The organism is Erythrobacter sp. SG61-1L (assembly GCF_001305965.1).
Lineage (GTDB): Bacteria > Pseudomonadota > Alphaproteobacteria > Sphingomonadales > Sphingomonadaceae > Andeanibacterium.
On record NZ_JXQC01000003.1, the window covers coordinates 3,044,603 to 3,102,273 of the forward strand.

Below are 57,671 nucleotides of genomic sequence, written 5' to 3' on the forward strand. Positions count from 1 at the left end.
GAAACCTTCCTTCCCCGTCCGCTTCGGACGCTGGAGAGCGCGCAATATACCCTGGACGCCCGGCTGGACATTCCGGTCGAGAATCTCGCTGGCGACCACCACTTCGTGATCGGGGGCCAATATATTGATGGCACGCTGGATGACGGGGTGTTCGGGCTCGAAGCCTCGGTCGGCGGTATCGAGGCGGTGCAGGATCACCGGATATGGTCGGTCTTCGCGGAAGATAACTGGAGCCTTGCCGAAGGCCTGACGATCACGGGCGGTATCCGTTACGATCACCACAACATGTTCGGCGGCCATTTCAGTCCGCGTCTCTATGCCAATTACGAGGTGACCCCCACACTGACGGTCAAGGGTGGTGTCAGCACTGGCTACAAGACGCCTAAAACGACCGACCTCTATGATGGCATTCGCGGATTTGGCGGGCAGGGCACCAGTCCGTTCATCGGCAACCCCGATCTGAAGCCCGAGACCAGCGTGAACGGGGAAGTCGCGGTCTATTGGAATCCCACGTCAGCCAGCGGTTTCAACGTCACTTTGTTCTACAACAAGTTCAAGGATAAGATCGACACGACCTTGGTCCAGCCTTGCGCGTTGACCAACTTCGGGCGTCCTTGTGCCAATCTGGGCGATTATTGGTCGGTTCTGGGGCTGGGCAGCAGCATCAGCATCCCGTTCAATATCGACGAGGCGCGCATCAAGGGTGCCGAAGTCATGGGCCGCTATGAGTTCTTCGACGGTCTTTCGCTCCGTACGAACTATACCTATACCGACAGCAAGCAGTTGACCGGCCCTTCTGCCGGGCAGCCGCTGACTCAGTCGGCCAAGCATATGGCCAATGCGACGCTGGACTGGCGGGTGACCGACGCGCTGTCGGCGCAATTGTCGGTCGAACATCGGTCGCGCCGTTATCGCGGTGTCGATGGGAGTGGGAACCATCTCTATTACAAGAGCTACAAGGTCCTGAACTTGGGCGGGCAATACCGCATCAGCGATTTCCTCACGATCAGTGGCCGCGTGAACAACCTGCTCAATCAGGACTTCCGCGCCTATGATGTCGATTTTGGCGATCCGGTCAACGGGGCCTACACGCCGACCTATATCGACCATTACAACAACAAGGATAAAGCTCGCAGCTATTGGGTCAGCGTCAACGCCCGCTTCTGACAGCGGCCGGATTGATCGACGAATTCATGCAATTTGCCGCCCGGTCGCCATGGCCGGGCGGGTGTTGTCAGTCTAACCGCAACTCGTCTCAAATTCGAAAATTGTCCTGTTTAAACAGATGGTTATGAAGATAATATCCTTCAGGCCTCATCGCCTCCCGCCAGAGATGATTTGCCAGGCGGTCTGGCTCTATTTCCGGTTCACAATGAGCCCGCGCGACGTCGAAGACCTTCTCGCCGAGCGCGGAAGCGACTTCAGCCACGAGACCGTGAGGCTCTGGTGGAACCGCTTCGGCCCGCTGTTCGCTGCCGAGATCCGCAGGCAGCGCGTGAGCCGCGAGCGACCGGGCGGCTCCCATCGCTCGTTTTGAGCTTTGCCGGTGCCATTCATGTCTTGGGGCCCGTAAGAACTCTAATTCGGGCAACCACATCATCGAGGTCCGCCTCGATCTCTTGCAGCCTGAACGAAATCTCAAGGTCGCGATGGCCGGTCAGCTGAAGCACGACTACCATGACCGAGGCTGACTTCGCAGCAAGCTGAAGAAGATGTAGTCCGCTCGGACTCACCCGGCCCTGCAGCCAGGCCCGCGCTGTCGTATCGCTCACTCCCGTCCAGCGCATAATGGTCTTGGTCGCACGCCGACTCGCGCCCAGCTCATCGCGCAGCGCTTGCCCGATTTCATTCGCCAGCACGGATTCCGCCAATGCAAACGGCGAATCTGGAAGTTGACTTCTGTTTTTACGAACCATGCTTCGGCCTTGAATGTTGTAAACTAAGGCTTCGGCAGCGTGCGCTGACACTCTCGTTTTTGGGGCCGCAATGGTCATCAAATGGTTGGATACGGTGGGGCCTGAGCCTCCAACTGACCCGCCCAGAATGCGGGCCGCCGAATATGTCCGCATGTCGACCGAACATCAGAAATATTCGACGGACAATCAGTCAGCCGCGATCCGCCAGTACGCCGAGCAGCGTGGTTACGAGATCGTTCGAACGTACGCTGACGAAGGAAAGAGCGGCCTCAATATTGGCGGACGACAGGCGCTTCAGAATCTTCTGGAGGATGTCGAAACGGGGCGAGCCGATTTCACGGCCCTGCTGGTCTACGACGTCAGCCGGTGGGGGCGCTTTCAGGATCCCGATGAAGCTGCTTCCTATGAGTTGCGTTGTCGCCAGGCGGGCGTCCAGGTCCACTATTGTGCTGAGCAATTCGAGAACGACGGGAGTATCGGCTCGTCGATCATCAAGACCGTCAAACGGGCGATGGCCGGCGAATATAGCCGGGAACTCTCCGTCAAAGTTTTCGCCGGCCAAGCCAACCTCATACGCTTGGGCTTTCGCCAGGGTGGTCCGGCGGGATTTGGCCTGCGCAGGATGCTGGTGGATCAGTCGGGCGAAGAGAAAGGTTTGCTCGATCACGGCGAACATAAGAGCATCACGACCGATCGCGTGATTCTCGTGCCTGGCCCCGAGAACGAAATCGAAGTTGTCCGCCAGGTCTATCGGATATTCGTCGAGGATCAGCGCAGTGAGCGCGAGATTGCCGATGAACTCAATCGTAGAGGGATCGTGACCGACCTCGGCCGCCCCTGGTCGCGAGGTTCGGTGCACCAGCTTCTGATCAATGAAAAATATATCGGCAACAACGTATGGGGCCGCACCTCCTGCAAACTCAAAGGCGCCCACGTCCGAAACGATCCGAGCGCGTGGATCAGGGCAGATGCAGCCTTTATCGGCATAGTCCCGCAAGCTCTCTTCGGTGCAGCGCAGGCCATCATTCACGAACGCAGCGAAAAGTTGTCGGACGAGCAGATGCTCGATGTCCTGGCGAAGATACTCGAGCGCAACGGGTATCTCTCCGGGCTCATTATCGATGAAGCGGATAACTGCCCTTCCAGCAGTTCCTTTCGCGCACGGTTTGGCAGTCTTCTACGCGCTTATACGCTGGTCGGCTTCGCTCCGGATCACGATTATCGTTATTTGGAGACCAACCGAAAACTGCGGGCACTGCATCCCGGCGTCATCGAGAGAGTGCTAGACGGAATTAAGCGTATCGGCGGATCGGTCCGGATAGATCCCGATACCGACCTTCTCACGATCAACCGAGAATTTACCGCCTCAGTCGTGATCGTCCGCTGCTTCCAGACGGGCGCTGGCAGCCGGCGTTGGAAGCTGCGGCTCGACACCAAGCTCAAACCGCATCTCACCGTGGCCGTGCGGATGGATGCGGCTAACGAAACCCCGCAGGACTACTATCTGCTGCCCCGGCTCGATATGCGCGAAGCTGTCCTGCGCCTCGCCGATTACAATGGTCTTTCCCTCGACGCCTATCGCTTCGACAGTCTGGAGCCATTTTTCAGGATGGCTGCACGAACTCCACTGAAGGAGGCAGCCTGATGTCGGCCCTACCTGCCCAGCGCGTAGAGATGGTTCCTATTGCCAAGATCACGGTCGTCAATCCACGGGTTCGCAATAAGCGAAACTTCAAGGAGATCGTCGATAACATCGCCAAGATCGGTCTGAAGAAGCCGATCACGGTTACCCGCAGAGTGGAGGCGGATGGCCCTTTCTATGATCTGGTGTGTGGGCAAGGACGGCTGGAAGCCTATATCGCTCTGGGGCAGAGGGAAGTCCCTGCTTTGGTGGTCACGGCCGATCCGGAAGATTGCTGGGTTGCGAGCCTGGTTGAGAATTGCGCGCGCCGCCAGCATCAGGCCTTCGATCTTCTGCAGGACATTCGAGGAATGGAGGAGCGCGGCTACTCGCAGAGCGAGATCGCCCGTAAGACCGGCCTGACCTATGAATATGTACACGGCGTCTCGCGGCTACTTGAAAAGGGTGAACAGCGCCTTTTGCGCTCGGTCGAAAGCGGCACCATTCCGCTAAGCGTCGCTGTCGAAATCGCAGAAGCTGAAGACGAGGATGTCCAGGCGGCTCTATCAAGTGCTTATGAGCGCGGCCTGCTCAAGGGGCGCAAATTGCTCGCGGCGCGCAAACTGATCGAGGCCAGAAGGAGACGCGGCAAAGGCTTTGCCGGCTCGGAAACCCCAAAGCGCAAGGGGCTCTCGGCAGAAGCACTGGTGAAAGCCTATCAGGAAGATGCTGAGCGCAAACATTCGTTGATCCAGCGCGCCAGAGTGACCAAAGACCGCCTGCTTTTCATCCTCGAAGCGCTTCGACGGCTAGGCCAAGATCCGGCGCTGGTTCGATTGCTGGAAAGCGAAGACTTGGGTACGCTTCCGCAAAATCTGGCCCTCAGATTGCGGCCGGAACTTGCAGGATCTGCCTGATGAGCCTGCACCATGCTCCCCTCACCCGCGCGTTCGAAGAGACGACCCTGCGCATCGCCATTGCCGACATCTCGCCTTTGCGCGAAGTGCGACCGGACGTCCGAAAGTCTGTCAAATATGGCCAGATCGCCGCTTCCATTCGTGAGGTCGGCATCATCGAGCCTCCGGTGGTCGTTCGCGATCCGCTCGATTCCGGGCGGTTCCGCCTGCTCGACGGTCATCTTCGGCTCGATATCCTCATTAGCCAAGGCGTTGCAGAAGTCGTGTGCCTGATCGCCACCGAGGATGAGGCATTCACCTACAACAGGCGTGTCAGCCGGATCGCGATCATCCAGGAACACAAGATGATCATGAAGGCGGTGAAGCAAGGCGTATCCGAAGAGCGGTTGGCGCGGGCACTCAACGTCAACATCGCCAGCATTCGCAAGAAGCTCAATCTGCTCGACGGGATATGTCCCGAAGCCGCTGAATTGCTGCGGGACAAACACGTCGCGCTCAACGCCTTCGTCCAGCTCCGGAAATTGAAACCAATGCGCCAGATTATCGCTGCCGAAATGATGGTGGCAATGAACCGCTATTCGCTCGGTTATGTGAAATCGATTGTCGCCGCGACACCGCCCGACCAGCTTGTTCAAGGGAAGCGGCAGACCGACCTCGGACTATCGCCCGAGCAGCTCGATGTGATGACCAAAGAAGCCGCACGCCTCGATCTTGAGTTTCGTTCGGTCGAGCAAAGCTATGGGGCCGACCACCTCGATCTCGTCCTAGCCTCAGCTTACGTCACAAGCCTGCTCGAGAATGCCAAGGTCGTCGGTCATTTGGCGCGACACCATGCCGATCTGCTCAACGAATTCCAGAAGATCGCCGAACTTCAAAAGGCGGCCTGATGGGGGCCCGGACCCAATAAGCGCGGGGACCGTGGGAGACGCCGCACTGTGGGGCGGATCGAGCGCGGCGGTGGGGGGATGGCGGCGAACCCGCGCGGAGCCCACTCGAGGATCCAGTGGTATCCTCGCTACTAGTGTGCGTCGGTTGGAGAGATCGACGCACACCAGGCTTCTCGCAACGATCCTTGGCCCACTGACAAAGGATGATCGCGCCAATCTGGAAAGGGTCGTGGGTGCCCTTATGTTCTGAGCAATACGTTAGCGGGCAAACGTATCTCCGCTCGCGCAGTTCATCCGGCCGAGGGATGCGGCGCGGAAATTCTCTCCTGCCTTGACCTTAACTACATCGACTATCCGAACCTGCGTGCTCGGAGTGACAGCGCCATGCTCTTGTACGACCTGACAGATATAGCCTGCATAGCCGATCCGACTGGTACCATCGTCGAAGACCCCGATGTTCCAATTCGCGGGTTCGCCCTCGTAAAGGACGTATTCCACCTTTGGTTCTTTGCGAATTGCGTCGTGGGCGGCTTCCACCGCCTTTGCGTTTCGATCCGCTTCTTTGGCTTTCTCAGCCAAAATCTCTTTGGGCGGATTCATCGCGATCACCAACATGATGACCATCGAAACGGCTGCCAAAGCCCAGATGACTTTACGCATCGGAACGTCTGCCGCGAATGGCGTGATTTTCAATTTGCACGATACCATCACTCCTCCGAATGAGCGACGGTTGGCTTGGCTTCCGCGTCGCTCCTATGTCCTCTCGGGGCGACGGCCGAAGCCGGATGTTGGAAACCTGACCAAAGGAACAGGCGCACACGCCTTTACCCTTGCGGGCTGGACATACGCGTATGCCACCCGGCCGATAATATCGACCGAGCTCTTTGGTTTTGAGGTTTCCACGCCCCACTTCCCGGCTTTCACGGGAAGTGGGGACAATTTGCTCACAAGCACGGAACGTTCAAGTAGAATGTGCGAGCGATCCCAAAAGCGGCGTCCGGGTGGTCGAGCAGCCCGATCACATGATCGATACCGAGGCGGCATGCTTCAAGTTCGCAGACGACCAGACCGACCGTCCCTGCGAGCCCAGTTCCGGCCGAGATAGCTCGCTCGCGATGCAGCTCCAGCCTGGTTTCATAGAGCCCGAAGTCTTCCGGGAAACGTTGCAGCGCCTGAAGCAGGTGCGTGGCCCAGTACCCGCGTGGTGGGTAAGGCACGTCAAGGCGTCGACAGATCTTGGCCAGGCCATTGCCGCTTAACCCGAAGCGTTCGGACAGCCGCGACATCGGGGTTTCCCAGACGAGCCTGTAAAGTTCGTCCCTCGCGATCGTCACTGGGCCGGTGGCATGGGGCGACAGGTTTACCGGAATTGGCGACCCATAATCTGACTTCCAGTGCTGGCTGCCGTCTGCGTGGACGTTGGCACTTCAGACCCCGGTCCGTTCAAACTGATCCCACGCCAAGGTGAGCTTGTCGCCCCGGGCCTTTGGCAGCGCCTTCCTGTCAATCAGCTTGGCTCCGACCTCGAAGTCCTTGTTGATCTTGACGATTAGGACCTGGCTGAAGTTGCGCTTCATGTTTAGACACACCGTGTTGCTACTCTTGAAAGGCGTGATGGTCTTGACCTCGACGAACTGGTTGCCGATTTTGCCATCGGATCCTTGGGCGTAGTTTCGGTGAGGCTTCAAGCCATACATGAGGGCGCCATAAAGCTCGCCGATGTCACCGTAGACCTGCAGGTGGCGCCCGGTAAGGTTGTGATAGTCCGCGGCAGTTGCCAGCAGGCTTTCGAAGATTGGGACAAGCTCGATATCACCGTTTGGATATGCTTCCTGCAGTTCCTGGCGTTCGAGATGCTCGTTAATCTCGGTCCAGGTTATCCATTCGCCATCATCGTAAATGGCGTTGTCATCGTTCCACATGGTGTTCCCAGTTCGAATCATCGAATGGGAAGCGTAGGTCCGGTTCGTTAATTTCCACGATGTCTCGCTGGGGCGATTTCAGCTGCCAGCAGATGTCACCTGATCTTATGTTAAATTGGGGGCGAGTCCTCTAGAAGCCCTATCTATTGGACTCCCCGCTTCAGCCGGTCGAGATGCTTTGCGCCTCCGATTACCGCAAGAAATACTGAGGGCCGGCTCAGGGCTACATAGACAAGTTCGGAATTATCGAGCTTGCCCGGATCCACAATGATTACTGCCGCACGCTCCAGCCCCTTGAACCTGCGGACAGTATCAAAAACAAGCTGACCTTGTTGCTGCTGCGCGGCATTCGTGGCCGAAACGCCAGCCAGCATTCCGTTCTTGAGCGCTGCATGGTTCTGAGCATTGCCTCCGGTCAGAACCGCAATGTCATCAGGCTTCAGGCCGTGGGTTCTGATCAGATCCCGGACAAGTTCGTGCAATGCTCCTATTGCGTCTTGTGGACGCTCGGCCTCCACCCATTGCACAGCAAGACCTTGCGGCCCCACGGCGCGCGAAACATGGCCCAGATACCAAGGCTTCATGACCTCATGGATCGCACGTGTATTGCGGAAGTTGCGGGTGAGATAGAAGGGAGACGTCATTCGGGTCAGAAAACCGGCATCCCTCCGGTAGACCTTCTGGTTGTCATCATAAAAGGCATAAAATGCGCCCTCTTCTGGTTGCTTCAGGCAACTGTCCAGACATTCGAGCCATTCGTTCTCAAAATCCTGTCCTTCATCAACGATGATTGCATCGACCCGCAGATCGGGGCGAGTTGATATCGCCGCCTTCATCGCTCCGGGAAGTTCGTTGAAATATGTAGGACTTCCTCTCGGTGGCAGATCAACGGCTGCGGCAGCAGCCATATCATCGCACAGGCCGTGGAAGCTGCGAGCCTTCACATTGGCCATTTGCCGAGTCATTCGCTCGAGCCATTCGGCAAGTGGTGCATTGAAGCATATCAGAAGAGTGGAAAGACCGGCTTCCCCAAGTCTCGCAGCTTTCTCGAGTGCCAGAATCGTTTTGCCTGTGCCGGCACCACCGGCGATGGCGACACGCGTCTGGTCGACAAGTCCATCAAGGACATCGAGCTGATCGGAACTCAGCGTCTCGATAGCACGGCGGTCATCCCGCAATGCCCGGGCGAGACTTGGACGAAGCTCAATCGCTCCTGCAACGAGCTCATGCAGAATCCGCATCCCTGTATGCCCAAGACCCTGCCCGGGTGCGTCATCTTCGCCCTTGGTCTGGCCCAGTCGAGCATCGATCCACGCTTGAAGTTGATTCATCTCAGGCCCGAACAGGAAAATCCTCTGGGGCATATTGATGCCGAGGTCCCTTTCGGGCCGCGCGCTGTCAGGAAGGATCACGCCATGTCGTAGCGTGATGAATTTGCCGCCCCAATCCCGATGCTCCCGTAATTTCTTGATAAGCTGGTACTTGCTGGAGACGGCCTGCTGCACAGGATCCTTGATCTCGTTCGTGAACCCGAGGCGATTCTTTGTCTTCCATTTCTCGGTGCCCTCGTCCCTGCTGACCACGCCTCCCTTGACCTCAATGACAAGAAGTCCGAGCTCGGGATGAGCAACAACAAAATCAGCTTCGCCGTCGCGCTCAAATCCTTTTTCATCAAGACCGAGCCAGGGACGGGAATAGTAACAGACGTAGTCGTCAGGGACCTCCTCCCGCATCAGGTTGTAGACTTCGATTTCGGCCGAGCGATACGGGTCATTGGTCACCCAGGACGGCAGGGTGGTCGGAAACATCAGAGCCATCTCAGACCTCTTCCACTGCAAGCAGCTGATGGAAAAAGCCGACGGCAGGATCGCCGGGCAGGCCCACGATCATCGCCCGGTCAAGAAACCGGTTGAAATGCTCGCAAGCGGTTTCCGGCGCGAGAACGCAGGAGTGGCACGCAGCAAGATTTCCTGATTCTGACCAGGAATTCAGACCGTTCATGCAAAGTGGATCAGAGGAGCACCATTCAACTGACCGGACCGCATCCTGGACAAGTGGTATGAAGCGTTCCGGCTTGCCTTGTCGCTCCAGCCCGCCAAGCGTTCCGTCTGCATCGGCTGCTGACGTGTAGATAAGGAGCCCGCACATGCCTGGATCCTCATCCGAAGCGTAGATTCTCTCCCTGATCGAGGATGTGGAATACCCGCAGTCGAGCGCAAGCTGTCGCATCAGCACATGGGACAATGTATGCACCAGAATCAGGCGTGGAGTGACGGGAAACGGCGGGTCGCCGTCGTTACCGCGCTCCTTCCAGGCCTCTTTCCAACTGTGGTCAACTCTTGCTGCCCGTTCCTGGACGGCTGGCTGGAGCTCCCATTGCCCTACCTTTTCTTCGTCGAGCGCGATGAATATCCCTTCGCCGCGAACTTCGGCTGCCGGTAGCCACTTTTTCGGTGCGGCGCTGAGCGGCGAGCAAATGCCGGAGCCGAATTCCCCGCTCGGAGGATAGATCCGGGTAAAGCCATACAAGGCCCTGACCTCGCGTAGTCGGACAACGCGTACCAGATTCGACAGCAATCCTGAGAGAGCAGGTGGAACGGGTTCCGGTCTGATGCAAAACTCGCTTTTCGGATCACGGGTTGCCTCACCAAGCGTGAGTTGCTGATATTCTTCTCCCCGGATGTCCTGGCGTTCAGGTGCATTGATAAGGGCCAGGCGCTGCCTGACCTTTTGCTGCATTTCCTCAAGCGTCATTTGCTGACCATCCCACTGTGGCCAGACTACGAGGCGCACGATCAAATCGGCATCTTCCATGGAAGCAGCGGTTTGCAGTGCAGCCCAGTGCTGACCAAGAGCGGTCTGGAATTCGTCTGTCCATGGCGGGATGTCGATGGCTGAGTCAGTAGCAGGGAAATAGAGGTTGGAAGCGCCGCGCTGGACTGCCTGGGGCGGGCCAGCATGGCTGCATGCTTCATTTGGTCCCGGCAGCCACGGGCGCCTGCCCGAACAACGGATGTTCATCCGCTGCATCATCGCGGAGGAAAAAGCCTGCTCCATAGACCGCCCCGCAGAACAGCCTGTGCAGTTGACCCACAGTCCTTTCAGGCCAGCGCCGCGTGTCACGAGCCTGAGGGGTTTTCGCCGGTCGCAACCTTCCTTGTGCCCCACCCAATGGTGCCACGGAAATTCATCAAGATGGCCGTCCGGACATGCAAGCACGAAGCGAACAGGAATGACATGAACCCGTCGTCCGGCTTCGCTCCTTCGCGAGCAGGGTGAGCAATAGAGAGCCGGGTCCCCGGGGTCCTCGGCCCAGTTCCTCGAACGCTGGAGCAGACCGCAAACGGGGCATTGAAGCCAGTCCGGAAAGCGAATTCCGTTCAGCTGCCTAATCCGCTTTTCCCGGTTCTGCCCGCTTCCCCTGTATTCATATCCGACTGGCGGAAGCCGGAAGCCGTCCACCCGCAGTTTCTTCTGGAGACGGGGTTCGCTGATGCATTGATCGTTCATTAGGCCAGCTGTCCAGGACGCGTTGTCCCATTCATCGAGACCTGCAGTTACGATCGATACCGGAGCTCCACCCTTCTTGCCGGCACGAAAGTCAACAATGGCTCCCGGGCCATACGTCGAGATCACCTGACTGCGACGGATCTTGCCAAGTCTTGCCATGTTCAATCCTGCAACCCGTTTGAAAGCCCGAACTCAACTGAAGCCTCAACGCTCCTGAGGCTGTTCGGCGTTGGCCAGGACGGTGTTTTCCAGCCGGAGGCGGCCGCGATCTCCGCAGCTTTCTCCGCCGACATCAGAAGACTCTCGTCCAGCCTGTTGTCATCCCAGTACCGCGCAAGCGGTACCCGCCGCGCCCAGTCATCGAGCATCTTCTCCAGTTCGGCACGGGCAGCCGCAGCTTCGTCGGGATCGATACGTTCGGCTCGGGCTACAATATCACCGACGAGCTTTTCGAGTTCCTCGCGGTAATCTTCGGGATCGCCCGGCGAATTTTTGAGGCCTGCGACAAGGTGGCGTGCCAGTGCCACGAGTGGAGCATGGAGCGCTCTGTCCCTTGCCCGGGGGGCGAAGGGAGTGACGCTCGTTGCCTCGACATCGCGGTAAAGTGTCTGGTGCCATGTCCGGAAGGTTTCGTAATGGCTGCGGTCGCGCGCCTTGTTCGCATTGAAGATAGTCACAACAAGCCCGGGCACTGCACCACGACCAACCCGGCTTGTTGCCTGAATATATTCTGCAATTCCCTTGGGCTGGCCATTGACCACCATGAGGCCCAGCCGCTCGACATCGATGCCCACCGAAATCATGTTCGACGCTAGGACAACGTCAACGGCGTCCGGATCTCCTGCCTTCCTCTCCAGCCTGGCGAGGATCGACGGAATGTCAGAAGAGTCCACGCGGCTTGTGAGTTCGGTCACGTCCACGGTGTCCCTGATGCTTTCGCCATTCCTGCGCCCGGCGTACTGACCCGCGGTCTTGATGACGTCGTCCTGCATCAGAACCAGTGCACCACCAAGCTCGCGAAGCGAATTGAAGTAGGTGACAAGGGTCCAGTAACGATCCCGGTCTGCTTCGTCGATTTCGTGTCCGGCTGCAGACTGGAGCAGCGATGCGTTCACCGCCTGAAGGGTGAACTTTGCCGACCGTCCTGCCGTCGTGATGCCCACATAGAGGCGGCTTGGGCGGACCTCAGGATCGGCAGCGACAGCGAACCCGGAATCCCGATGGTCCAGACCAGCGGGAGGAAACTGGAAAGTGTCACGGTCGAAAAGCGCACGGATCTGGCTGTCCGCCCTGCGGATCGTCGCGGTTGAGCCGATGATCTTGGGCCTGATCCCGTTGCGCGAACAGAGCTTGTCGATTGCCACTTCATAGAGCCCGGCCATTGTGCCGAGCGGTCCGGAAATGAGGTGAAGCTCATCCTGAATAACGAGTTCCGGTGCTGCGAAATCTGTCTCCAGGCCGAACAGTCGGGCCGTCTCGGGTTTTCTTACGATCTGCGCAAACTTGTCGCCCGTCCCGATAAGCAGCGAGGGCAGCTCACGGTAGACGTCTTCATCGACTGTCCAGACTGGCAGATGACCGGCCATTCGGGAAAGGGAGCATCCGCTGGTGCAGATGGCGTGGATCTCGTCGAGGTCCGCCGGCTTTTCCCACTTGAGTGGGGAACGGCAGCACGGACATTTCGTCAATTGCGCGGGAGTACTTGCACTTTTCTGCCGCAGGGCATCGGCTGCAGCGGCTACAGTGTTCGGCGTGGAATCACCGCCCACCCAGAGGCCAAGCGAAATGGGGCGGGACGATGCAAGGACAGTCGGCACACCGGTGCCTTCACCGCCTGACCTGATCAGTTCACAGGCGCAAATCATTGCGGCAGCGCGCTCGTATTGCTGTATCGTGAGCAGGCGCAAGGTATAGCGCATGAGGACGGCAACTCCGCCGCCGCCATCTCCCCTGTTCCTGAGGCGTCGCCAGAATACCAGAAAAGCGGTGAGAAGCAGGTAGGCTTCAGTCTTGCCGCCGCCGGTAGGAAACCACAGCAAGTCCATCGTGCCACGGTCATCGGCCTCGCCTTCAACGCTCGAACGAACGGCGAGCAGGAAGAAGGCGAGCTGAAACGGGCGCCAGACCAGATCTGCTGATCCCGACCAGCTGCGCTGCAGGAGCATCGCACGATTTGCCAAACGGAACGCCATGCGTGCGTCGGCATCCGTGGCGAGCAAGGCGATACCGCCCCTGATGCGGGCGAGTGCAACCCGGCAGGTTTCAAGATGAAGGCATGCCTGTTCCTGCAAATTTCCGGGTAGACCCGGAACCCGTTCATTCTGCCGGGCAATCCAGGTTTCATAAGCGGCTGCGACACGTTCGAGGCCGCCAGTTAGACTGCCGTCTTCTGCCTCACACAACCAACGGGCAGAAAATGGTGAACTCTGAGGGACAGAACCGAGCGCCCGAAATGCATCGTCGCCTTCCGCACTCGTCGCATCGACAAATGCCGCAGGGAGCCAGCTTGTCCGGACTGATGCAACCTTACCATCGTGCATTGCCCAGGTAGCAGACGACAGATGTCCTACCGCGTAAGAGTGAGCGTCCCGGTAAATGAGCGCAGCCGAGCGCGAGTCTGAATCGGTTCCACTGACGACATCCGGTCGCGCCACCAGGAATGTGCCGGGGCATGGCGTAATCCTGAGATCGGTCTGGAAGTATGAGTGTTCCTCGAGCTCCCGTCGCGAAGCATTCGGTGGAAGGACATTTTCATTGGAAAGGACAGCAGTCACAAGGTGGTTTTCACCCCAGCGTACGGTGCGGACGTGCAGACGCAGGCCGGGAAGACCGAACGAGGACAGATCGACAGGCTCCATGTAGCCGTATTCGAGGATAAGTTCCCTGACCCAGACTACATGACCGGTCCTGTTCCAGCGGAGAGGTGTGCGCTTTCCGCCTTCTGGTGCGGGTTCTCCGCCAGAAGCGAGGTAGGTTCCGCAACGGATCCTTACATCAACTGCCGGAACCTCACCTTCTCCGGTACCGACCGCGAAGGAAATGCCGCAGGTCGACGGACGCATTGAGTTTGCCATCGAGACAGATTCGTTTCCGGATCCAGCTTCGACAAATGGACCTTCTTCGTCAGCATCCTCGTCTTCTTCGCCCCCTGGAGCCTGCCTTGGCGGAAAGAGAATCCCTGTAAGATAAACGTCCCCCGGCCTGTCATCGATCACTTCCGATACACCTCGCGGACCGACAATATCTCTGGAAAGCCGCCTGGTGATCGTGCTTCGGACGTGTTTCATGATCAGTTTCCGGATTCAGGCTTTAGGGGAAAAATGGACCAGAGGCGTCCCGGTCACGACCGGGGCCAGCCCGATGCGCGGCTGGCCGTCGGTCTCGGACGATGAGGCCATAGTGGTAACGCCAAGGAGCCAGATACCGCCGAAGACGGCTGGTGGCGGACTGCGAGTCCCGCAGACGTGCTCGCCGATGGACCAGAGGTCGTTGCCAAACTGCCTGGAAAGCCAGCCAACTGTACCACCTCTTCCCCCGGGCTCGTCCAGTTCAAGCCGGCATCGGTCTCCGTCACGGACTGCCCGTAAGGGCCTGGGGCGGAGTGCATGGCGCCACAGCCGTTCCCGGGCTTCCGCGAGAAGCGGCTCGCCACCCCAGGCAGCAGGATCATTCTGGAATTCGATATCGATATCTCCGGGAATGCCCGTCTGGACCAGCGCATCCGGTCGTCCATGACGCGTGAACGGGCGCCATCGTCGGCCGCGGCTCCCCTGAAGCGGGCGAAGAATGGACGTGCTTGAACCAATCTTCAGCTTCCTGCGTGCCCGCGACGCTCCCACAAACAGAATTCTCGCTTCCTCCATCCAGTTGGTGTCCGGACGTTCTGGCCACCTCGGGAGCATGAGATGTACCGTATCCGCCTCGCGGCCCTTAGCTGCGTGGATTGTGGAGAGAAGCGGTCCTGTCCTGTATCCGAGGTCGGTTCTGACAATTTCAGTCGGAGGATTCGGCGACGAAACCAGCTTGGCCAACCGGTGAAGATCGACGCCGGCCCCATTCGATGGAGCATGCCGCCTGAAAATGCTCCACGCCTCCTCGAAAGGCACCGGCGGTGGGGGGGAGAGTTGCCCGAATAAGTCTGCCACCTGTCGGGCATCAACAACCTCGCCCTCGATTCCTCCCAGCACAGCGCCAATCCATGGTTCAACGATGCCTGCTCCACCAGCGAGCCGAACGCGGAACCGGCGGCCTTCGCGCAACATCGAGTTTGTTGCCGCAAGTACTTCTGCCCTCGATCGGAAGAGCATGAATGTCCGGCCGTCCGCCGGGTTTGTCTCCTGGTTCGAGGCGGCCGGCACCTTGCCGGATGCCGAGTCCTCTATCAGTTCACGAACTGTTCGATACACTTCTGATGGTTCCTGGGAAGGCGCACCCAGCACCGGGCGTGCAGCCGCAATCATCTTTTTCAGTGAGGCAGATTGCGTGCGGTAGTCATTACGGAGATGTACGGTTCTAAAGCCTGACCTTGGCTCACCGAGTTCTTCAGCGAAAGCTCGGGAATCGGCGTTCGTGAATCCGTAGATCGCCTGCGCCGAGTCAAGGAACACAGTTACACCGCACTGGTGCGCCAGTGTACGAATCAGGGCGATCACAAGCTTCTTCCGGTCGCCGGTCAGATCCTGCGCTTCATCGACTGTAAGGTGCTCGATCCGGCTGAGGAAGCTGACAATATCCCTTTCACCCTTCTCGATGCAGCTGACAACGAAGCGAACGGCCTCGTCATGGCCTGAAATACTGTCGGGGCGGTCTTCGGCCGCCAGTAGCAGGCGCCAGACGAAGGCATCGAGTGTCAATATTGTGATGTCGGATGCAAAATCGGGTTCGTCCAGAAGACTTCCGATCCGTTCCCGGATTTCGGTAACTGCAGCCCTCGTAAAACTCAGAAGTACTATTCGCGTGGGCGCCACGCCATCGTTGACCAGCTGGCTGACACGTCGGCAGGCGGTCCAAGTCTTCCCGCTGCCTGGAGCTGCCTCGACAAGAAGCCGCGCAGAGACAGGCGCAAGTATGACCCTGTCCTGATCGGGGTCAGCGCCCCCATCTGCCTGCACGTCATCGAGGCCGAGCCAGCCGAGCAGGAATTCTTGGGCCGCAGCAGGGACGTCCCAGCGCCTGAACGTATCGTCCTCGGGAATCGCAAGAATGCCGAGCGCCCGCAGGATCTGGTCAGGAATTGCGAGATGTTCAGGCCACTCCGAAAAGGCGACAATTCCTCGCATGCCGAGATAGAGCCAGCCGGCCTGACCCGGGTGATCGAGGAGGCAAGTTGCAGCAGTTCCCTCTTCACGGGGAAGCCCGAGTGCCCAGTTGCCCTGACCGTCAGTCATCAGGCACAGGTCGCTGCCGGATAAGGAGGCGACCCTCTCCCACTTTCCCGGCAACTGCTCAGAATTTTGGCGCGTAGCGACATCTCGCAATCTCAGCGCAACTCCACGCAAGTCAGGCGTGTCGGCCGGGTCAAGTTCCGGAAAGCTTTCGGCGATCTTGGGATATCCCAGGTAATCTACGAGTGGTATTGAGCCGGCCTCTGCCGGCACCCTTCTGCAAAGCGGGACGGACTTCTCCGCCTGATCCGCCTGACCGATCCCTGTCGCACCGATCAACGCATCGCTGTCATTGTCGACGCTGATACGCGTACCGGCCGAACTGAAAATCAGCGATCCGCTCGACGTATCGAGAGCATTGATATCTCCGGTGGCCAGAAGAACCTTGATGACACGTTCAACCCTGCCGTGGCTGAGCTCCCGGGAATAACCGGCGCCTGTGCACAGCTGAGTCGAGCGTTCGATCAGTTCATCCCGCGGGATTGCACCGCACAGGGCGACCGTATCCCGGATCCAGTCTGCGATTGCTGACCGCGCCGGACCGCCAGCACTTTCCGCCGGAAGCTTCAGGGCGAGGGCTAAATCTTCCTTTCCGACGACTTCAAGTGCCAATTGTCTGTCCCCGGACCAACTCCCGCATGCTGTCTTGCATTGATCGGGCCCCTCGTCCAGACTTGTATTCACGAACTAGCTGTATAGTCTGCTTAATTTACAGTATTGTAGCCGATTTGGACGGCTTGGGGTTCATGAGTGGAATGGACTACGTATCGCTCCTGAGAAACTGGCACTCCAAGCTTGAGGACGTATTTACAAACCTTGGAAATGCGCGTGCAGGTTTTCCCGTCTTTGCGCTTGAACATGGTCTGGATCGCAACGAGCTGGCGACCTTGTTTGATCACGTGGGTAGTGAAATACGGCGAGCCGGTATTGACGGCAGATGGAACTGCTATTCTCTCCCGGCGATCGTCGCAGCGACAGAAGTGGGCTACGAATACCGCGGAACCGGCACCGACTACTGGCCGCTCCTCGAGGAACGGCTGGGAGCTGGCATTTCCAGTTCCGGACGGGAAACGCTAGGTGACCTCTTCAGGAACGCTCATCGGCGACTGGGGTTGAAGAAGCCGGTTGACAGCGCATGGACCCGGACATTTCGGCACATTGCGTGGCCCATCGCGAATGCTGTTGCTCCTCGCGAGATCCAGCGTCCCCTTGCCGCGGCCTTGCGACAGGTTGTCAGGTTTGCGCCAGCGGGCCGTCGGGACTCGGATTTCGCAGAGGACCTTCGGTACATTGCCCGCGGCTCTGCTTCCAGCCGCTTCCGGGAGTGGGCAGAAGACCAGGAGATTACCCGGACCCTGATCCATCACCTACTGGAACTTCCCGATCCGGACAGTCGATTGGCAGCGGCAACCGTCGCGCGTCTTGTCGGGGATCTGGAGGCGGATGCAGAGGCGCGAAGTTCGGTCCGCAGCGCCATATCAATTCACCGCCAGCGGCGCAGGGCAACCCGCACAGTAAGCGGGCCTCATGGAATCGCAACATTTGCCCTTCGTCCGGAGGATGAGGGAGCATACGCACTGTTTCTGCGTTTCCCGACAATTCAGCAGCCATTTCGCAATCAGATCGAAACCGCTCTTGCCAATCACCCCGGGGGACTCTTCCTCTGGGGCTGCGTTGGTCCCGTTTCAGCTGACCTTGTCCTCTCTGGCCTTTATGTCCGCATCGAGAGCAAAGCATTCGCTGATGCCCTGATCGAAGGGCATGCGTTTCTTGGAATCTCGGGGGATGATGAACCTGATCCTCTGACTGATCTGTCGCCAAATCAGGCACTTCCGATGGTCTTTCGCAGGGTGCCGTCGGGTAATACTCTCGCCCAGATAGACGAAACCCGCATTTTGCCGGATGACCGGCTCGTTATCCTGACAGACCGAACGCCCCCGCTAGGCGACGGGCTCGTCGAGAAAGCGCCTGTCTGCGGATTTTCCTGCATTGAGGTCGATCTCCGCGCAAATGCTGCGAGGTCCTTTGCCGAGAGGCTCGGTATCCGGGTTCCGGGACGGCCGGTCGCAGAGTTTGTTGGCGGAGTTTTTTTGGCAGAGGGCTGGCGGGGGCCAATCTATGCGGCGGGCTTTCCACTGATTCTGAAACCCGCCGGAGCCGGGGAATCGACCGTGTCGGTCAGTGTGAGCAAGGAAGACCCCGTTCAGGTCGGCCCGGGCGAAGCCGTGCTGCTCGACCTGATGGAGGGCGAGCATGCGATCCGACTCGTTGCAGGGTCACAAACGTCTGACGCATTGATAACCATTCTTGACGCCGAGCCTTTACCGGCAGCCTTTGACGCCAGACCAGAACCAGCCGAACCGACCCTCGATGACCTGCTCGCCGGTCGGCTGGTGGTGAGAATTTTTGCCCCCGAGAGCGTTGTTGGCGTATCGGCTACCCTGTCCCTTTTGGCTGATGGGTATGTACTCGCCCATTCTCATGCCGTGATTCCGGATTTGCCGTGTGTTCTGCATGGCGCACACCACCTTATTTCGGCACTGGCCGAACAGGTATCCGGGCTAGACCTGCCACGAGACAGGCAGTTCCGGTTGCAGCTGAAGCTGGGTCAATATTGGTCGAGGAGCTGGGTGGCCGGCTGGTCTCCCCGAAGCTGTGAATGGCTTGCAGACGACGGAACTTGGCGGGCATTTGCAGATGACGCTCCTCTTCAGATCTTTCCTGTCCCGTTCGAACATCCCTTGGCGAATCCAGATTCTTGCGAGGAATTCGAATCAGGGAAAGGGTTTAGTCTCCTGGTTCCCTTCGCAGACGCGACCGAACTAACCGCTGACGGTCGTATAGTTGGTCCCTCCAGACTTGATCTGGCCCAGATCCACTGCGACATTCCTTTCGCACTCCCGCGATTTGTTCAGGCAAACCAGGAAGGGGTGGGACTGGCACGCCTGCTCGACCGCTACGTCGGTTGGACCGTGGCAATGACGGACAATTCAATAACAGCAGCGGCAGGAAGAATTGCCGCCTCAGGGATCGAGACGGCTTTGGTGCGCATGCTCTGTGGAGAGCGATGGAGTCGCGAGGAGGCGCGAACGGAATTCCTTCCCGGAAGCCGCTTTCGAGGGCTTGCCCGGACCGCCTGGGACAAGGGTCTTGCGAAAGGAGATGACCTCCCTGCCCTCAGGAACGAACAGATTCCGGGACTTATCAATCTGCTTGCTGACGAAATCGAGTCTTGCTGGAAGACGGAATGGAACCGTCCCGGGGACATTGTGTCCGATGACTTCGCCGAGCACATGGATACGGCAGTCATCAATGCATATGAAGCATTCGGAGCAGGCTTGCCTGAATCAGAACGAGAGCAATTCGAGGACGTTGATACCTGGAGGGAGCCCGAGGCCTGGTTAAGGGCTCTCGAGAAGGTGCAGGAAATGCAGGTCGGCACCAGTCTTGCCCGGATGATCCTGCCCGCGCGACGTGCCTCCCGGCTCCAGGCGGCGGACTATTACAGATTCGCTCCGGATGAAGTCGTCCGATTGCTCGACGAGTGCCACGCAGACCTGCAGAGCCGAAACACGCCGCGATGGCTTTCGCGCGAACATCTGCAACTCGCCTTTTGGCTCTGGACCGCTCCAGCCCAGGTTGTGTCAACAAAGGGTTGGAGGCAGGCGCTTGTACGGCTGGTAGACGACCGCCCGACATCGCGGGCTGTCCGTTACGCCGCATTGCGTTTCCGGGCCTCGCGCGGCGTCAATGTGGCCGGCCAGTAGACGATGCTTGACGATCCGTATCTTTGTCTGACGATCGGCATTCAGGCGCTGCGCCGAAAGGCGGAGGCGCTTGGACCAGCCATGGGTGGTGCTCTCGGCGTAGCTGCCGAACCCTATCCGCATCAGCTGGCGACCGTGCGACGCATCCTTTCGGATACTTCCATTCGGCACCTTGTCAGCGACGAAGTTGGGCTGGGAAAGACTGTTCAGGCCCTGATGATCCTGAATGCCTTGCGCTACCAGAACCCGGACCACAAGGCCGTGGTAGTCGTTCCTGATCGCCTTGTCCGACAATGGCTCGATGAGTGTTGGACCAGGGCGCATATCGAGGCAACGGTCTTTGGCGAAGGCACTGATGACAGGGATACGGTTGTCAGGATTGTCAGGCCCCAGAGCATTCAGTCAGGACAGTTCAATCTCGATCCGGCTGCCTTCGACCTGCTGATAGTAGACGAGCCCCAGCTTTTGCCAGTGGCGGCGATGCGTGCGATCGAGACTCGGGCACCGGATTTCCGCCAAGTGCTGATCCTGTCAGCAACTCCCGGCCTTACTGATCCGCAGCGGCGCAGGCAGATGATGACCATACTCGAGTCAGAACGGGCCAGGATTGCTGCAAACCGGTTCGTTGACCTTGATGTCTACCTCGATGAAATGGAGAAGAGCACCCTCGACGACATTGATGGCGGAGAGGTCACAGATCGGGAGACAGCATGGCGTACGTACAGCCGGGAGCGACGCATCATCCGTTCGACACGGAGTGACTGGAGCAGGTATCTTCCGGAACGACGTTACGAAAGGGTCGAGACCGACCCCCTCGCGGGCGAAGTCGCCCGTGTCGATCTCGGCATGAAATGGCTGCGAGAGGCTGATGAAGATGGCGCGTTTGTCTGGCGAGCAGCCCAAGCCCTGCACCGCGGGACTGAATCGGCGCGTGGTCAGCGGCGGTTGCGTTCCAATCCGGATCTTGAGGAGGCGGTCCGCCGGTCCTCCGAAACGCCTGGCGACAGCCGGTTCGATGCGCTGCTCGACATCCTTGCCGGGATCTGGACCGAGCATCCTGGCGAGCAGGTGATCATCGTTGCCGGCGACAATCCGACCATCGATTATCTTGAGACACGTCTGCGACGGTATTTCTCTGAAGGAGATGATGATTTCCCTGTCGCAACGTTGCGCCGTGCAAGCGAGCGCACCGAGGGCGAGGCGGCCGACATCGAGGCCGTGCATCGTCAGCTCTCCGAATTTTCTGAAGGGCACGCCCGGGTGCTTTTGATCGGTGAATGGGTGCAAGCCGGTCTCAATCTTCATTACTTCGCCCGTAATATTGTTTTCTACAGTTCGCCTTGGGATATCGATGTCATCGATCAGTTGACGGGGCGTCTTGACCGGCTTCGGCCCAATGGTCTGGCCAGGGGCGATGCGGGTCGGCATTCCGGAAGCATCCGGATCTGGTCAATCGTGCAGCCTGCCACGCCAGAGGCGCAAGTCGTAGCTGCGCTTGAAACTCTTGGCGTTTACCAGAAACCTCTCCCTCCACTGCGCCCTGAAACCGAATCCGAGATCAGTGGTGCACTGGCTGCAATTGCGTTCAGAGGGGACGCCGATGCCCGAAACCGGCTTGCCGGTCTTTCAGAGAGCTGGGCCAGTACCGGTTCGATGTCACTGATGAGTCACTTCAGCCCGTTCAGCCCTGCTCGAGCACAAGCCTGTTACGACTGGTTGCAGGAGACGCCGTTGCCCGAACCTGTCCTGAGGATCTCGGACGATGCGACCTTCACTGCGCGAAGTGAGCAGGGCCTCAGGGGATTCTTGGACCTTCTCCACAGGGCCAACGTGTTCGACATCAGCATGAGACGGGAGAAGGAAGGCGAGGGCTTCAGATTTTCGACCCTCTGGTATGGCGAAGACAGAAATGACCCTGCCATTCCCATCTCGGTGATACCGAAGGGTGGCTGGATGGCGGGGCACATTCCGTTCCTCTGGCGACGCAGGCACCTTGCAAGGCCGCCCCGGAATACCGTGCATTATGATGAGGGCGACTTGGGCGGCAGACTTCTGCGCTTTCTCGATCATGGTGAAGTCGTGCACGAGGAAATCGTCCAGGGAGGGGTCGATCTGGCCCGACGTATATGCAACCGCTGTCAGGATGAATGTCTTACGGTCCAGTTTGACCCCGCACATCCTGTGACGGAAGTGATGCGGGGCAAGCAGGTCTTCCTGCGTGCCGGATTGTTTGATCCAGTGTCGTTGCTCCCGGACCCAGACGTGAATGAGCTGGAGGAACATTTTGCGTCAGCTCCAACCGAAGCCCAGCAGCGTGAAGCTGACGAGGATCGGCTTCTCGTTCGCGAGTGGTGGCTGGCCGATGCGAGATGGCTGAATGTAATTGTTCCCGCACAATTGCTCGCGGTGGGTTTAATGAAGGGTGCCGACGGCTGGAGCATCCTTGAACGGGAGATTGTCCTTCACCTTCTCAATCCGCTTGGAGGGTCAGAACAGCCGCTTCCAAGATCTCGCGGCAGAATAACCGTTGTCAGCAAGGAACTTCGCAAAGTCCTCGATGACCATGCCCGGCAGCATTTGCATAACCAGGCCTCTGCATCGATCGAGAAGATCTTGGGGGATTGTCGAAGTGAACTTGCTGCACGTCGGTCCCAACTGAAGGCCGAACTGGACGATCTGGTCGAATCGAGACAGGCGCACTTTGAAAGGGTCAAATCAGCCGATGTGGAGATCGACGTGCGACGCGCGGGCATGCTCGCTGGTCTCGAACGGCGGGTCGAGAACGCGAGGCTTGCGGCCCGAAGTCGACTGGCCTGGCTTCAGGAACTGGAAACGCAGCTGACTCAGCCAGATGTTGAATCACTGCCCGGTCTCATGATTCAGGTATCTTCGACTGATGCAAATTAGCCCACGCGGCGTGGGTCTCCGCGGGATTTCATGGCTTCTCCAAAGACCTCTGCACGTCACTGTGGAAACCACCTCCGCACTGGATCAAAACAAGAACAAATCACTTGCTCGTTGGGAATCTCTATGTCATTCCGTCACGAATTGACCCGGTTATCCTGCCGGGGCGTGACGGGGAATTCGGCATGAGCAACGACAGCTTCGGTATCTTTTTCAGACAATCCGGACTGTCGCTCGATGAGGCCGAGCTTGTCCTTGGCATTTCGCCCCGCCAGATTCGCCGTTATGTGGCGGGCGAGGCTGCCGCCCCGAAGCTCGTGCAGGAAAAGGTTCAGGAACTCGCCGCCAAACGATTGGCCTCGAAGCCTCCGGCACGTTTCCGCTTCATCGACCTGTTCGCTGGCATCGGTGGCCTGCGTCTCGGCTTCGAGGCGATCGGCGGGCGCTGCGTCTTCACCAGCGAGTGGGACCGCTGGTCGAACGAGACGTATCGGAAGAACTTCCCCGACGGCGCCGATCATGTGATGGCGGGAGATATCCGCCCCTATGGTGCAGATCCGTCGAAGATCCCTGAATTCGACGTCCTTCTGGCGGGATTCCCCTGCCAGCCGTTCTCGCTGGCCGGCGTTTCGAAGAAGAATTCGCTCGGCCGCGCGCACGGCTTTGCCGACGAGAAGCAGGGCAACCTGTTCTTCGAGATCGAGAGCATCATCCGGCATCATCGGCCAGCTGCGTTCTTGCTCGAAAACGTCAAGCACCTGCAGCGCCACGACAAGGGACGGACCTTCGAGGTCATCCGCCGCACGCTCGAGGATGATCTGGGTTATGCGATTGACTGGCGGATCGTGAGTTCCGAGCCGTGGGTCCCGCAGAAGCGCGAGCGCATCTTCATCGCAGGCTTCCGCAAGGACGTTGGGTTCAGCTTCGACGGCTTCGACAGCATGATCCCGCCCGAAGAAGATTGGCCCACGCTGCAGTCCGTTCTGCAGTCGCATAACGAGGTGGACGCCAAGTACACGCTGACCCCGAAGCTTTGGCAGTACCTGCAGGACTATCGCGTCAAGCACGAGAAGGCAGGCAATGGCTTCGGCTACAGCATGTTCGGTCCGGGCGATGTCACCCGCACCCTGTCGGCGCGCTATCACAAGGATGGATCCGAAATCCTGATCGCTCAGAAAGGAACACGCCCGCGGCGCCTGACACCTACAGAGTGTGCAAGGCTGATGGGCTTCGAGTACGGTGACCGCAAGTGGCATATTCCGGTGTCGGACACCCAAGGTTACCGCCAGTTCGGTAATGCTGTGGTCGTGCCGGTCGTCGAGGCGATCGCACGCTACATGGAGCCGTCGATCATGAAGATGCTCGGTCAGGGACAGCCGGTCCAAGATCGGGAAGAGCAGCTGCAGGTCGTTGGCTGACGTCGTTACGCCCGAGGTCCGCAGCCGGATGATGGCGGGCATCGGACCCAAGGATACCAAGCCGGAACTTGCGATACGGCGCGCCCTCCATGCGCGCGGGCTCCGCTTCCGGCTGGGCAGCAATTACCGCCGGAAGGGTAAGCTGCTCGTCGGCAAGCCCGATCTCGTCTTCCCCGCTCGCAAGGCCGTCATATTCGTGCATGGCTGCTTCTGGCACGGCCATGACTGCGCTCTGTTCAAGTGGCCTGCAAGAGGCGAGAACACGGACGAGGAAGCCAAATGGCGCAAGAAGCTCACAGCCAACATCCTGCGCGATCGCAAGACCCTGAACCGGCTGTTCGAGACTGGATGGCGGGTTCTCGAAGTCTGGGAGTGCACACTGAAGGGGAGGAACCGAAAGCCATTCGACGAGGTGATTACCCGGTGCTGCGCATTTCTTGAAGGCACTGAGCCATTCTCGTCGATCGGCGGCAGTCAGACGGTCACGGTCGACGTTTCAGCGTAGAGCACGGCCATCGCTTCGCGCAGCCGCCGCGCATTGATTCTCCATTGCGGCCGCACCTTCGACCGGTTGTCCGCGTAGATGGTATCCGCCGGGTCGTAGAATACGATGCCTTGGTCAATCGCTTGCAGAAGCCGCCAGACATCCGTGCCGCGCCCCTGAACCCAAGCCGATGCAAAGCGATATTCGGCGATGCCGGCCGCACCTTGGCGGCTTTCGAAGGTGATATAGAGCGCATTTGCGTGTTTGGCATTCCAGCAGTTTGCCAGTTTCTCCAGAGACCAGGCAGCGGCGACCTCTCCGGTTTCGTGATGCCGAAGTTCGACTGAAACTTCCGCCGCATCGCCAAAGGCATCCTCGCTCCGGTCATAACCTTGCACGATGAGTTCAAGGCCGGTCTTGGCATTGACCAGGCCAGACTTGTGCAGGCCGGTGAATCGCAGCGATCCGTCGTTCTTCACGGCCGGATGACCGTATCGCTCCATGAACTCCCGGAACGTGTGAGTCCCCTGAAACCCGAGATCCGGCGTCGGGGTCATCAGACTGATCCGGCCGCCAGAGAAGCTCTTGATTTCGAAGCCGTGCTTGTCGGGAGCCTTGTTCCCGTTAGCAGCCACGCCGAGCAAAGCCTCCAGGGTATAACCTCCGCCCTGTGCACCGGTGAATGGCACGATGTTGCCACCCCGGTTAATGCGCGAGGAGTGCCAACCGCTGTTCACAATGGCGGCGAGTTCATTGCGGAGGAGTTCACCCGGATCGGTGCCCGCCACACCATCGACGGGCAGTACCCGGAGTACCCCGCGCGCTCCGGCCAGCGGCAGATCAGGAAATCGGGCAACCAGTGGATCGTCGCGTTCGGTCAGGACCAGTCCCACGACTTTGCCATCGGACGCCGTGCCCATAACCAGGATCCGCTTGCCGAAGTCGGCGAGCATTCTCCGCCGCAGCGCTTCAGGCCCTTCTTCACATCCTGCCAGAAACCCCGACATGCGCACTTCCGGGTACTGGAAGTAGTCGATTATTCGGGTGTTGGGCGCGTCATAGCGGGCCCCGTTCCCGCCGAGCCAGGCAAAGTCTATCCGGGCCTCCAGCTTGGGCTTGCCAGCCGCTGACTTCCGCTTCGAAATACTCGCGCTTGCTGAGCGGCCCTCGATGGTTGCGGGGAACAGGTTGGTGACGCCGTCCAAACCGCCACCTAGGTAGATCTGGTTCTTCTCGTTGTCTTGCTTGATCGAGAGGGGCTTCACGTAAGCGGTGCGCACACCTTGTCCGCGCAACAGCGCCTGCAGCTGACCGATGGAGGCAATGCCGGGCATGGCGCATCGATATTACGCTGGATGACAGTTGAACAGCGTTTGCTGGGATTTAGCCAAGACCGCTGTCAAAGCCGCCATTCGCGAGGCATTGTTTCACCGTCAAAACCGGCCGTTCATTGATGCGGCAAATTGAGGTGCCTACTGGGCCGATTACGGACTGACGGTTTTCAGGTGATCGAGACACGATAGCTGTCGTTGCCCGCGGTAGCTCCATCTGGCAGATTCCGACCCAATCCTCGCCGTTCATGGACAATCGGCTGCCGCCCGTAAGCTGCCGATGCAACAGAATGGGCAACAGGGTTCGCGGACAAATTTTCGATCAGCCTTCGAGTGGCCGAGTCTAGGGCGTCTCCTGCCTGCCCGACTGAACAACTAAGAAGGGCGAAGCGCCTTGCCTCACGCTGAATGCCGACCCTTTTCCGCGACGTTGCCCGCTTCCTTTGTTCAAAGTTGTTCCCTTTCGACGAGGCAGTGCTAGGCTGTAGCCGTTGATGAGGGGGACAGGGCCTCGTACTGGCTTCGCCCCACCTCAGTCTCAACCAGCTGGCGAAGCAGGTCGGGCGCTGTCGCAAGCAGATGGCTAGACAAAGCGATCACCAGCGGACCTTTTGCCTTCACATAACAGTCAATATCATTCTGGGCGGGGCCCCCTAACAGCGTCTCATCGAGCGGTTCGTCGCGTATGCGGCTGCAGAAACTCTGAACGAAACCGTTTCGCATCGGCTTGCCAGGCGATCAGTAGTGTCCGCTGGGAAAAGGCCGCCCAAGTCGATTTGGGCGGCCTTTCGTTTTGGGTACGCGCGAGCTATTTAGTTACCCGATCTACGACAGCGCCCACGGCGCGTTCGACAGCGTCAATCAAGCCACCGATCGCGCGTTCCGCGGGGCTCTCCGTTCTTGGTTCGGCAAGGGTGCCGTCGTCCCGAATATCGCGCTCTCGACCTTGGTCGTCAGTCACGGTGCGGTTATGCGTCATTTGATTACTCCTATGGCTGCGTTCATGCCGGAGGTTGGTTGCCCTTTCCGACAACAGCCAAGTTACATAAGTGAAATGCATGGTCGTGCCGCAAGCGATGGCGCAAATTAGGAGCATTCGGCCTTGACAAATCGGAAACCCCCGCCGGTCTCAGCGAAAGGACAGCAGCATCGTTCAATCGAACGGCAGCGCTGCCAATCGGCGTTCCAGTCTTTCGCTGAGACACATAGTCGCAATCACGCGAGTGCCTACAAACAGATCGTAAATCTCTGGATGCAAAGTGTGCGTCGCGACCCACCCCGTAACTCATTGCTGGCATTCCGAAAATCCGACTTGTTCGCCCTGTATGAAAGCGACCTAACGCAATTCTGCAACGAGGTGGCGGATCTCTTTGGCGCTGGAAGTGCGAGAGACATAAAGCGTCTATTGCTTAACCCTGATACGGATTCGCTCTCCGGAGAGATATTTGATCTCCAACGACCCGACGGTCAGCAATTGAGCCTTTCGTTTCGCCCTCACCGGACGCTCCTAAGCGAGGAGATCAGCGCGGAGGCAGCAAGCTACAACAGGGTTTCTATTGAAGCTTATGAGTTGAAGGTCGGACACAGAGTCAGGCGTTGGGAGCAGCTGCGTGTGGGTTCGCATGGGGCGACGATTGCCGAGCCTGATTGTGGCATCGTGTGTGTCGCGGTTCATCTAAGTCGACGCGCGGTCCTTTTGGAAGAGCATGTTCGGCCCTTCCTGAAAGCTCCCTCGCTTGAATTTCCTCGAGGGTATTCGGAGAAGTCGGGCGACCCAGTGCAGGACTTTCTGCGAGAGCTGAAAGAAGAGACTGGCTGGTTGTGCCCCGAAAATGAAGTCAAAGTCATCGGTCGAGCAACGCCCGACAACGGCAAGCTGGTCGAACGAGTCACATATGCCCTTGCGATCGCTGATTTCGAGTTTGTAGGACGTGATAGGGACGAGACGGCGATCCTCGATAGTCACTGGCTGCCAGTAGAAAGTTTCTTCGGTCACACCTTAGGCCGCACTAGTCCCGACATTGTTCTGGATAACGGAAACCGGTATCGCATAGAGGATGCCTTCACGATCGTCGGTGCCGCATTGGCCTTCGCCCACGTCAAACTACACCTCCCAGCTGTACGGCTAGATGCACCATAGCTGCGGTGTGACAATTCATCTCACGTGGTCGGCTTACAATGCCGACCAGCTCCCGGTCATTTCGGGACCACAAGTTCCGGCAGTCGTCCGACGCCAATTCGTTGAAGAATACCGATCTACGTAAGGGGCGTTATCACCCTGGAGCGTAGGTTGGCGCCCACGCTCTTTGGCCACCAGCGCGCTGCTTGAGTCGGCCGAAAGCAGCGCTCATTCGCCCGATCAGAATGTCTGCAATGTCGGACGAGTACGAACCCGCTGGCGCGGGATTGGTGCGGGACCTGATGTTGTAAGAGCCGGGCTTACAACGCGCTTCGGTTGAGACTCGTGATGGAGAGGCAGACGCTTTCGGCTCCTTCAACCGAGGAGTCGATCGATGACCTGCACTACCATACCCACCCCTTCAACGCCGCTGCGTGACCGGATGATCGAGGACATGAAGCTGCATCGCCTGTGCCGGACGACGCAGCGTAACTATCTGCGCGATGTCTCGCGGTTTGCGACCTGGCTGGGCCGGCCACCGGATACGGCAAGCGATGAGGATTTGCGCCGCTACCAGATCGAGCAGTCGGAGATGGGGTTCGGCGCCCCGGCCATGAACACCGCGGTATCGGCGCTGCGGTTCTTCTACATCCGAACGCTTGATCGTCCTGACCTGACCCGCAAGCTCCACCGGGTGAAGCATCCTCGCGGGTTGCCGACCGTTCTCAGCCGGGACGAAGTGAGCAGGATGCTGAATGCCACGACGAGCATCAAGCACCAGGCGATCCTGTCCGTCGCGTATGGAGCCGGCCTGCGTGCAGGAGAAGTGTCCCGCCTCAGGGTCCGGGATATCGACAGCGAACGCATGTTACTCCGCGTCGAGTGCGGCAAAGGTGGCCGGCATCGCAATGCCATGCTCGCCCATGACTTGCTCGTGCTTCTGCGGGAATGGTGGAAGATCGGGCGCAAGGAGGGCGTCATGCATCCCGACGGGTGGCTGTTCCCCGGCCAGCATTACCTCAAACCCATCAGCACCCGGCAGGTGCACCGCATTGCTGCCGAAGCTGCCCATGCTGCTGGGATCACCAAGCGGGTTGGCCCGCATACATTGCGCCACAGCTTCGCCACCCACCTGCTCGAAGACGGTGTTGATGTTCGCATCATCCAGGTGCTGCTGGGGCATTCGCAGCTGCAGACCACGACCCTGTACACCCGGGTGGCAACGCGCACGGTGAAGGCCGTGGTCAGTCCGCTCGACCGCCTGGGCATGTTCCCGGACTCGCCAGAGACGCCGCCCGGCTGAGCCGGTGCGCACCTCGCTCGAGGTCGCCGACATCTTCCGCAGTTCCGGGCCAGCGTATCGCGCAGCCCATGCTGGGCATCTGAGCCTCGGCCAGCTCAAGGTCATGACGGCGATCGAGAACTGCCGCACCGCTGCACTGGGCGGCCACGTCGAGGCCTGCGACGACTGCGGGCACTGGCGGATCGCCTATAACTCGTGCCGCAACCGGCATTGTCCCAAGTGCCAGGGCGCCGCCGCGCGCACCTGGCTGGCGGCGCGCGAGGCGGACCTCTTGCCGGTGGGGTACTTCCACGTGGTGTTCACGCTGCCCGCCCAGATTGCGGACATCGCGTGGCAGAACAAGGCGGTGGTCTACGACCTGCTGTTCCGCACGGCTTCGGAGACGATGCTGACCATCGCCGCCGATCCCAAACACCTCGGGGCCCGGATCGGCATCACCGCTGTGCTGCACACCTGGGGATCGGCGCTCACTCACCATCCGCATGTGCACATGATCGTGCCCGGGGGCGTCGTCGCGCCCGGCTGCATGCGGTGGATATCCTCAAGCCCAGCCTTCCTGCTGCCGGTGCGTGTGCTGGGCGCCTTGTTCCGGCGCTTGTTCCTGAGCCGACTGCTGGCGCTGTTCGACGCTGGAAAGCTCGGGTTCTTCGGCTCCATGGCTCACCTTGCGACACGCAAGGCCTTCCTCCGCTACCTGTCCCCAGTGCGCAAGATGCGCTGGGTGGTCTATGCCAAGCCGCCCTTTGCCGGACCGCAGGCGGTGCTGGCATATCTCTCGCGTTACACCCACCGCGTCGCCATCTCGAACCGGCGCCTCCTGGCCTTCAACGAGGCAGGCGTCACCTTCCGCTACAAGGACTATCGTCGCGGCGGGGCCGAGCGCCAGCAGGTCATGACACTGGCCACGGACGAGTTCATCCGCCGCTTCCTGATCCACGTCCTGCCGCGCGGCTTCCACCGCATCCGGCACTATGGCCTGCTCTCCAGTTCGGCCCGCAAGGATCGCCTGGAACTCGCCCGCAGGCTGCTGGGTGTTGCCGCGCCCGTGGTTGAGCCGGACCCCGAGGACTCACCCGATCACAGACCGCCGTGTCCGTGTTGCGGCGGTCACATGACCATCATCGAGACCTTCGTCCGCTGGTGCCAGCCCCGCGCCCCACCGATATCCGACGCGCTCATCCGGGAGAATGTGCCATGATCCGGCATGGCCTGCCCAGCTCAACGGCCGCGCCTACCGCGTCCTGGCCAGCAAGCGGACTTGCGCCCTGGTTACGATCCGGGCTGTCAGCGGCCTACCGGTCGGCGAAACCAGGGCTCGTGAGTGACGTTATCGTGCTTGAGACCTGTGTGCTGACGACCACATCGAGCATGCCGGCACACTTGCCCCAGTCCATCCCAAAGCCCTTTTACCCATAGCGCAACGCATGGGTTCCGCGGGTCGTACCTGTCCGGGTTTAGTACGCCTGACGGCGCCCGAAACCCTTCGACGATCCGGAAAGGCAGGTTACGAAACTGAAATGGAGTTAGCGGACGTTCCTACCTGCGAGTGCGCGGGTCAGCTTGCGCCCGATGGCAGTCGTTCCGACCTAGGTTCGCTCGTCTCCGAAAGCGGCCATTCGTCGATTTCTATGCGTGAACCAAGCTACTAGTTTTACTGTGATGCGTGCAGCGTCTTCGGTATCGCGCTCTGGCGTTTGAGCCTGACATGCAGTTACTTCAGGGCCAAGCGAGTAGCCGATGCACAACTTCTATGTCGCAATCGTCGACTCGATCATGGCGCGACGCGAACGGATCATCGTCGCTGCTGGCCGATAGGGATGAGAGACGCAGGGCGGGGGTTCGCGCCGTCAGCGCGCGGCGCAGGGCGCGTCTCGCAGAGACGGTGTTTCCGTCCATCACATAGCCGAGCATTAGCGCATAGGGCAGCCCTGGAGAATATTTCCCGATGAGGAAACGGGCGAGGCCCTCGTCGAGATATTCCCGGACGAGTGCCTTCTTGCCCGATTTGAACGGCACGTTGAGACGCTTGCATTCGCATGCCAGATAGACGTCTTCGTCATCGCCCATCGTCAAAACGAAATCGATGTCGCTTGAGAGATGGGCCGTTCCGTCAGGCCGCTCGGTCAAAAGGGAATATTGCGGCACCAATCTTCCAGGTACTTTTTTGGATCGGATAAGTGCGAGTACCAGCTGCTCGGTTATCGGATCTTCGCGTGTCAGGGTGCCCTTGATGGGCATAAGCGGGGTCAGACAGACTGGCCATGTCTCGTCTATGGCGGCGAGAACTCGGTCACCCAGAGATCGGAAATGCGGGAGCCACGCGCTCGGATCACCTACCAGCACTGACGAGCCCCACCTCGGAGGCGCGATGCTGGGCGCGCTGAAATTCCGCCGCTACATCTTCCGCATCTGCCAGTGCGGTCGACACAAGCCAGTGGCGGAGTTCAAGTGGCTTGACCAAGAAAAGGTCGTTTCCGACCGCCACACGAAGGTCAGGGACCGTTTGAATATTGCCTGTAATTATGTGCGGAAGACGCTGCGCGATGTCATCGAGAACAGCCTCCACATCGCCGTCCGGCGGCGGATGCGTGTCGACATCGGTTTGCAGGAGGCTGAGGCGCAAAATTCCGAGATCAGTCGAGGTCGCGATCATTTGTGCTGCTACGGGTCGATCGAACCATCCCCCCAATGAATCGCTTATGGTTTTCGCATAAGTCGACCGTGCTTCATCGGAGCTGCGCATCCAGAGTTTCTGGATTCCAGCGTTGCGACGCGGCTGCATCGCCGGAATAATATAATCGAAGGTTTCGTCGATAATTGCGTTATCGTGCTCATCGAGGCCGTAATAGCGATACACGAGCTCATCGAGCTCATCGTAAGCTGAGTGGTCTGACGCAACCGGGGCTGCGTCGCTAAGCAGCTTGTCGATCAGTTGAACGATTTGCTCCGCTGCCTCGTTCGCCACCGCTGGATCAGGCATCGAATGCGGCTTGGCAAAGGGTAGCTTTAAAAGCTCAGTTTGAAGAATCTTCGCGCGATCGGTCCCCAGATTGGCGGTTTCATGAAAGTAGAACCAGCCAGCAAGGCGACTGTTGAGTATTCCAGTGAGCAGCTTGGCGTCCCGCTTATCTGTGGTCGGCACGGCGAGTGACTGCAGCGAATCCTGAAAGATAAAGTCCTGATCGCTATAGGCTGCCCGCAGTCTTCCCACGGCCCGTTCAATCCCTTGAGGGATCAGAATATGGGGGGCGTAAAAGCCGTCAACAAAGCCGCGTCGCCTTGCTTGACCGGGAAGCCAATTGGGATGCTGCGCCACATGTTGCTGAGGCGGAACAACCAGACCTGTTAGCCCATCCGCATCGAGAAATGGAAGCTTCTCTAGTTCCGGGAGTGGTTTGGTCTCATACTTTCCGGCCTCCACCCTGTCGCGCAGCGCTGGCTGGAAACCTTGGCCAATAATCCAGTGCGATGATCGCGTTGCCCCGGCCCCGCGAGCACGCTTGGACTCCACGACATATTCACCGAGCCGCGGCAGGCTCTTAAGGAACTGGAGCAGCCGCTCCTCAGGCGAGCGCGTCCACAGCCGTCGCTTGAACAGCGCCGGATCGGCGTCCACTTCGTCGCTTCGTAGCCGTAGTCGGTCCGAGCTGCGGAGCATCAGTATGCGCTTGAGCCGCAACGTCAGATCGGCTTTCGGCACCCAATAGTCGAAACGATATGGAAGCCGTTGTGCATCTTCCGGGACAGGCCGGAACAGTGCGAGTCCGGTGGGACGCTCAGCGCCATCGAAAAGCTGAAAACACAAATCCGAAAAATTGATAATCCGCTCAACTCGTGCGAACTTGAGGAATAGGCGACGCGCCGTCTGCGCCGACGTGTTGTGAAACACCCCCATCGCCGGCAACAAGAAGGCGATGAGACCATTGGGTTTGACGACCTTGAGCGCCTTCCAGATGAAGCCCCATGCAATATCGTTTGCTGGATCTGGTCGGTTATGCGTCTTGCACCAACGCTGCGCGAACGTCGCTTCGCCGCTACGCCCTTTCCAAGGCGGATTGCCAACAATGATGTCGATTGCGGGCTGGTCATCGATCGCGAAAAAGTCCTGGCCCGGCAGTAACGTCACCCGGTAGAGCGATGGCAACAATTTTCCCTTGGCGATCAGCTGTGGAAGATCGCGCGGATTGGAGTGCTCCAGCAATGCGATGTAGAGAGAGAAGGCGGCGACGCGTACGGCCGTCGCGTTAATATCTCCGCCGCGCAGCCGCTTGGCTATCGATGTCAGATCTTCCCAGGCGACGAATCTTCGACGCTCAGTGCGTCGGCGATCTGCGACCAGTCGTTGAAAAATTCGAACAAGGAATACGCCCGAGCCGCATGCCGGGTCGGCGAACACTCCCGACTGCTTTTGCTCGGTCGAAATCGCTTCCCAGAGCTGGTTCACGACGACGTCCGCCAAGAACATGGGCGTGTAAAATGCTCCGTCCGCATTCTTCTTGACCGCTTCTTCTTTGAGGAAGCGATCGTAGACCGCGCTGATCAGTGCGACCGGGATATATTTGAAGTCGTAGCCAAAGAAGCGGAGTTGCCCGTTCGTCATCTCCTCGCGCCCATGGCGAAAACGCCCCAAAACGCCGAGATGGGATGTCTTCACCTGGGGCGGCTTCGGGCCGTCGAGGTCGAATGCACATGGCGCGTTGAAGATGTCCCCGTTGAATGCGCCGCGGAGCCAAATGAAGAGGTCTTCGAAATGCGTCGTTGTGGAGGCCGCGAGAATATCTGCAAAACTCGTGCATTTTTGATCGGATGCATCCTTGAACACTTCCGGTCCAATGATGCAGCGATCCTCAAGATAGGCGATGAACATCGACTGCATTAGCAGCGCCTGGGCCGCATCAATACCCAACGATGGATGCAGCTCGCGATAGGCAGCGAGAAGGTTGTCCAATAGTACGCTGTCTACACGGTCGGATGGATCGAAAAACTGATCATGCTCGATCCAATAGCGGCCAGATTCGGCCGAACGAACCAACTCGCGAACATCGAGGGCATCGCGGACCAGCGAAAGGGTCTCGATCAGCCTTGGATCTTGGCCACCTCCACCACCCTCCAGCTGAAATGGACGACGAACAAGGGAATAGGCTCGTAGCTCGTCATCGCTGATGACAAGCAACAGGCTCATAACGCCCTGATTCCAAAGCGCACGATGCACCGCGTCAATTGCATCCGCGGTCACACCAGCATCAGCGAGAAAAGCAATGGTGGGCACCTGCTCGATGCAGAACACGGCCGATAGGCCGAGCTCCTCCAAGGCAAAGCGGATCGCATCCGCATGCGGCCCGGCATCAATCTCATCGCCCGGCTGATACAGCTCAGGGGCGCGACGTTGGCTGAGCGCCAATGCTTCGCGCCACGCGTCAGGCATCTCCTGCGTCATGCCCCGGCACCTCCGAAGCCAATTAAGACGCCGGGGATTATAGCTCTGCGTTTAGAACAAAACAAGAACAATATTGCTCTTTGCTGAGTTGGAGCGCCTATCACAATATGGCCCTCACATATGGCGCCATGACCTTGCGGACCCGGCATATATCGGCAGTGGTCAACAAAGTTTCAGCATCGACGGCGCGTTGCTCCGCGGCAATTCTGAGTGCATCGACAACCTGGTCCAACCCGATCTTTGCGCGATGCTTGAAACAGTCACAGAATGTCTTCGCGAGCGAAGTCACAGAAACCGCAACCCCGTCTATCCGATGTTGCTCGATGCCTGTCGCAAATGCCGCGCCCGATGCACGGACCACGCGAAGATCGAAAGTAGGGCTCGTGGGCGCCCACGCCTTTGCGGGCAGCAGCATCCAAATCTCGAGCGGCGCCTTTGCGATGACGCCGTGCACATGAAGTGCAGAAATCAAGCCAACGACGCCTTTTGGTATCGCTCGTGCCGCTTCGGCAAGGCCGTGCATGGCGGTTGCCTTTGCACCTGCGAGTTCATAACGGCCGCGAGCTGTGCGAACGAGCAGCCCCTCGTCTCGCAACCGCGATAGGTAAATCCGCGGTACGCCGGCGTTTTCGAAATCACGAGTGCGCGCTATCCCGTTTGAACGCGCAACTTCTAACGCGCGCTGTTTGAGAGCGGACCCTTCCATGAGAAAGTTGTTACGATTCCTAGGACATGAATTCAAGAGTCCGAGAAATCGTAACGAGATCAGCGCGGGGGGGCGGGACGGCGCGGGGTGATTCTGAGGCGTGCGAAGCCGCTGCCGAAAACGTCGAAGGTGCCGATCAAATCGATGTCACGGTCGCAAGCTGGCAACCTTATCCCACCGGTTTCAAATGTCCGTTTCTCCAAGTTTGCCGCATAGAACCTGCCGATCTGAAATCGGCCCCTTGCAGACATAGGTCGCAGGTCAACGAACGACGGCTTTCGACGAGACAGATTGAAACCTGCTATGGCCGATTTGTTGGCGGAAGCAGTCCTTCAGCACGTTCCATTCGACTTTGCTGCGAAGCTGAGCATTGGTGTTCCTGTGAATCGTGGCCGGCATGCCCGGCACAGCCCTGACCGATGTGATCGGCAGGGCTGCGGGTGGTGGGACCGGCATGGCGCTGGATCCTCAATGGAGACCACCCATGACCGCATCACGGAAGACATCCGAGACCTCAGCCCCGGCCCGCAAGATCGACCAGGTGCTTGCCTTGCTCCACCGTAAGCAAGGAGCGACGGCGGCGGAGATCGCCGCGCTCACCGCTTGGCTGCCGCATACAGCCCGGGCGGCCCTGACCGGCTTGCGCAAAAAGGGTCATGTCATAACCAAGACAAAGCGTGACGATGCAAACTGCTACCGCATCACTGGGCAGGCCTGATGGCCAACCGGAGCAAGCGGCTCGATCAGGACCTGGCTGCGCTGGCGAACATGTCGTCAGTGCAGCTAAAGGAGCGCTGGCTGGCAATGGGATATGAGGCACCCCCCTTGGTGCCTCCGGCGTTGCTGCGTCGCCTGCTGGCCCAGCGGCTGCAAGAACGCCGGCATGGTGCCCTGCCGGTGATGGTTGTGCGCGAACTTGAACGAATAGCCTGTGGCGCACCGCTGGCTGCTCCGGCAAATCGGCGAACAGGGCTCACCAAAGGCACCCGACTGATCCGGGAGTGGAACGGCCAGACCATCGCCGTGGAGGTGGTTGAGGGCGGGTTCATCATGGGCGGGCTGACCTATCGCTCGCTGAGCGAGATTGCCCGCGAGGTAACCGGTACCCACTGGTCAGGTCCGCGCTTCTTTGGACTGCAGCGCAATGGCTGAGAAGACCTTGCGCTGCGCGGTCTACACCCGCAAATCGACCGAGGACGGGCTGGAGCAGGAGTTCAACAGCCTTGATGCGCAGTATGAAGCCTGCGCTGCCTATGCAGTGAGCCAACGGCATGAGGGCTGGCTGCTGTTGCCAGACCGCTATGATGACGGGGGGTTCTCCGGCGGCAATATGCAGCGGCAGGGGTTGCAGCGCTTGCTGGCCGATGTGGCCGCCGGCAAGGTCGATATCATCTTGGTATACAAGATCGATCGACTGACCCGCAGTCTGGCCGACTTCGCCAAGATAGTTGAAGTGCTCGACAAGGCCGAGGCGAGTTTCGTATCGATCACCCAGTCGTTCAACACCACCACCAGCATGGGACGGCTTACGCTCAACATGCTGCTGTCATTTGCCCAGTTCGAGCGCGAGGTTACCGGTGAACGCATCCGCGACAAGATTGCTGCCTCCAAGCGTAAGGGGATGTGGATGGGCGGGCCAGTTCCACTCGGCTACGAGGTCAAGAACCGCAAGCTGGTCGTGAATACTGGAGAAGCCGACACCGTCCGTCACATCATGCAGCGATATCTGGAGGTTCGCTCGGTGGTTGTGCTGGCCGAAGAACTGAACCGCGAAGGATATCGGACCAAGCTGCAGATCCGAGCGAGTGGGCCACATCGCGGCGGCTGCATTTTCCGGCGAGGCACGCTCTACCACTTACTCGCGAACCCCATCTACCTGGGCAAGATCGTCCACAAGGGCGAGGTTTTTACCGGTGAGCACCCGGCAATCGTCTCCCAAGGACTGTGGGACGAGGTGCAGCAAACCCTCAAGGCCAATGCTTCAGGTACGTCGCGGCGTATCAAGTTCCAGCAGCCCAGCCTTCTGGTGGGAATGCTGTATGATGGGGAAGGCAGGGCCATGACCCCAAGCCACGCCACCAAGCCAGGCAAGCGCTATCGTTACTATGTTACCCGGCCTGACCTGATCGATGGTTCTCCTGCATGGCGGGTATCGGCCTTCGATCTTGAGCAGCTGGTGTGCCAGCACATTGCGGAACTGCTCGGCGACCAGCAGTTCCTCTGCCGGCTTGTTCCAAATACGGAGGCCGCCGCCATCCAGAAAACCACCGCCGCGGGCGATCTTGCTGCAGCAACTCTGCGCAGCGGCTCGGCACATGACAGGGCAGCATTGCTTGAGGCCATCGTTGATCGGATTAATCTTGGCGATGGTGGGATTGAGATCATGACCACCCATTTTCGGATCAGCGGTGCGCTGGAGTTAGGCAACGGAGAGGATGTTTTGGCCGAGCCCATCATCCTCGGGCTTCCGGCCACCAAGGTGCGGCGCGGACATCAGCTGCGCTTGGTAATACCCGGTCCCGAAGACCTGAGCGCCGCCCCCAAACGGCGGAATGAGAAACTGGTATCGCTGGTGGCTGAAGCCTATGCCGCGCGGCAACTGATCCTGTCACAGCCCGACCAGTCGATCGCCAACATCGCGGCGGCTGCGGGCAAGTGCCGTACCAGGCTGGCCAAGCTAGCCTCGCTCGCCTGCGTCGCACCTGATATTGTGACCGCCATTGTTCAGGGACGGCAGCCCGCCTCCTTGTCCAAGCGCGCCCTACTTGAGGCGGAGCTTCCACTCTCATGGCCGGAGCAGCGCCGCGCTCTCGGATTCGCCTGAGGTCCTTCTCATTGCAGTCAGAATTTTGACGCCAGAGACGGCGGGCACTTTGCGTCGAGAAATTGCGTCCGTTGTGTCGGTCTCTGACTTCACCTGCCCGCAGAGCACACCTGAAATCCGGCGCTACTGCGCCGGAAACGAGGTCCACTGTAATGGGATTCCCCAACTGGGGAGTTTTTCAGGACTGTTTGGTGCGGTCGAGAAGACTCGAACTTCCACGGGCTTTCGCCCACAACGACCTCAACGTTGCGCGTCTACCAGTTCCGCCACGACCGCAAAATCGACAAGGGCCGGCTGGCCCTCGCGGGGTAGGAGCGCGCCCTTAGCAAAGCGATTTCACCCCTGCAAGCGCGCTGGAGCGACTATTTTCGCGGCACTGTCATTTATTGGGGGCCTGGAACGGCCGCCGGACGGCTTTAGTTGGGTTTCCAGCCGATTTCCGCGAATTTCGCGGCCTTGGGTACATCGGTGACCGCTTCGTTGATCGTCACGCTTTCACCGGGGGCCAGCGTGCGCTGCGGCGGGGCCACTTCCCAGCTATAGACGATGCGTTCGCGCGCATCGCGCAGCACGATCAGGATCGGCGGCATATTGCGCGTGACCTTGCCGACATTGGTGACCGTGCCGCTGGCGCCGAAATATTCCGTGCCGTTGGGCAGCTTGCGCCGTTCCTGCTTGTCCGCCGGGAAGTTCAGCACCAGATCGCTCTGCCCCAGGCCGAAGGTCGGGCGGCTGATCGGCACCCAGTCGGGCAGGCCCCAATAGCTGACCGCGAATACGGCCCCCATGGCAAACAGCGCGAAGATCGCCGCCGCATAGGTCCACAGGCGCAGCACGTTGCGGCGCGGGCGGAACGGGGGTTCGTGCTCGAACTGGGAATAGGTGTCTTCCCCATAGCCTTCCGGCTCGGCCACAGGCTCGGGCGGGGGCATATGTTCGCCCGCGATGGCCTGCGGCGGCGGCGGAGGTTCCTCCACCGGCGCGTAATACTGGGCCGGGGCTGGTGCCGGCTCGGGCGGGGCGAAGCTGGAAAAGCCCGGTCGTGCATCCGGCTCGCGCCCGGGCACGTGCTGCGGGGCCGGAGTGGGGGACGGCATCGGAGCGGGCGCCGGGGCCGGTGCAGGGCGATGCGCTGGTGCAGCCGGAGCCGCCGCTGCGGCAGGCCCTTCCTGGAACCAGCTATGGCGGCACTTGGCGCACCGTACGGTACGGCCTTCGAGGCCGATCGCGCTGTCGGGAACCACATAGCGCGTCGCACATGCTGGGCAGGCGATGATCATCGTGGGAATAGCTTAAGGCACATGCGCGAATCACTATCAAGAGTCACAGCCTGTGAGTGGTGCCCGTGTGTGGCTTTTTTCCACACCGATCACCCGCTATAGCCGCAACGCATGGCCGAAATTAACCTTGTCCCGCCACTGCTTGCGGATATGCCACGGGTATGAACATGCCTGAGGGGGATATTGTCCAGTTCGACAATGTCGGGCTGCGCTATGGCGCCGGCAAGGAAGTGCTGAGCGACATCTCCTTCACGCTCTATCCCGGCAGCTTCTATTTCCTCACCGGGGCCAGCGGCGCGGGCAAGACATCGCTGCTCAAGCTGCTCTATCTGGCGCAGCGGCCTTCGCGCGGGGCGATCCGCATGTTCGGCACCGATGTGATTACCCTGCCGCGCAGGAAACTGCCCGGCTTCCGCCGCCGGCTGGGCGTGGTGTTTCAGGACTTCCGGCTGGTTCAGCACCTTTCCGCCTTCGACAATGTCGCCCTGCCGCTGCGCGTTTCCGGGGTGCGGGAAAGCGATCTGGTGAAGCCGGTGGCCGATATGCTGGAATGGGTGGGGCTGGCGGATCGCGCCGATGCCCGCCCGGCGACCCTTTCGGGCGGGGAACAGCAGCGCGTGGCCATTGCCCGCGCGGTGATTGGCCGGCCCGACATGCTGGTGGCCGACGAGCCGACCGGTAACGTCGATCCCGATCTTGCCCTTAAGCTGCTGCGCCTGTTCGAGGCGCTCAATCGCCTTGGCACGACTGTGGTGGTGGCCACGCACGATCTGCATCTGCTCAAGAAAGTGCCCGAATCGCTTATCATGCGGCTCGACAAGGGGCGGCTGAGCGATCCCACCGGCGCCTTGCGCTATCCGCCCCGGCGGCCTTTCGCCCCCATAGAGGACGATCTGCCGTGATTTCGCTGGGGAGGGAACGCAAGGCGCAACTCGTCCCGCAGGCGCGGCTTACCGGGCCGATGCCGTGGGTGATTGCCATCATGGTGGCGCTCACCACTATCGCGGCGGCAGGCGGGCTGGCGCTGAGCAATCTTGCCCAGGCCGCCCGGGCCGAACTTTCGGGCGGGCTGACGGTACAGATCGTGGAGGCGGACCCGGAGGAACGCGGCAGGCAGGCGGAACTGGCGGTTTCCCTGCTGGCCAATGTCCAGGGGGTGGATACGGTTACCCGTGTGGCCGACAGCGAATTGCGCGAGCTGATCGAACCCTGGCTGGGGGAAGACATCGGCGGCAACACTGGCGGGATGGCGGGCGAAGCCGTGCCGATGCCCGCGCTGATCGACGTGCGGCTGAGCGGGCCGGTTACCGACAGCAGGCTGAAGCGCATGCGCGCCGTGTTGCAAAACAAGGTTCCCGCCGCGCAGGTCGATGCCCAGTCCAGCTGGCTCGCGCCGGTCTTTGCGGCCATCGCCTCGCTCCAGTGGCTGGCACTGGGGCTTGTGGTGCTGCTGGCGGGGACCAGTGCGGCGGCGGTGTGGCTTGCCTCGCGCAGCGCGCTCGGCTCCAACCGCGCGACGATCGAGATCGTGCACCTGCTGGGCGGCACGGATGGACAGATCGCGCGGATATTCCAAAGGTCCATAGGCATAGATGCGCTGCTGGGCGGCGCGGTTGGCCTGGGTTTCGGCGTGTCCGCCGTGCTGCTGCTGGGGCGGCAGTTCGCCGCTCTCGGTTCCGGCATGATCGCGGGCGGGGGACTTGGCTGGCCAGACTGGTTGGCGATTGCGGCAATCCCGCTTGCCGGAGTATTGATCGCCATGTTCACCGCGCGGCTTACCGTGCTCGCGGCGCTCAGGAAGATGCTGTGAGGTTTGGGCAAGTGATCCGCCGTGCGCTTGGCGCAGTCTTTATCGTGTGGGCCCTCGGCTTCTTCTGGTTCGCCGTGTTCCTGCCCGGCCCGGCGGGCGATGCAAAGACGGATGCGATTGTCGTGCCCACGGGGGGCGAGGGGCGGATCGCGCGCGGGCTGGATATGCTGCGGCGCAGGCAGGCGCAGCAATTGCTGGTGAGCGGGGTGGACGGCGATGTGAAGCCGCGCGAATTCGCCGCCGAATATGATGTCGATCCCGCACTGATGGCCTGCTGCATCACGCTGGGTTTTGCTGCACTGGATACCAGAGGCAATGCGGCCGAAACGGCGGCATGGGTGGGGGAACGCAATGTCTCTTCCCTGCGGCTCGTCACTACGGACTGGCACATGCGCCGCGCCGCGCTGGAACTGTCGTCGGAGATTCCGGGCGATGTGAAGATCGTGGAGGATGCTGTCCGTTCCAAGCCGTCGCTGCGCATCCTGCTCCTTGAATATCACAAGCTGATCGCGGCCTTCCTGGCGCGCCTGCTGCCCTGGTAATCGGCAAGGGGGATCGCAATGGGGAACGTGCTGCGCAGCCTGGCCTTCTATCTTGTGTTCTACGGGTTCAGCGTGGGCTTCGTGATCGCGGCGGCCATCGGCGCTGCCATGGGCCCGCGTTTTTCGCATACGGTGCCCGATGCGTGGAGCGCCTTCCATCGCTGGTGCGTGGAAAATCTGCTGGGCATCCGCGTGGTGGTGGAAGGCATCCGCCCGGAAGGCCCGGTGCTCTATGCCTTCAAGCATGAGAGCTTCTTCGAGGCGATCGACGTTGCCCGTTCGCTCCACCGGCCGGTGCCCTTCGCCAAGGAGGAACTGTTTCGCATTCCTTTTTGGGGCAAGGCGGCGCGCGGCTATGGCGGGGTGCCCGTCGCGCGCGATCAGGGGGCAAAGGCACTGCGCTTCATGCTGTCGGAGGCGAAGCGCCAGTCCGCCACCGGGCGCCCGATGGTGATCTTCCCCGAAGGAACCCGCGTGACCCATGGCGAACACGCGCCGCTGCGCGCTGGCTTTGCTGGCCTGTACAAGGTGCTGGGCCTGCCGGTGGTGCCCGTGGCAGTGAACAGCGGCCCGCTCTATCACCGCCTGTGGAAGCGTTCCGGCACAATCACCCTGCGCTTCGGCGAAGCGATTCCCCCCGGCCTCCCGCGCGACGAAGTGGAAGAGCGGGTGCGGATCGCGATCAATGCCCTCAACCCATGAAGGCGCCGGAAAAAGACCCGTCGCTGATGGAAGTCCTTGGCCCCGGCCTGGTGACGGGCGCGGCGGATGACGATCCCAGCGGGATAGGCACCTACAGTCAGGTCGGGGCGCAGTTCGGCTACGGCATGGCCTGGACGATGTTTTTCGGCTTCCCGCTGCTCGCCGCGATTCAGGCGATCTGCGCGCGGATCGGGGCGACGACCGGGCGCGGCATCGCGCGGAACCTGCGGCGGCATTATCCGCTGCCCCTGTTGCAGGGTGCGGTGTTGCTTCTGCTGCTGGCCAACATCATCAATCTGGGCGCGGATCTGGGCGCGATGGGCGCCGCGCTCGCCTTGCTGCTGCCCGGCCCGACCCTGGCCTACACTGCTGCATTCGGGCTGCTGAGTGTGCTGCTGGAAGTGTTCCTGAGCTACAACAGCTATGCCCGCATCCTCAAATGGACCACGCTTTCGCTGTTCGCCTATGTCGGCGTGGTGTTCGTGGCGCATGTCCCGTTGGCCGACGCTGCGCGGGGCACTCTGGTGCCGCATTTCCGCTTCGACCGGGATCATGCCATGGCATTGGTGGCAGTGTTTGGCACTACGATCAGCCCTTATCTGTTCTTCTGGCAGGCGGGTCAGGAAGTGGAGGAACAGCACCGGCGCCACATCAAGCCGCTGCATGTCACCCCCAGCAACCGTGCCCAGCGGGAACTGCGGCGCATCCGCACCGATACGCTGATCGGCATGGGCTTTTCGCACCTTGTGGCCCTGTTCATCATCATTGCGACCGCCGCAACGCTTCACGCGAACGGAGTGCGCGATATTGCAAGCGCTGCACAGGCCGCCGAGGCCCTGCGGCCGATTGCCGGTGATCTGACCTTTGCCCTGTTCGCGCTAGGCATCATCGGCACCGGCCTGCTGGCCGTGCCCATTCTGGCCGGCAGCGCCGCCTATGCGCTGAGCGAGGCCTTCGGCTGGGTGGAAGGGCTGGACCGCAAGCCGCGCGAGGCCCGGGCCTTTTACGGCGCGATCGCGGCGGCCACCCTGGGCGGGGTTGCGCTCAATTTCCTGTCCATCGACCCGATGCGCGCGTTGTATCTGGCCGCCGTGGTCAATGGCCTGCTGGCCCCGCCGCTGATGGTGCTGACCATGCTGATCGCAAGCAATCGCAAGGTGATGGGCAAGCTGGCCGTGCGCGGCTGGCTGGCGGCGGCAGGTTGGCTATCCACCATCGTGATGTCGGTGGTGGCGGCGGTATTCCTGCTGTCCTGAGCGAGCTGCCCCGATGCTTCAGCCCTGATGATCCTTGCGCCCGAAATCGGGCCGGGCATCATCCTGCCCCAGCGCCACGATGGAGCGGCGGATGGCGCGAGTGCGAGTGAACAGCTCGAACAGTGTATCGCCGTCACCGTCGCGGATCGCGTCCTGCATGATCGAAAGATCGTCGAGGAAGCGCTGCAGCATCACCAGCACTGCGTCGCGATTGTTCAGGAACACATCGCGCCACATGGTCGGGTCCGAAGCGGCAATGCGGGTGAAATCGCGAAAACCGCCGGCGGAATATTTGATCACTTCGCTGCGGGTCACATCTTCCAGATCGGAAGCCGTGCCGACAATCGTATAGGCGATCAGGTGAGGGATGTGGCTGGTTACCGCCAGCACCAGATCGTGGTGCTTGGGGTCCATCGTTTCCACCATCGCGCCCAGCGCTTCCCAGAAGAAGACGAGGCGCGCCACGCTGGCCGCATCGGCCCCGGCTGGCGGGGTGACGATGCACCAGCGCTGCTGGAACAGCGTGGCAAAACCAGCATCCGGGCCGCTATGCTCAGTCCCGGCAACGGGATGGGCGGGCACCACCGGATTGGCAGGGAAGATTTCGCTCAGGGACGCGGCGATGGTCTGCTTGGAAGAGCCGACATCGCTGATCATCGTGCCTGGCGCGATATAGGGCGCCATGTCGCGCGCGACGTCGGAAATCGCGCCTACCGGCACGCAGAAGATCACCAGGTCGGCATCGCGCACGGCTTCTTCCGGGGTATCGCAGACCACGTCGGTCAACGAACGTTCCTGCGCACGCTTGCGCACGGCCGGGTCCGCATCGAAGCCGACCGTGGCCGTGCCGGGAATGTGATCGCGGATGGCCAGCCCGATGGAGCCGCCGATCAGGCCCAACCCGATGATCGCGACCTTGCCGAAGGGGGCGGGGGCCGGGCTCATCGCGCGGCTTCCGCCAGTTCCCGCAGGATCGCCGCGATCTCGGTCATCTGTTCGGTCGTGCCGATGGTGATGCGCAGGCCCTGCGGCAGGCCCTGCCCCGGCAGCCAGCGCGTGGCATAGCCGCGCTCTGCCAGACCATCATGCGCCATCTGGGCTGTCAGCTTGCCCTCGAACAGGGTCAGCACGAAATTTGCCTTGCTCGGCAGCGGGCGCAGGCCGTGATTGCCCAGCGATTCCAAGACGGCGACGAAGCGTGCGCGCTCGGCCAGATTGTGCTGGCGCGAATGTTCGACGAAGTCCTGATCCGCCAGCGCGGCAATGGCGGCGGATTGGGCCACGCCGGAAAGGTTGAATGGCCCGCGAATGCGGTTGAGCATGGAGACCACTTCGGCGGAGCCAGTGCCCCAGCCGATCCGGTCCCCCGCAAGGCCATAGATCTTGGAGAAAGTCCGCGTGACGAGCACGTTTGGCGCGGAGGCAGCCAGCGCAAGCGCGCCGTCATCGTCTTCCGGGGTGAGATATTCGGCATAGGCCTGATCGACCACGAACAGCACATCCGCGGGCAGGGCAGCATGCAGGCGCGCGATTTCGCCCTTGGGCAAGTAGCTGCCGGTGGGGTTGTTCGGGTTGGCCAGAAATACGACGCGGGTCTTCTCGTTCACCAGCGCCAGCAGCGCTTCCACGTCGGTGCCGTAATCGAGATCGGGCGCCACCACCGGCGTCGCCCCGCAGCGGCGGGCGGCAATGTCGTAGACCGAAAAGCCATAGCGGACATATAGCACCTCGTCCCCCACCCCGGCATAGGCCTGTGCGGCAAGGTTCAGCAACTCGTCCGACCCGGTGCCGCAGACGATGCGGTCCGCCGGGATGCCGTTCAGTTGGCCCAGCGCCTCGCGCAGGGCGACTGAATCCGGATCGGGGTAACGATCGGGCAGCGGGGCGCTGCGGCGGGCTTCCAGCGCAGCGGGGCTGGTGCCCAGCGGGTTTTCATTGGCCGAAAGCTTGATCAGCTCGCGCCCGTCCGCGCTGCGCGACTTACCCGGCACATAGGCATGGATCGATGCGATCCACGGCTTGGGCACGGGGGCTTTTGCGGGCTGCTCTGGGCTGATCTTCTGTTCGGACATAACCCGCGGGCGCATAGCTGTGTTCGCGCGCAATTGACAGCCCGCTTGGCGTCCCCCAAGTCGCATGGCGCAATGGCCACCATTCTGACCTCCACCAGTGCCAAGCTAATTCTGCCCGAAGCGTTGCCGCTGGATAGCGGGCAGGCGCTGGAAGGGGTGGAAGTCGCTTACGAGACCTATGGCGAGCTGGCGGCGGACAAGGGCAATGCGATCCTGATCTGCCACGCGCTGACGGGCGATCAATATGTCGCCAATCCGCACCCCATCACCGGCAAACCGGGTTGGTGGTCGCGCACGGTGGGTCCGGGCAAGCCGATCGATACGGACCGGTTCCATGTGATCTGCGCCAATGTGATCGGCAGCTGCATGGGGTCCACCGGCCCGGCCAGCCTTGCACCCGATGACCAGCCCTATGGCATGCGTTTTCCCGTCATCACCATCCGCGACATGGTGCGCGCGCAGGTCGCCCTGCTCGATGCGCTGGGGATCGAATGCCTTCATGCCGTGGTCGGTGGATCGATGGGCGGGATGCAGGCGCTCAGCTTCGCGGCCAATTTCGGGGAGCGGACGCAGCGCGTGCTGGCCATCGCTACCACTGCGCGCCATTCCGCGCAGAACATCGCCTTCCATGAAGTGGGGCGGCAGGCGATCATGGCTGATCCCAACTGGCAGGGCGGCGCCTATTACGGCAGTGGGCGCGGGCCGGATGCGGGCCTCGCCGTGGCGCGCATGGCCGCGCATATCACCTATCTTTCCGAGGCGGGGCTGACCGACAAGTTCGGGCGCCGCCTGCAGGACAGGGATTCCAAGAGCTTCGGCTTCGATGCGGATTTCCAGGTGGAAAGCTATCTGCGCTATCAGGGGATCAGCTTCACCAACCGGTTCGATGCCAATTCCTATCTCTATATCACCCGCGCGATGGATTATTTCGATCTGGCGGAAGAGCATGGCGGCAGGCTGGCCGATGCCTTTGCCCGCACCAGCGCGCGCTTCTGCCTGATCAGCTTCGATACGGACTGGCTCTATCCCACTGCCGAATCGCGCAACATCGTCCACGCGCTCAATGCCGTGGCCGCGCCGGTCAGCTTCGTGGAGCTTTCCGCGCCCTATGGGCATGACAGTTTCCTGCTGGATGTTCCGGCGCAGGACCGCGTGATCAAGGGGTTCCTTGAATGAGCCGTATGCGGCCTGACCTTGAAATGATCGCCCGGCACATTCCCGCCGGTGCGCGGGTGTTGGATGTCGGCTGTGGGGACGGCACGCTGATGGCCGCCCTGCGCGATGGGCGCGGCGTGGATGCGCGGGGGCTGGAACTCAGCCCGGAGAAGGTTGAACTCTGCGTCAGCAAGGGGCTGTCGGCCATTCAGGGCGATGCCAATCGCGATCTGGCCGAATACCCGGATGGGGCGTTCGATTATGCGATCCTCAGCCAGACCCTGCAGACGTCGGAGCGGCCGGATCAGATGCTGGACCAGTTACTGCGCGTGGGGCGGCAGGCCTTCGTCAGTTTCCCCAATTTCGCCTATTGGCGCATGCGCCTTTCGCTGCTGGTGAACGGGCGGATGCCGGTGACGCCGCACCTGCCGGTCAGCTGGTACGAGACGGAGAATATCCATCACCTGACGATCGCGGATTTCCGCGCATTGCTGGTGGAGAAGGGCGTGAAGACCCAGGGCTGTTGGTTCTTCACCCATGACCGGGAAGTGGGTTCCACCGGCGCGAACTGGTGGGCCGAACATGCGGTGTTCCAGCTGAGCCGGTGAGTTCGGCGGAACGCAGCGGGGAGAGATAGGAAATGTCCGGAAATATCGCAGGCGCCCAGAGTGCCGGGAAAAGCTACGAAGCCGCGCGCGAGGCGACGCGCAGGGCCGTATTCCTCAACGTGGCGCGCTCCCTCGATAGTGGCGAAGAACACCGTCAGGGCCTTGCCGCAGTGTTCCAGGCCTGTCGCGAACGTGCACTGGAAGCCGGCGCCGCCTGCGGGATGACGATGGAACAGGTCGATGCGGATATTTCGCAGATCTGTGACGAGGACGTCGTCAGCCTGCGTGCCGCGACGGATGAGGAATTCCGCGCATTCGCCAATGAAAGCGGCGAAGTGGTGCAGCGCTTCCTGCTGGGGTAAGCGGCGCGGCTCGTCAGGCCGGTACGTTGACTGCCAGCACGCTGTCATCGCGCGCCAGACACCACAGGCTCAGCCCGGCGGCGGTGGCGCGGTCCACGGCCATTCCCGTGGGCAGCGAGATGGTGACGAGGCGGGTTGCCCCGGCTCGCACGGCCTTCTCCACGATTTCGTAGGAACAGCGGGCGGTGGAAAGGATGAAACCTTCCGCCGGGTTCACCCCCGCCTTGGCCAGCGTGCCGATCAGCTTGTCCATCGCATTGTGCCGCCCGACATCTTCGCGGGCGTGGAGGATCGTGCCGTCCTCGCTGACGAAGGCGGCGGCATGGGCGGCGCCTGTCGCACGGCCCAACTGCTGGTAATCGCGCAGGTCGCCCAGCGCGCGGAAGATTGCTTGCGGATCGAGCGCAGTGTGATCCGGCACTTTGGGCAGGGGTTTTGCCACTGCGTCCAGATTTTCAATCCCGCATAGCCCGCAGGAGCTTTCCGCAACCCGCGCCCGAACACGTTCGGTCAGTTGCTCGATGCCAAGGCCGGTGAGGCTGGCCCGCACGATCCAGCCCTTCTCGACTTCGACCACGTCGATATCGGACAGGTCGGAGGGCTGCTTTGCCAGCCCTTCGGTGAGAGCGAAGCCGAGGGCGAAATCCTCAAGATCGTTGGGACTGGCCATCATCACGGCATAGGCCAAACCGTTGAATTCCAACGCCACCGGAACTTCCGGCACCCATTGGCGCGCGGCATCGCGGCGCGAACCATCGCGCGCGATCTCGACAGGTCCGGTCATGGCTATGCGCCCGGGTTGGCCGCTCAGGCCGCGCTCTGCTGAGCGTCGGCCTTGAGCTTTTCGATGGCTTCGCGCGCGATCGGGGTCAGTACGGAAAGATCGTCCGCGAAGATGCCCGCCTTCATGCGCGGGTCCCAGAACTTCCAGATGTGCTCGGCCGTGGCCGCCACCGCTTCCTCATGGCCGCGGGCCTTGAGGTTGTTGGCGATCTGGTCCGCCATGCGGCGGAGCTTTTCCTGGGTGCTGCTCATTCTGCAGGCTCCACATGGGCGATGCGGCGCGAACGCTCGCTCAGTTCGGCATATTCCTCCTGCCAGTCGGAGGGGCCGTTGGACGGGGTTACCTGAACGGCGGTCACCTTGTATTCTGGGCAGTTGGTTGCCCAGTCCGAATAGTCGGTGGTGACGACGTTCGCCTGCGTCGCAGGGTGGTGGAAGGTGGTGTAGACGACGCCCGGTGCCACGCGGTCGGTCACGACCACACGCAGGGTGGTTTCGCCGGTGCGGCTGGCAAGGCGTGCCCACGAGCCATCGGCAAGGCCGCGATTTTCGGCGTCGGTCGGGTGCATTTCCAGCACGTCCTCATGATGCCAGACGACGTTTTCGGTGCGGCGGGTCTGCGCGCCGACATTGTACTGGCTGAGGATACGGCCGGTGGTGAGCAGCAGCGGGAAGCGCGGGCCGGTGCGTTCGTCGGTGGGGACATATTCCGTCACCACGAACTTGCCCTTGCCGCGTACGAAGCCGTCCACATGCATGATCGGCGAACCGTCCGGGAACTTCTCGTTCACCGGCCACTGCAGCGAACCTTCGCGTTCCAGACGTTCCCACGAAACGCCGGTGAAGGTCGGCGTCAGGCGGGCGATTTCGTCCAGGATTTCGCTGGGATGGCTATAGTTCCAGTCGCAGCCGATGGCATTGGCCAGCATCTGGGTGATTTCCCAGTCGGCAAAGCCATTGGCAGGTTCCATCACCTTGCGCACCGGCTGGATGCGGCGTTCGGCATTGGTGAAGGTGCCGTCCTTCTCAAGGAAGGTCGAACCCGGCAGGAACACGGTGGCGTAGTTCGCGGTTTCGTTCAGGAACAGGTCGTGCACGATCACCAGATCCATCGCGGCAAGGCCGGCGGCGACGTGGTGGGTATCCGGGTCGGACTGGAGAATGTCCTCGCCCTGGATGTAGATCGCACGGAAGGTGCCATCCACGGCCGCGTCGAGCATGTTGGGAATGCGCAGGCCCGGTTCCGGATCGAGGCTGACGCCCCAGTCCTTTTCGAACAGTTGGCGCGTCGCGCTGTCGGACAGGTGGCGATAGCCCGAAAGCTCATGCGGGAACGAGCCCATGTCGCACGAACCCTGCACGTTGTTCTGGCCGCGCAGCGGGTTCACGCCCACGCCGCGGCGGCCGATATTGCCGGTCACCATGGCGAGGTTGGCAATGGCCATCACGGTGGACGAACCCTGGCTGTGTTCGGTCACGCCCAGGCCGTAATAGATCGCGCCATTACCGCCTGTGGCGTAAAGGCGCGCAGCCTGACGCACGGTTTCGGCGGGCACGCGGGTGACGGCTTCGAGATATTCGGGGCTGTGCTTTTCGTCCGAAACGAAACGCGCCCAGTCCTGATATTCGTCCCAGTCGCAGCGTTCGCGGATGAAGGCTTCGTCCGCCAGGCCTTCGGTCACGATCACATGGGCAATGCTGGTCAGGACGGCCACATTGGTGCCCGGCTGCAGCGGCAGGTGGTGCTGCGCATTGATGTGGGGCGAACGGACGAGGTCGATCCGGCGTGGATCGATCACGATAAGCTTTGCACCCTGACGCAGGCGGCGCTTCATGCGGCTGGCGAACACGGGGTGGCCGTCGGTGGGGTTGGCACCGATCAGCAGGATCACATCGGAATCCATCACCGAATCGAAATCCTGCGTGCCGGCGCTGGTGCCGAAGGCCTGCGACAGGCCGAAGCCCGTGGGCGAGTGGCACACGCGGGCGCAGGTATCGACATTGTTCGATCCGAAGCCGCCACGGATCAGCTTCTGGACGAGGAAGGTTTCCTCATTGGTGCAGCGGCTGGAAGTGATGCCGCCCAAGGCGCGGGCGCCGTAGGTTTCCTTGATCGACTTGATCTTGGCGGCAGTGAAGCTCAGCGCTTCTTCCCAGCTGACTTCCTGCCAGGGCTGGTCGATGGAATCGCGGATCATCGGCTTCAGGATGCGGTCCTGATGGTTGGCGTAACCCCAGGCGAACCGGCCCTTCACGCAGCTGTGGCCGCGATTGGCCTTGCCGTCCTTCCACGGCACCATGCGGACGAGCTGTTCGCCCTTCATTTCCGCACGGAAGGTGCAGCCCACGCCGCAATAGGCGCAGGTGGTGACCACGGCGCGTTCCGGCTTGCCGAGTTCCTTCACGCTCTTTTCCATCAGCGCGCTGGTGGGGCAGGCCTGCACGCAGGCGCCGCAGCTGACGCATTCGGAAGAGAGGAAATCGTCGCCCGTCTGGCCGGCGCTGATCTTGGAGGCAAAGCCGCGACCATCGACGGTCAGGGCGAAGGTGCCCTGCGTTTCGCCACAGGCGCGCACGCAGCGGCTGCAGACGATGCACTTGTCGGGCGAGAAGTCGAAATAGGGGTTAGACGTATCGACGTCCTGCCCCATGTGGTTTTCACCCTGATAGCCGTAACGCACATCGCGCAGGCCGACATTGGCTGCCTGATCCTGCAGCTCGCAATCATTGTTGGCCGAGCAGGTGAGGCAGTCCAGCGGGTGATCGGAGATATACAGCTCCATCACGCCCTTGCGCAGCTTTTCAAGGCGCGGGGTCTGGGTGTGGACCACCATGCCCGGGCCGACCGGCGTGGTGCAGCTGGCGGGCGTGCCGCGCGCGCCTTCGATCTCGACGAGGCACAGGCGGCAGGAACCGAACTGGTTGAGGCTGTCGGTCGCGCAGAGTTTGGGGATTGAGCCGCCGCATTCCGCCGCCGCGCGCATCACGGTCGTGCCGGCAGGCACGGTGACTTCGCGGCCGTCGATCGTCAGGGTTACCTGTTCGTCGGACTTGACTTCGGGGGTGCCGAAATCGGCTTGGCGTTCATATCCCATTGCGCTTCTCCGCTGCGGCAAGATCCGCAGGTGTATTGATATTAGCAGGCTTTGCGCCGCTTTTCACGTTGGTCGCGCCGATCGCTTCGGCGAATTCTCTCATCGAATGCTTACTATCGCTGGCCAGAATGGTTTCCACCACGCTGGCCGCATTCGCGGGCCAGTGCCCGATTACCGGCTGATCGCCCAGAAAGCAGGGCGGGTTGGCCAGCAGTCCGGGCAAATCGGCCGGAAGGTCGAAACTGTCGACGCTGCAGGTCAGCACGCTGTCGAACCTGTTTTCGTTCGCATGCCGCAGACCGGCAGCGATGCCGCCCAATGGACCCATGCCCGGGGCAGGCCAGTCGGAAATGCAGCGCGTCGTGCCGGTTTCCGGGCCACTTTCGCGACCGGCGATCACGACTTCGTCGCACCAGGCGTTCAGAGTGCCGATCGAACGGCTGAGCAACGAGCGCCCGCCCAGCGTGGCGAGCGCCTTGTCGCTGCCGAAACGGCTCGATTGCCCGCCAGCCAAGACCACTCCGAGGATCACTCCAGCCCAACTCCCGCGCGGCCGGCAAGGCCGCCGATTCCGCGCATTATCCTTTGTAAGTTCTACCTACAAACCGCCTTTGGGGCAAACATGCTTTTCCATATCGTGAAAAAACGAAAGTTTTTCAGATATACGAAAATCACTTGCCCCGGAAATCGTCCGGCCAGTGCTTGAGCGCGCTCATCACCGGATAGGGAGTGAAACCGCCCAAAGCGCAGAGCGAGCCGAACTTCATCGTCTCGCACAGGTCTTCAAGCAGCTTGATCTCGTCTTCCTGGCTCCGGCCCTTCTTGGGCATGTTGTGCATCTGCGGCGCCAGTTCCACGCCTTCCAGCACACGGCCACCGGCGCGGATGCGGTCGATCAGCTCGACGCCGCGGGTGGAACCGATGCGGCAGGGCGTGCACTTGCCGCAGCTTTCAACGGCGCAGAATTCCATCGCGAAGCGCGCCATGGTGCCCATGTCCGCCGTATCGTCGAACACGGTGATGCCGGCATGGCCGATCAGCGCATCCAGCTTGGCATAGGCTTCATAATCGAAAGGCACTTCGAACTGGTCAGGGTGGATATAGGCGCCCAGCGGACCGCCGACCTGCACTGCCTTGACCGGGCGGCCCGATGCCGTGCCGCCGCCGATGTCATAGACCAGTTCGTTCAGCGTGATGCCGAACGCGGTTTCATACAGGCCGCCATGCTTGATGTTGCCGGCAAGCTGGATCGGCATGGTGCCCTTGGACCGGTCGATCCCCAGGCTCTGGTAATGTTCGGCGCCGCCTTCGGCCAGAATGTGGTGCACGGCACACAGGGTCAGCACGTTGTTGACGACGGTGGGCTTGCCGAACAGGCCCTGCAAGGCGGGCAGCGGCGGCTTGGCGCGTACTTCGCCGCGCTTGCCTTCAAGGCTGTTGAGCAGCGAGGTTTCCTCGCCGCAGACATAGGCCCCGGCGCCCGCGCGGATCTCGCATTCGAACGGCGCGATGATATGTGCGCACAGGTTCACCGCCTTGCGCAGCTTGTCGATCGCATCGGGATATTCGCTGCGGATGTAGATGTAGCCTTTGGTGGCGCCAACGGCTTCACCGGCAATGGCCATGCCTTCGATCAGGGCGAAGGGATCGCCTTCCATCATCATGCGGTCGGCAAAGGTGCCCGAATCGCCTTCGTCCGCATTGCAGACGATGTATTTCTGATCGGCCACGGCGCCGGCCACGGTCTTCCACTTGATCGCCGCGGGGAAGCCCGCGCCGCCACGGCCGCGCAGGCCGGAATGGAGCATTTCGGCGATGATCTGTTCGGAACCGATCTGGCGCGCGCGCTTCAGGCCAACCCAGCCATCGTGCTGTTCGTAATCTTCAAGGCTCAGCGGGCGCGACTTGCCCGCACGGGCGAAGGTCAGGCGCTGCTGGCTGGCGATGAAGGGGTGTTCGGCAATCACGCCGATGGCCTTGTCGCTCGAACCGTCGAGGATCGCGGCGACATCGTCTACCGTGGCGGGGCCGAAGCCCTTGCCGTCCACTTCGACCAGCGGCTCAAGCCACTGCATGCCCCAGCTGGAGGTGCGTTCCACCGTCGCGCCGGCCTTGGCGAAAGCTGCTGCTACTTCATCGGCGCCGCAGGCGCGCGCGAGAGCGTCATCGGAGATGCGGATGATAGTCATGCGTTTTCAATCAGCTTGTTGAGCGCCGCGCCGTCGAGCCGGGCATGGAGCTTGTCGCCCACACGGGCATTGGGGCCGCTGCTGCACAGGCCCAGGCAATAGACGTCGGCCAGCTTCACGCGCTCGCCAGCGGTTTTCACCGCGCCTTCTATCAGCGCTTCGACACCGCGCGCCTTGCAGCTTTCCGCACGGCAGATCTGCACCACGGGGCGCGAATCGGCCTTCGTATGGAAGTCGTGATAGAAACTGACCACGCCATGCACGTCGGCACGGCTGAGATTGAGGGCGAGGGCGATTGCGCGCTCGGCCTCCTCGTCCACGCAGCCGAATTCTTCCTGCACGTCGTGCAGAATCGGCAGCAGCGGGCCTTCACGGCCCTGATGGTCGGCGATGATTTCGGACAGGCGTTGTTCGCGGCTCATGCTTTCAGTCTTTCGGCGTGCCAGGCGACATGTTCGGCCATGAAGGTCGAGATGAAATAATAGGAGTGGTCATACCCCTCCTGCATGCGAATGGCGGCGCGCATATCGGCGTTTCGGCAGACATGGTCAAGCAACTGAGTCTTGAGCTGCCCTTCGAGGAAGTTGTCGGCCGTGCCCTGATCCACCAGAAGGTCCGGCAAACGGGCGCCGTCTTCGATCAGGGCAACGGCATCATATTCGCGCCATTTGGCCTTATCTTCACCGATATAGCCGCCCAGCGCCTTCTCGCCCCAGGGGCAGTTCAGCGGGCTGACGATCGGGGAAAAGGCACTGGTAGAGCGGAAGCGGCCGGGGTTGCGCAGGGAAATAGTCAACGCGCCATGGCCGCCCATCGAATGGCCAGTGATTCCCTGCCGGTCCATGTCGGCAGGAAATGCGGCGGCGATGATTCCCGGCAATTCCTGTTCGATATAGGACCGCATGCGGAAATTGGCCGCCCACGGTTCCTGCGTCGCGTCGACATAGAAGCCGGCGCCCTTGCCGAAATCATAGCCCTCGTCGTCGGGCACATCGTCCCCGCGGGGCGAGGTGTCGGGCGCGACGAAGATGATGCCATGTTCGGCGCAGGCCTGCCGGAACTCGCCCTTTTCGGTCACGTTCGCATGGGTGCAGGTAAGGCCGGAAAGATACCACAGCACGGGCAGCTTTGCGCCCGGCGCATGATCCGGCACGAAGACCGAGAAGGTCATCGGCGTGCCGGTGGCGGATGACGCATGCGTATAGACGCCCTGCGTACCGCCGTGGCTTTTCCACGTGCTGACGGTTTCGATGGTCATTTCACTTCCCGATAAAGCGCGCACAGCTTGTTGCCGTCCGGATCGCGCAGATAAGCGAGGTAGAGGCGGCCGTTGCTGCTGTCGCGCCAGCCCGGCGGGTCTTCGATGGCAGTGCCTCCGGCGGCCACGCCCGCTGCATGCCAGGCATCGGCCTGCTCCGGCGAATCCATCGCCAGGCCGATCGTTCCGCCATTGGCATGGGTCGCGGCTTCCCCGTCGATCGGGCGGGTCACCAGGAAGATCGCTTCCTTGTGCACATAGACAAGCCGGCCCTTCGCATCGACGAAGGCCGGATTGCCGCCACAGGCCGTGAACAGGGCGTCGTAAAACGCCTTTGAGCGGGCAATATCGTTACTGCCCACTGACAAATGGCTGAACATTGCGGAGTTCCTCCCCAGGCCCTCCCGGCAATCCGGCGCCGAATGCTTCGGCACCGGATTGCCCGGTGCAGGTCTGCTTAGCGTTCGCCGGTGTTCGGCGTGTAGGCGCAGATCTTGTGGCCGTCGGGATCGCGCAGATAGGCACCGTACATGTTGCCCGGCGAAGCCGCGCGGAAGCCCGGAGCGCCTGCATCGGTGCCGCCAGCGGCAAGGCCGGCCGCATGCCAGGCATCGACCTGATCGTAATCTGCGGCAGTAAAGCCGAAGGTGAAGCCGTTCATGCAGGTGGCGCTTTCGCCGTCAGCAGGCGTCGCCACGATGAAGCTGCCATTCGCGCTGGGATAGACGGTGCCGTGCGGCAGCGGGTGGCCTTCATAGCCCAGCACAGCCATGGTCGCGTCATAGAACTTGCGCGAAGCTTCGATGCTGTTGGTGCCGACGAAGATGTGATTGAACATCAGAAAGTTCCTTCCAGTGTGACTTGATCAGAAAACCACGACGCTGCGGATCGATTTGCCCGCGTGCATCAGGTCGAATGCGGTGTTGATGTCTTCCAGGCCCATGACGTGGGTGATCATGGGGTCGATCTCGATCTTGCCCTGCATGTACATGTCCACGATCTTGGGCACGTCGGTCCGGCCCTTGGCGCCGCCGAAGGCCGTGCCGCGCCAGTTGCGCCCGGTCACCAGCTGGAACGGGCGGGTGCTGATTTCCTTGCCCGCTTCGGCCACGCCGATGATGATCGAGGTGCCCCAGCCGCGGTGGCAGGCTTCCAGCGCTGTGCGCATCACTTCGGTATTGCCGGTGGCATCGAAGGTATAGTCCGCGCCGCCATCGGTCATGGTGACGATCTTGGCGACTACGTCCTCACGGCTCATGCCCTTGCTGTTGAGGAAGTCGGTCATGCCGAACTTGCGGCCCCATTCCTCGCGATCGGGGTTGATGTCCACGCCGATGATCTTGTCGGCCCCGGCAAGGCGCGCGCCCTGAATCACATTGAGGCCGATGCCGCCCAACCCGAAGACGACCACGTTGTCGCCCACCTGCACCTTTGCGGTGTTGATTACTGCGCCAACGCCCGTGGTCACGCCGCAGCCGATGTAGCAGCTGGTCTGGAACGGGGCGTCCTCGCGGATCTTGGCGACCGCGATTTCGGGCAGGACCGTGAAGTTCGAGAAGGTGGAGCAGCCCATGTAGTGGAAGATAGGCTCGCCCTTGTAGGAAAAGCGCGTGGTGCCATCGGGCATCAGGCCCTTGCCCTGCGTGGCGCGGATCGCGGTGCACAGGTTGGTCTTGCCCGAAAGGCACGACTTACACTGGCGGCATTCCGGCGTGTAGAGCGGGATCACGTGATCGCCCGGCTTCACCGAGGTCACGCCCGGCCCCACTTCGCGCACCACGCCTGCGCCTTCATGGCCCAGGATGGAGGGGAAGATGCCTTCGCTGTCGAACCCGTCCAGCGTGTAGGCATCGGTGTGGCAGATGCCGGTGGCCATGATTTCAACGAGAACTTCGCCGGCTTTCGGGCCTTCGAGATCGACTTCGACGATCTCGAGCGGCTGCTTCGGGGCGAAAGCTACGGCTGCACGGGTCTTCATGAAAACAACTCCTAGCGTGGATTTTTCGGCGATGTGGCCCCAATGGTCCACATCGCCCGGCGCTGCGCTTCAGTCGAGCGGCGTGCCCGAAGGCAGATCGTCCTGCCCGATCAGTTCATCGCCATCGTGTT

At 60.9% G+C, this 57,671-nt stretch carries 48 protein-coding genes, 1 tRNA gene and 2 pseudogenes (2 of these 51 running past the window's edge); 23 read left to right on the plus strand and 28 right to left on the minus strand.

From position 1 onward, the window contains the following. A protein-coding gene (locus tag SZ64_RS14890) for a TonB-dependent receptor (RefSeq protein ID WP_082384613.1) crosses the window boundary here: on the plus strand, positions 1 to 1,167 show its end. The gene continues 1,206 nt to the left of window position 1, outside the view; the window shows 1,167 of its 2,373 coding nt (coding positions 1,207–2,373); its start codon lies off the left edge, out of view; its stop codon occupies positions 1,165 to 1,167. A gap of 118 nt (positions 1,168 to 1,285) precedes the next feature. After that, positions 1,286 to 1,522, plus strand: a pseudogene (locus tag SZ64_RS14895) (IS6 family transposase); the annotation flags it as partial. Positions 1,523 to 1,553: 31 nt separating this feature from the next. Here the strand turns inward: SZ64_RS14895 and SZ64_RS14900 are convergent. Further along, positions 1,554 to 1,994: a hypothetical protein gene (locus tag SZ64_RS14900; RefSeq protein ID WP_156313656.1), complete on the minus strand. Its 441-nt coding sequence runs from the start codon at positions 1,992 to 1,994 to the stop codon at positions 1,554 to 1,556. Here SZ64_RS14900 and SZ64_RS14905 point away from each other — a divergent pair. From SZ64_RS14905 to SZ64_RS14915, 3 genes are read left to right on the plus strand one after another with little or no spacing between them, the layout of a single operon-like run. Further along, a complete protein-coding gene (locus tag SZ64_RS14905) occupies positions 1,987 to 3,561 on the plus strand; it encodes a recombinase family protein (RefSeq protein ID WP_054531550.1) in 1,575 nt (524 codons plus the stop codon). The two genes, SZ64_RS14900 and SZ64_RS14905, sit on opposite strands and share 8 nt — an antisense overlap. After that, entirely contained in the window at positions 3,561 to 4,454 is an 894-nt protein-coding gene (locus tag SZ64_RS14910) for a plasmid partitioning protein RepB C-terminal domain-containing protein (protein WP_054531551.1), read from the plus strand. Before SZ64_RS14905 ends, SZ64_RS14910 begins: the two co-directional genes overlap by 1 nt. After that, positions 4,454 to 5,341, plus strand: coding sequence for a plasmid partitioning protein RepB C-terminal domain-containing protein (locus SZ64_RS14915; protein WP_054531552.1), 888 nt, complete (start codon positions 4,454 to 4,456; stop codon positions 5,339 to 5,341). The genes SZ64_RS14910 and SZ64_RS14915 overlap by 1 nt, the downstream gene beginning before the upstream one ends. A 258-nt stretch (positions 5,342 to 5,599) precedes the next feature. Here SZ64_RS14915 and SZ64_RS14920 read toward each other — a convergent pair whose 3' ends face one another. The 7 genes from SZ64_RS14920 to SZ64_RS14950 form a co-directional block, all read right to left on the minus strand. Then, positions 5,600 to 6,001 carry a hypothetical protein gene (locus SZ64_RS14920; RefSeq protein ID WP_054531553.1) on the minus strand — a complete coding sequence of 134 codons (402 nt, stop codon included), beginning with the start codon at positions 5,999 to 6,001 and terminating at the stop codon, positions 5,600 to 5,602. A gap of 284 nt (positions 6,002 to 6,285) precedes the next feature. Then, positions 6,286 to 6,627, minus strand: coding sequence for a hypothetical protein (locus SZ64_RS18870; RefSeq protein ID WP_156313657.1), 342 nt, complete (start codon positions 6,625 to 6,627; stop codon positions 6,286 to 6,288). Between the two features lie 141 nt (positions 6,628 to 6,768). After that, complete coding sequence (locus tag SZ64_RS14930; protein ID WP_054532293.1) at positions 6,769 to 7,263, minus strand: hypothetical protein; 495 nt, start codon at positions 7,261 to 7,263, stop codon at positions 6,769 to 6,771. Positions 7,264 to 7,406: 143 nt separating this feature from the next. Continuing rightward, positions 7,407 to 9,080 (minus strand): NERD domain-containing protein/DEAD/DEAH box helicase, encoded by a 1,674-nt coding sequence (locus SZ64_RS14935; protein ID WP_054531555.1) that lies wholly within the window; start codon positions 9,078 to 9,080, stop codon positions 7,407 to 7,409. A gap of 1 nt (position 9,081) precedes the next feature. Next, positions 9,082 to 10,932 (minus strand): DUF1998 domain-containing protein, encoded by a 1,851-nt coding sequence (locus SZ64_RS14940; RefSeq protein ID WP_082384615.1) that lies wholly within the window; start codon positions 10,930 to 10,932, stop codon positions 9,082 to 9,084. Positions 10,933 to 10,934: 2 nt separating this feature from the next. Continuing rightward, complete coding sequence (locus SZ64_RS14945) at positions 10,935 to 14,060, minus strand: helicase-related protein (protein WP_054531557.1); 3,126 nt, start codon at positions 14,058 to 14,060, stop codon at positions 10,935 to 10,937. A 15-nt stretch (positions 14,061 to 14,075) separates the two neighbouring features. Continuing rightward, a complete protein-coding gene (locus tag SZ64_RS14950; RefSeq protein ID WP_054531558.1) occupies positions 14,076 to 16,769 on the minus strand; it encodes an ATP-dependent helicase in 2,694 nt (897 codons plus the stop codon). A 143-nt stretch (positions 16,770 to 16,912) separates the two neighbouring features. Between SZ64_RS14950 and SZ64_RS14955 the strand changes: the two genes are divergently transcribed. The 4 genes from SZ64_RS14955 to SZ64_RS14970 all read left to right on the plus strand — a co-directional run bounded on the left by SZ64_RS14955 (position 16,913) and on the right by SZ64_RS14970 (position 24,751). Continuing rightward, positions 16,913 to 19,924: a hypothetical protein gene (locus SZ64_RS14955; protein WP_054531559.1), complete on the plus strand. Its 3,012-nt coding sequence runs from the start codon at positions 16,913 to 16,915 to the stop codon at positions 19,922 to 19,924. Positions 19,925 to 19,927: 3 nt separating this feature from the next. Continuing rightward, the gene (locus SZ64_RS14960) at positions 19,928 to 22,831 is read left to right on the plus strand and encodes an SNF2-related protein (protein ID WP_054531560.1); all 2,904 of its coding nucleotides are present in this window, start codon (positions 19,928 to 19,930) and stop codon (positions 22,829 to 22,831) included. Between the two features lie 182 nt (positions 22,832 to 23,013). Beyond that, positions 23,014 to 24,246: a DNA (cytosine-5-)-methyltransferase gene (dcm, locus tag SZ64_RS14965; protein WP_054531561.1), complete on the plus strand. Its 1,233-nt coding sequence runs from the start codon at positions 23,014 to 23,016 to the stop codon at positions 24,244 to 24,246. 28 nt (positions 24,247 to 24,274) lie between these two features. Continuing rightward, entirely contained in the window at positions 24,275 to 24,751 is a 477-nt protein-coding gene (locus SZ64_RS14970) for a very short patch repair endonuclease (protein WP_241773050.1), read from the plus strand. Here SZ64_RS14970 and SZ64_RS14975 read toward each other — a convergent pair. Together SZ64_RS14975 and SZ64_RS18970 are read right to left on the minus strand one after the other, a co-directional pair. Then, a complete protein-coding gene (locus SZ64_RS14975) occupies positions 24,721 to 26,064 on the minus strand; it encodes an MvaI/BcnI family restriction endonuclease (RefSeq protein ID WP_054531563.1) in 1,344 nt (447 codons plus the stop codon). The genes SZ64_RS14970 and SZ64_RS14975 overlap by 31 nt on opposite strands. Before the next feature lie 654 nt (positions 26,065 to 26,718). After that, a pseudogene (locus SZ64_RS18970) lies at positions 26,719 to 26,808 on the minus strand (integrase core domain-containing protein); the annotation flags it as partial. A 541-nt stretch (positions 26,809 to 27,349) separates the two neighbouring features. Between SZ64_RS18970 and SZ64_RS14990 the strand changes: the two are divergent. The 3 genes from SZ64_RS14990 to SZ64_RS15000 all read left to right on the plus strand — a co-directional run bounded on the left by SZ64_RS14990 (position 27,350) and on the right by SZ64_RS15000 (position 30,681). Further along, positions 27,350 to 28,201, plus strand: a complete 852-nt coding sequence (locus SZ64_RS14990) for an NUDIX domain-containing protein (protein ID WP_162225122.1) — start codon at positions 27,350 to 27,352, stop codon at positions 28,199 to 28,201. A 373-nt stretch (positions 28,202 to 28,574) separates the two neighbouring features. Then, positions 28,575 to 29,483, plus strand: a complete 909-nt coding sequence (locus tag SZ64_RS14995) for a site-specific integrase (protein ID WP_054530753.1) — start codon at positions 28,575 to 28,577, stop codon at positions 29,481 to 29,483. A 4-nt stretch (positions 29,484 to 29,487) separates the two neighbouring features. Continuing rightward, positions 29,488 to 30,681 (plus strand): IS91 family transposase, encoded by a 1,194-nt coding sequence (locus tag SZ64_RS15000; RefSeq protein WP_054531567.1) that lies wholly within the window; start codon positions 29,488 to 29,490, stop codon positions 30,679 to 30,681. Between the two features lie 518 nt (positions 30,682 to 31,199). On the opposite strand, the gene SZ64_RS15005 is transcribed toward SZ64_RS15000, so the two are convergent. From SZ64_RS15005 to SZ64_RS15015, 3 genes are all read right to left on the minus strand, one after another. After that, positions 31,200 to 31,721 carry a hypothetical protein gene (locus SZ64_RS15005; protein WP_156313659.1) on the minus strand — a complete coding sequence of 174 codons (522 nt, stop codon included), beginning with the start codon at positions 31,719 to 31,721 and terminating at the stop codon, positions 31,200 to 31,202. Positions 31,722 to 31,812: 91 nt separating this feature from the next. Next, positions 31,813 to 34,920: an N-6 DNA methylase gene (locus SZ64_RS15010; RefSeq protein ID WP_054531569.1), complete on the minus strand. Its 3,108-nt coding sequence runs from the start codon at positions 34,918 to 34,920 to the stop codon at positions 31,813 to 31,815. A gap of 100 nt (positions 34,921 to 35,020) precedes the next feature. Next, positions 35,021 to 35,443 carry a hypothetical protein gene (locus SZ64_RS15015; RefSeq protein ID WP_241773051.1) on the minus strand — a complete coding sequence of 141 codons (423 nt, stop codon included), beginning with the start codon at positions 35,441 to 35,443 and terminating at the stop codon, positions 35,021 to 35,023. 580 nt (positions 35,444 to 36,023) lie between these two features. Between SZ64_RS15015 and SZ64_RS15020 the strand changes: the two genes are divergently transcribed. The 3 genes from SZ64_RS15020 to SZ64_RS15030 are packed head-to-tail and all read left to right on the plus strand — an operon-like array spanning position 36,024 to position 38,450. Beyond that, the gene (locus SZ64_RS15020; protein ID WP_054531571.1) at positions 36,024 to 36,344 is read left to right on the plus strand and encodes a DUF3489 domain-containing protein; all 321 of its coding nucleotides are present in this window, start codon (positions 36,024 to 36,026) and stop codon (positions 36,342 to 36,344) included. Continuing rightward, entirely contained in the window at positions 36,344 to 36,778 is a 435-nt protein-coding gene (locus SZ64_RS15025) for a DUF2924 domain-containing protein (protein ID WP_054531572.1), read from the plus strand. The genes SZ64_RS15020 and SZ64_RS15025 overlap by 1 nt, the downstream gene beginning before the upstream one ends. Then, positions 36,771 to 38,450 carry a recombinase family protein gene (locus SZ64_RS15030; RefSeq protein ID WP_054531573.1) on the plus strand — a complete coding sequence of 560 codons (1,680 nt, stop codon included), beginning with the start codon at positions 36,771 to 36,773 and terminating at the stop codon, positions 38,448 to 38,450. The genes SZ64_RS15025 and SZ64_RS15030 overlap by 8 nt, the downstream gene beginning before the upstream one ends. A 189-nt stretch (positions 38,451 to 38,639) precedes the next feature. Here SZ64_RS15030 and SZ64_RS15035 read toward each other — a convergent pair. After that, positions 38,640 to 38,726 (minus strand) — tRNA-Leu (locus tag SZ64_RS15035). A 140-nt stretch (positions 38,727 to 38,866) separates the two neighbouring features. Beyond that, positions 38,867 to 39,730: a zinc-ribbon domain-containing protein gene (locus SZ64_RS15040; protein WP_054531574.1), complete on the minus strand. Its 864-nt coding sequence runs from the start codon at positions 39,728 to 39,730 to the stop codon at positions 38,867 to 38,869. A gap of 161 nt (positions 39,731 to 39,891) precedes the next feature. Here SZ64_RS15040 and ftsE point away from each other — a divergent pair, with 161 nt between their 5' ends. From ftsE to SZ64_RS15065, 5 genes are read left to right on the plus strand one after another with little or no spacing between them, the layout of a single operon-like run. Further along, positions 39,892 to 40,632 (plus strand): cell division ATP-binding protein FtsE, encoded by a 741-nt coding sequence (gene ftsE / locus SZ64_RS15045; protein WP_054531575.1) that lies wholly within the window; start codon positions 39,892 to 39,894, stop codon positions 40,630 to 40,632. Next, positions 40,629 to 41,540, plus strand: coding sequence for a cell division protein (locus SZ64_RS15050; protein WP_347230267.1), 912 nt, complete (start codon positions 40,629 to 40,631; stop codon positions 41,538 to 41,540). Before ftsE ends, SZ64_RS15050 begins: the two co-directional genes overlap by 4 nt. Beyond that, complete coding sequence (locus SZ64_RS15055) at positions 41,537 to 42,082, plus strand: YdcF family protein (protein WP_241773052.1); 546 nt, start codon at positions 41,537 to 41,539, stop codon at positions 42,080 to 42,082. The genes SZ64_RS15050 and SZ64_RS15055 overlap by 4 nt, the downstream gene beginning before the upstream one ends. Before the next feature lie 18 nt (positions 42,083 to 42,100). Continuing rightward, complete coding sequence (locus tag SZ64_RS15060) at positions 42,101 to 42,784, plus strand: lysophospholipid acyltransferase family protein (RefSeq protein ID WP_054531577.1); 684 nt, start codon at positions 42,101 to 42,103, stop codon at positions 42,782 to 42,784. Next, the gene (locus SZ64_RS15065; RefSeq protein WP_054531578.1) at positions 42,781 to 44,040 is read left to right on the plus strand and encodes an Nramp family divalent metal transporter; all 1,260 of its coding nucleotides are present in this window, start codon (positions 42,781 to 42,783) and stop codon (positions 44,038 to 44,040) included. Before SZ64_RS15060 ends, SZ64_RS15065 begins: the two co-directional genes overlap by 4 nt. A gap of 18 nt (positions 44,041 to 44,058) precedes the next feature. Here the strand turns inward: SZ64_RS15065 and SZ64_RS15070 are convergent, their stop codons facing one another. After that, positions 44,059 to 44,985, minus strand: a complete 927-nt coding sequence (locus SZ64_RS15070; RefSeq protein WP_054531579.1) for a prephenate/arogenate dehydrogenase family protein — start codon at positions 44,983 to 44,985, stop codon at positions 44,059 to 44,061. Beyond that, positions 44,982 to 46,112: a histidinol-phosphate transaminase gene (gene hisC / locus SZ64_RS15075; RefSeq protein ID WP_241773053.1), complete on the minus strand. Its 1,131-nt coding sequence runs from the start codon at positions 46,110 to 46,112 to the stop codon at positions 44,982 to 44,984. Before hisC ends, SZ64_RS15070 begins: the two co-directional genes overlap by 4 nt. 72 nt (positions 46,113 to 46,184) lie before the next feature. Here hisC and SZ64_RS15080 point away from each other — a divergent pair, with 72 nt between their 5' ends. From SZ64_RS15080 to SZ64_RS15090, 3 genes are read left to right on the plus strand one after another with little or no spacing between them, the layout of a single operon-like run. Beyond that, complete coding sequence (locus SZ64_RS15080) at positions 46,185 to 47,288, plus strand: homoserine O-acetyltransferase (protein WP_054531581.1); 1,104 nt, start codon at positions 46,185 to 46,187, stop codon at positions 47,286 to 47,288. Next, positions 47,285 to 47,875 carry a methionine biosynthesis protein MetW gene (gene metW / locus SZ64_RS15085; RefSeq protein ID WP_054531582.1) on the plus strand — a complete coding sequence of 197 codons (591 nt, stop codon included), beginning with the start codon at positions 47,285 to 47,287 and terminating at the stop codon, positions 47,873 to 47,875. The genes SZ64_RS15080 and metW overlap by 4 nt, the downstream gene beginning before the upstream one ends. A 32-nt stretch (positions 47,876 to 47,907) precedes the next feature. After that, positions 47,908 to 48,237 (plus strand): hypothetical protein, encoded by a 330-nt coding sequence (locus tag SZ64_RS15090; RefSeq protein WP_054531583.1) that lies wholly within the window; start codon positions 47,908 to 47,910, stop codon positions 48,235 to 48,237. 13 nt (positions 48,238 to 48,250) lie between these two features. Here SZ64_RS15090 and fdhD read toward each other — a convergent pair whose 3' ends face one another. From fdhD to SZ64_RS15145, 11 genes are all read right to left on the minus strand, one after another. Beyond that, positions 48,251 to 49,021: a formate dehydrogenase accessory sulfurtransferase FdhD gene (fdhD, locus tag SZ64_RS15095; RefSeq protein WP_054531584.1), complete on the minus strand. Its 771-nt coding sequence runs from the start codon at positions 49,019 to 49,021 to the stop codon at positions 48,251 to 48,253. A 23-nt stretch (positions 49,022 to 49,044) separates the two neighbouring features. Beyond that, positions 49,045 to 49,272 carry a formate dehydrogenase subunit delta gene (locus tag SZ64_RS15100; protein WP_241773054.1) on the minus strand — a complete coding sequence of 76 codons (228 nt, stop codon included), beginning with the start codon at positions 49,270 to 49,272 and terminating at the stop codon, positions 49,045 to 49,047. Further along, on the minus strand, positions 49,269 to 52,115 hold the full coding sequence (gene fdhF, locus SZ64_RS15105) for a formate dehydrogenase subunit alpha (protein WP_054531585.1): 2,847 nt from the start codon (positions 52,113 to 52,115) through the stop codon (positions 49,269 to 49,271). The genes SZ64_RS15100 and fdhF overlap by 4 nt, the downstream gene beginning before the upstream one ends. Beyond that, positions 52,105 to 52,647 (minus strand): molybdenum cofactor guanylyltransferase, encoded by a 543-nt coding sequence (locus SZ64_RS15110; protein WP_054531586.1) that lies wholly within the window; start codon positions 52,645 to 52,647, stop codon positions 52,105 to 52,107. The genes fdhF and SZ64_RS15110 overlap by 11 nt, the downstream gene beginning before the upstream one ends. A gap of 139 nt (positions 52,648 to 52,786) precedes the next feature. Beyond that, a complete protein-coding gene (locus SZ64_RS15115) occupies positions 52,787 to 54,304 on the minus strand; it encodes an NADH-ubiquinone oxidoreductase-F iron-sulfur binding region domain-containing protein (RefSeq protein WP_054531587.1) in 1,518 nt (505 codons plus the stop codon). Continuing rightward, positions 54,301 to 54,726 (minus strand): NAD(P)H-dependent oxidoreductase subunit E, encoded by a 426-nt coding sequence (locus SZ64_RS15120; protein WP_054531588.1) that lies wholly within the window; start codon positions 54,724 to 54,726, stop codon positions 54,301 to 54,303. The genes SZ64_RS15115 and SZ64_RS15120 overlap by 4 nt, the downstream gene beginning before the upstream one ends. Beyond that, positions 54,723 to 55,562: an S-formylglutathione hydrolase gene (fghA, locus tag SZ64_RS15125; RefSeq protein WP_054531589.1), complete on the minus strand. Its 840-nt coding sequence runs from the start codon at positions 55,560 to 55,562 to the stop codon at positions 54,723 to 54,725. The genes SZ64_RS15120 and fghA overlap by 4 nt, the downstream gene beginning before the upstream one ends. Then, positions 55,559 to 55,942, minus strand: a complete 384-nt coding sequence (locus SZ64_RS15130) for a VOC family protein (RefSeq protein ID WP_054531590.1) — start codon at positions 55,940 to 55,942, stop codon at positions 55,559 to 55,561. The genes fghA and SZ64_RS15130 overlap by 4 nt, the downstream gene beginning before the upstream one ends. Before the next feature lie 77 nt (positions 55,943 to 56,019). Continuing rightward, positions 56,020 to 56,400 (minus strand): VOC family protein, encoded by a 381-nt coding sequence (locus tag SZ64_RS15135; protein WP_054531591.1) that lies wholly within the window; start codon positions 56,398 to 56,400, stop codon positions 56,020 to 56,022. A gap of 27 nt (positions 56,401 to 56,427) precedes the next feature. Next, entirely contained in the window at positions 56,428 to 57,540 is a 1,113-nt protein-coding gene (locus SZ64_RS15140) for an S-(hydroxymethyl)glutathione dehydrogenase/class III alcohol dehydrogenase (RefSeq protein WP_054531592.1), read from the minus strand. 69 nt (positions 57,541 to 57,609) lie between these two features. Beyond that, positions 57,610 to 57,671: the end of an MFS transporter gene (locus tag SZ64_RS15145; RefSeq protein WP_241773055.1), read on the minus strand. Its footprint extends 1,282 nt past the window's final position; only the last 62 of its 1,344 coding nucleotides appear in the window; its start codon lies off the right edge, out of view; it ends in the stop codon at positions 57,610 to 57,612.

Bases quoted from the DNA above. Each gene is read 5' to 3' on its own strand.
- SZ64_RS14910 (WP_054531551.1), top strand. From the start codon at position 3,561: ATGTCGGCCCTACCTGCCCAGCGCGTAGAGATGGTTCCTATTGCCAAG.
- fdhF (WP_054531585.1), bottom strand. From the start codon at position 52,115: ATGGGATATGAACGCCAAGCCGATTTCGGCACCCCCGAAGTCAAGTCC.
- fghA (WP_054531589.1), bottom strand. From the start codon at position 55,562: ATGACCATCGAAACCGTCAGCACGTGGAAAAGCCACGGCGGTACGCAG.
- SZ64_RS15010 (WP_054531569.1), bottom strand. From the start codon at position 34,920: ATGACGCAGGAGATGCCTGACGCGTGGCGCGAAGCATTGGCGCTCAGC.
- SZ64_RS15065 (WP_054531578.1), top strand. From the start codon at position 42,781: ATGAAGGCGCCGGAAAAAGACCCGTCGCTGATGGAAGTCCTTGGCCCC.
- SZ64_RS15115 (WP_054531587.1), bottom strand. From the start codon at position 54,304: ATGACTATCATCCGCATCTCCGATGACGCTCTCGCGCGCGCCTGCGGC.
- SZ64_RS14935 (WP_054531555.1), bottom strand. From the start codon at position 9,080: ATGGCTCTGATGTTTCCGACCACCCTGCCGTCCTGGGTGACCAATGAC.
- dcm (WP_054531561.1), top strand. From the start codon at position 23,014: ATGAGCAACGACAGCTTCGGTATCTTTTTCAGACAATCCGGACTGTCG.
- hisC (WP_241773053.1), bottom strand. From the start codon at position 46,112: ATGTCCGAACAGAAGATCAGCCCAGAGCAGCCCGCAAAAGCCCCCGTG.
- SZ64_RS15015 (WP_241773051.1), bottom strand. From the start codon at position 35,443: ATGCACGGCCTTGCCGAAGCGGCACGAGCGATACCAAAAGGCGTCGTT.
- SZ64_RS14945 (WP_054531557.1), bottom strand. From the start codon at position 14,060: ATGAAACACGTCCGAAGCACGATCACCAGGCGGCTTTCCAGAGATATT.
- SZ64_RS14920 (WP_054531553.1), bottom strand. From the start codon at position 6,001: ATGCGTAAAGTCATCTGGGCTTTGGCAGCCGTTTCGATGGTCATCATG.
- ftsE (WP_054531575.1), top strand. From the start codon at position 39,892: ATGAACATGCCTGAGGGGGATATTGTCCAGTTCGACAATGTCGGGCTG.
- SZ64_RS15005 (WP_156313659.1), bottom strand. From the start codon at position 31,721: ATGCCCATCAAGGGCACCCTGACACGCGAAGATCCGATAACCGAGCAG.
- SZ64_RS14930 (WP_054532293.1), bottom strand. From the start codon at position 7,263: ATGTGGAACGATGACAACGCCATTTACGATGATGGCGAATGGATAACC.
- SZ64_RS15030 (WP_054531573.1), top strand. From the start codon at position 36,771: ATGGCTGAGAAGACCTTGCGCTGCGCGGTCTACACCCGCAAATCGACC.
- SZ64_RS14915 (WP_054531552.1), top strand. From the start codon at position 4,454: ATGAGCCTGCACCATGCTCCCCTCACCCGCGCGTTCGAAGAGACGACC.
- SZ64_RS15120 (WP_054531588.1), bottom strand. From the start codon at position 54,726: ATGAGCCGCGAACAACGCCTGTCCGAAATCATCGCCGACCATCAGGGC.
- metW (WP_054531582.1), top strand. From the start codon at position 47,285: ATGAGCCGTATGCGGCCTGACCTTGAAATGATCGCCCGGCACATTCCC.
- SZ64_RS15025 (WP_054531572.1), top strand. From the start codon at position 36,344: ATGGCCAACCGGAGCAAGCGGCTCGATCAGGACCTGGCTGCGCTGGCG.
- SZ64_RS15130 (WP_054531590.1), bottom strand. From the start codon at position 55,942: ATGTTCAGCCATTTGTCAGTGGGCAGTAACGATATTGCCCGCTCAAAG.
- SZ64_RS14900 (WP_156313656.1), bottom strand. From the start codon at position 1,994: ATGACCATTGCGGCCCCAAAAACGAGAGTGTCAGCGCACGCTGCCGAA.
- SZ64_RS18870 (WP_156313657.1), bottom strand. From the start codon at position 6,627: ATGTCGCGGCTGTCCGAACGCTTCGGGTTAAGCGGCAATGGCCTGGCC.
- SZ64_RS15060 (WP_054531577.1), top strand. From the start codon at position 42,101: ATGGGGAACGTGCTGCGCAGCCTGGCCTTCTATCTTGTGTTCTACGGG.
- SZ64_RS15080 (WP_054531581.1), top strand. From the start codon at position 46,185: ATGGCCACCATTCTGACCTCCACCAGTGCCAAGCTAATTCTGCCCGAA.
- SZ64_RS14995 (WP_054530753.1), top strand. From the start codon at position 28,575: ATGACCTGCACTACCATACCCACCCCTTCAACGCCGCTGCGTGACCGG.
- SZ64_RS15100 (WP_241773054.1), bottom strand. From the start codon at position 49,272: ATGAGCAGCACCCAGGAAAAGCTCCGCCGCATGGCGGACCAGATCGCC.
- SZ64_RS14940 (WP_082384615.1), bottom strand. From the start codon at position 10,932: ATGGCAAGACTTGGCAAGATCCGTCGCAGTCAGGTGATCTCGACGTAT.
- SZ64_RS15090 (WP_054531583.1), top strand. From the start codon at position 47,908: ATGTCCGGAAATATCGCAGGCGCCCAGAGTGCCGGGAAAAGCTACGAA.
- SZ64_RS14905 (WP_054531550.1), top strand. From the start codon at position 1,987: ATGGTCATCAAATGGTTGGATACGGTGGGGCCTGAGCCTCCAACTGAC.
- SZ64_RS15135 (WP_054531591.1), bottom strand. From the start codon at position 56,400: ATGTTCAATCACATCTTCGTCGGCACCAACAGCATCGAAGCTTCGCGC.
- SZ64_RS14955 (WP_054531559.1), top strand. From the start codon at position 16,913: ATGGACTACGTATCGCTCCTGAGAAACTGGCACTCCAAGCTTGAGGAC.
- fdhD (WP_054531584.1), bottom strand. From the start codon at position 49,021: ATGACCGGACCTGTCGAGATCGCGCGCGATGGTTCGCGCCGCGATGCC.
- SZ64_RS15070 (WP_054531579.1), bottom strand. From the start codon at position 44,985: ATGAGCCCGGCCCCCGCCCCCTTCGGCAAGGTCGCGATCATCGGGTTG.
- SZ64_RS14970 (WP_241773050.1), top strand. From the start codon at position 24,275: ATGATGGCGGGCATCGGACCCAAGGATACCAAGCCGGAACTTGCGATA.
- SZ64_RS15140 (WP_054531592.1), bottom strand. From the start codon at position 57,540: ATGAAGACCCGTGCAGCCGTAGCTTTCGCCCCGAAGCAGCCGCTCGAG.
- SZ64_RS15040 (WP_054531574.1), bottom strand. From the start codon at position 39,730: ATGATCATCGCCTGCCCAGCATGTGCGACGCGCTATGTGGTTCCCGAC.
- SZ64_RS15020 (WP_054531571.1), top strand. From the start codon at position 36,024: ATGCCCGGCACAGCCCTGACCGATGTGATCGGCAGGGCTGCGGGTGGT.
- SZ64_RS14975 (WP_054531563.1), bottom strand. From the start codon at position 26,064: ATGCCCGGCATTGCCTCCATCGGTCAGCTGCAGGCGCTGTTGCGCGGA.
- SZ64_RS14960 (WP_054531560.1), top strand. From the start codon at position 19,928: ATGCTTGACGATCCGTATCTTTGTCTGACGATCGGCATTCAGGCGCTG.